This is a genomic window from Pseudomonas sp. LBUM1653, assembly GCF_059716115.1.
Genome location: NZ_CP166803.1, coordinates 6,913,015 through 6,969,998 on the forward strand (window position 1 = coordinate 6,913,015; position 56,984 = coordinate 6,969,998).

Sequence of the window (56,984 nt, forward strand, 5' to 3'; positions counted from 1 at the left end):
TGTGTATGGCGAACTGTCCTACAGCTATCCGCGTCCGCGCACGATCAAATCCTTCGACGAAGATGGCCGCGTCCTGCTGTGCAGTTCATTTTCCAAGACGCTGGCCCCCGGCCTGCGCATCGGCTGGGTCGCGCCCGGTCGCTATCTGGAACGCGTGCTGCACATGAAATACATCAGCACCGGTTCCACCGCGCCGCAACCGCAGATTGCTATCGCGGAATTCCTCAAGACTGGCCACTTCGAACCGCATTTGCGGCGAATGCGCACTCAATACCAGCGCAATCGAGACATGATGATCGACTGGGTCACCCGCTACTTTCCGCCGGGAACCCGTGCCAGCCGCCCGCAAGGCAGCTTCATGCTATGGGTTGAGCTACCGGAGAGCTTCGACACCCTGAAACTGAATCGTGCCTTGCACGACCAAGGCGTACAGATTGCCGTCGGCAGCATATTTTCCCCCTCGGGCAAATATCGCAATTGCCTGCGCATGAACTACGCTGCCAAACCAACAGCACAGATTGAAGAAGCTGTGCGCAAGGTCGGTGCCGAGGCCATCAGACTGCTGGCTGAAAACGACCAACTCACCGACTGACCTTTCTCTGGATACCAGCGTCCATATGCCATCACCTGCAGCCAATCGGAACGATCCCACATGAGAGTCAGACAGCCCCTGCTTGCTCTTGTGTTACTTGCCTCGTTCTTGAGTGGCTGCGCCAATTTCGACTTGCAGCGCGGATCGAGCCAGGCATTGCCGGCGAGTGACTCGGCGTTCGGCCGCTCGGTGCTAGCCCAGGCCGCACCGCACCAAGGGCAATCCGGTTTTCGTCTGCTTTCCGACAGCATCGAGGCCTTCACCGCCCGCGCCGAGCTGATTCGCAACGCGCAAAGCAGCCTCGACTTGCAGTACTACATCGTCCATGACGGCATCAGCACCCGGATGCTGGTGGCCGAACTGCTCAAGGCTGCGGACCGCGGCGTACGCGTACGCATTCTGCTCGATGACACCACCAGCGATGGCCTGGACAAGACCATCGCCACCCTGGCGGCGCATCCACAGATCCAGATTCGCGTGTTCAACCCCTTGCATCTGGGTCGCAGCACCGGCGTGACGCGCACCATGGGCCGGTTGCTCAATCTGTCGCTGCAACATCGGCGCATGCACAACAAGCTGTGGCTGGCCGACAACAGCATGGCCATTGTCGGTGGGCGCAATCTGGGGGACGAGTATTTCGATGCCAAGCCCAACCTTAATTTTCGCGACATCGACATGCTCGGCGTTGGCCCGGTCGCCGAGCAATTGGGGCAAAGTTTCGACCAGTACTGGAATAGCGCCCTGAGCAAGCCGATCGATGAATTTGTCTCCAGCAAACCGACTGCCGAGGATCTGCAAAACACCCGGACCCGGCTAGAAGAATCCCTGGAGGAATCGCGCAAACAGAACCACGCGCTCTATCAACAGTTGATGACTTTCAAAACGCAGCCGCGCCTGGACATCTGGCGCAAAGAGCTGATCTGGGCGTGGAGTCAGGCGCTGTGGGATGCACCGAGCAAGGTGTTGGCCGACGGCGAGCCTGACCCTCAGTTGCTGCTGACGACTCAGTTGGCGCCCGCACTCGATGGCGTCCGCAAAGAGCTGGTGATGGTCTCGGCCTATTTCATACCCGGCCCACCGGGTTTGGTATACCTCACCGGACGCGCTGACGCCGGAGTGTCAGTACGCTTGCTGACCAACTCACTGGAAGCCACGGACGTCCCGGCGGTGCATGGCGGTTATGCACCGTATCGCAAGGCGCTGCTGGAGCACGGCGTGCAGCTCTTTGAGCTGCGCCGTCAGCCCGGCGACGACAGCGGCAGCGGACCTCGCCTGTTTTCCAGCAAGTCTTATGGGGATTCCGATTCCAGCCTGCACAGCAAGGCGATCATCTTCGACCAGCAAAAGTCCTTCATCGGCTCATTCAACTTCGATCCGCGCTCGGTGCTGTGGAACACCGAAGTCGGGGTGCTGGTGGACAGCCCGGAACTTGCAGGCCACGTTCGCGATCTGGCGTTGCAGGGCATGGCACCGGCCCTGAGTTATCAGGCGCGACTGGAGAATGGCGAGGTCGTCTGGGTGACCGAAGACGACGACAAAATGCACACCCTGACCAGGGAACCGGGCAGCTGGTGGCGGCGCTTCAATGCCTGGCTCAGCGACATCGTCGGGCTGGAGCGGATGCTTTAAAGGATCCTACGCTGGCTGTACCGCGCCAAACGCGCCCTGGCGCGACAGCAGAATCACCAGGCCGAACGCACCCGCCGCCATCAGCAATGGCAACGCATGCCCACTGATCCACTGGCTGCCGGCACCGGCGATCAACGGCCCCAGCAGGCAACCGATCCCCCACAGCTGCGCGATGTGCGCATTGGCCCGAACCAGCGCATCGTCGCGATAACGCTCGCCGATCAGGATCAGCGACAAGGTAAACAGCCCACCAGCACTGGCGCCGAACAGTACCCACAGCGGCCAGATCAGCAGGGTGTCGATCAGCATCGGGATCGCCAGGCTCGACACCAGCAGGACCACCGCGCAGCCGGTAAACAACGCACGCCGCGACACCCGATCCGCCAGCGCACCAATCGGCAATTGCAGCAAGGCATCGCCGACCACCACCGTGCTGACCATCGCTAGGGCGATTTCCGTGGTGAAGCCCTGGCGCAGACAGTAAATCGGCAGCAGCGTCAGGATCATCGCTTCGAACGCGGCGAACAACGACACCGCCCAGGCAATTGCCGGCAGGCCACGGCAGAAGGTCAACAAATCACCGAACGTCACGCTGCAGGCCTCGCTGCCGGGCGCACCGTCGCGTCCCAGCAACAGGAACGGCGCCGCCACCAGCAGACCGACGCCAACCCAGAAACCGTAATCGTGCTCGGTACCCAGCACGCCCAGCAGTATCGGCCCGGCCAACTGGCTCAACGCGTAACTGCTGCCATACAGCGCCACCAGCCGTCCGCGCCACTCTTCAACCACCAGTTGGTTGATCCAGCTTTCACCGAGGATGAAAACCAGGGTCAGGATCACGCCGATCATCAAGCGCAGCACCAGCCAGATCGGATAGCTCGGTAGCAACGCCAGCAAACCGATGGACACCGCCCCGGCCCACAAGCACAGGCGCATCAGATTGGCCGTGCCCAGACGAGCCGCCAGATGACTGGAAATCTTCGCGCCCAGCAGCACACCAATGGCCGGCATTGCCGCCATCACGCCGATGGCAAACGAGCCGTAGCCCCAGCTTTCCAGGCGAAACGACACCAGCGGCATGCTGACACCCAGGGCCAGGCCGACACTCAAGACAGACGCCAACACGGCGAAATACGTCGCCCAACGCATGTTCCACGCTCCTGTGGATTGTTATTTTCTACGACACACAAAACACTGTGGGAGCGAGCCTGCTCGCGAAGACGGAGCAACATTCAACACTGATGTCGACTGTCATACCGCTTTCGCGAGCAGGCTCGCTCCCACAGGGGATTTGCTTTGAGCCCCGGCATCGCCAGGGCTCGCGTCACATTACAACTTGATCCAGGTCGCCTTCAGCTCGGTGTACTTGTCAAACGCATGCAGCGACTTGTCGCGACCGTTGCCCGACTGCTTGAAGCCACCGAACGGCGCCGTCATGTCGCCGCCATCGTACTGGTTGACCCATACGCTACCGGCACGCAGTGCGCGGGCCGTCAGGTGAGCCTTGGAGATGTCCTTGGTCCACACTGCTGCGGCGAGGCCGTACGGTGTGTCGTTGGCAATCGCGATGGCTTCTTCGGCGGTATCGAAAGCGATGACCGACAGGACCGGCCCGAAGATTTCTTCCTGGGCGATTTTCATCGCGTTGCTCACGCCATCGAAAATCGTTGGCTCAACGTAGGTGCCTCCGGTTTCCTGAAGCGTGCGCTTGCCACCCGCGACAAGTTTGGCGCCGTCGCTGTGACCGGACTCGATATACGACAGCACGGTGTTCATCTGCTGGGTATCGACCAGCGCGCCGGCGTTGGTCGCAGGGTCCAGCGGGTTGCCCGGGGCCCAGGTTTTCAGCGCTTCGATCACCAGCGGGAGGAATTGGTCCTTGATCGAACGCTCGACCAGCAGGCGCGAACCGGCGGTGCAGACTTCGCCCTGGTTGAACGCAATGGCGCCGGCCGCGGCTTCAGCGGCGGCCTGCAGGTCTGGCGCATCGGCAAACACGATGTTCGGACTCTTGCCGCCAGCTTCACACCAGACGCGCTTCATGTTCGACTCGCCGGAGTAGATCAGCAGTTGCTTGGCGATCTTGGTCGAACCGGTGAACACCAGGGTGTCGACATCGTTGTGCAGGGCCAGGGCCTTGCCGACGGTGTGACCGTAACCTGGCAGCACGTTTAGCACGCCTTTCGGAATGCCGGCTTCGACGGCCAGGGCAGCGATGCGGATGGCAGTAAGCGGCGATTTTTCGGACGGCTTGAGGATCACCGAGTTACCGGTAGACAGCGCCGGGCCGAGTTTCCAGCAGGCCATCATCAACGGGAAGTTCCAGGGCACGATGGCGCCGACAACGCCGACTGGCTCGCGAGTGACCAGACCCAGCTGATCGTGCGGAGTAGCCGCCACTTCGTCGTAAATCTTGTCGATGGCTTCGCCGCTCCAGCTAAGGGCTCGCGCCGCGCCGGGAACGTCGATGTACAGGGAGTCGCTGATCGGCTTGCCCATGTCCAGGGTTTCAAGCAGGGCCAGCTCTTCGGCGTGTTGATTGAGCAAGCCGGCGAAACGGATCATGGTGGCTTTGCGCTTGGTCGGCGCCAGGCGCGACCAGACACCGGAATTGAAGGTGGCGCGGGCGTTTTCAACAGCGCGCTGGGCATCAGCGGCGTCGCAGCTGGCGATCTTGCCCAGCAGGCGACCATCGACCGGGCTGATGCACTCGAAGGTCTCGGCGGAGACGGCATCGGTGTATTCGCCATTGATGTAGGCGCGGCCTTCGATCTTCAGATCGCGAGCGCGTTGTTCCCAGTCGGCACGAGTCAGGGTGGTCATGCGAGTGTCCTCCTCTTATTGAATACGACACCCGCGTTCTTCGCGGGCGCTGTCAGGAATTCTGCCCGGCCAGCCTGCTTACGGTCCAAGGCAACCACCACCCTAAACCAGCGGCAGGTGAAGTTTCAATATATTTGACATAACGCCGGCAAACGGCCTTGCGATGTTCATTTTAATAAACATAGACTTCGGTTCTTTCAACCACTCGCGTCGCAATCACGGGGGAATACAACAATGAGCATCCAGAACATCGTCGACTTCAGCCAGGCCACCACCGAGCCCGAGCGTTATCGCCCAGACCCGGCAAAAGTCCTGAAGGGTGATCCCGAGCAAGTGGTGTACAACCACTACAACAGCCCATGCGGCCAGTTGAATGCCGGTGTGTGGGAAGGCGCTGTCGGTCAGTGGCTGGTGAATTTCACCGAGCATGAATACTGCGAAATCGTTCAGGGCGTTTCCGTGCTGCGCGACAACGACGGCAACAGCAAAACCGTGCGCGCCGGCGATCGCTTCGTGATCCCGGCCGGGTTCCGGGGTACTTGGGAGGTGCTGGAGCCGTGCCGCAAGATCTATGTGGCGTTCGAGCAGAAAGCCTGAGGATTTGCGCTGTCCTGGCCGACCTCATCGCGAGCAAGCTCGCTCCCACAGGGGATCTGTGTCGATCACAAACTGTGGGAGCGAGCTTGCTCGCGATGGGGCCCTGACAGACACCACAAAATTCAGGCAACAAAAAAGGCCCGTATCTCACGATACGGGCCTTTTTCGTAAGTCGGGAAAAATCAATTACTTGATTTTGCCTTCCTTGTAGATCACGTGCTTGCGAACAACCGGATCAAATTTCTTGATCTCGATTTTGTCCGGGGTAGTGCGCTTGTTCTTGTCGGTAGTGTAGAAGTGACCAGTACCGGCGCTCGAAATCAAACGAATCAATTCACGCATGATTAGCTCCCTTAGATCTTGCCAGCGGCGCGGATTTCGGCCAGCACGACAGTGATGCCACGCTTGTCGATGATGCGCATGCCTTTGGCAGATACGCGCAGACGCACGAAACGTTTCTCTTCTTCAACCCAGAAGCGGTGATGCTGCAGGTTCGGCAGGAAACGACGACGGGTTTTGTTATTTGCGTGGGAAATGTTATTCCCAGTCACCGGACCCTTACCGGTAACTTGACAGACTCTCGACATGCCTCAGCCCTCTAAAACCACATGCCCAACCCGGCATGGGTTGGCCGCTTAATCTCTCAGTCATTTGGCGCCAGGCGCCGCGTTTCTTTAAGGGTCTTACCGGCTACACCTACAAACGAAGGAACCGGGCCCCTAGAAAAGAGCGCTGCTTTATACCAGAAAGACTCGAGAGCAACAACATTCGGTGTGCGTTGAGTTGATAAAAACCCCACTTTTCAGGCGCCAGGCGCCTTGGATCAAGGCTATCGTGGATTGCGACCGCTCGTCGCAGAGAATCTTCCCGACAGGCCAATCCAGCTTTTTTCCAACCAGCGCTCACCAGAATCGATTGGCTATAGTCCCCTGAAAACGAAAAAGGGGATAGTCATTTGCAATCCAGCCCACTAGGGTAAGCCTTTTCCAGACTGCACTTGCAGATGGGCCTTCGATCTGTAAAGGAACCCGACCATGCGCCTCGCTGCCCTACCGCTGTTGCTTGCCCCGCTTCTGCTGGGCCCACAGGCCTACGCCGCCGCCCTGAGCGTCTGCACCGAGGCCAGCCCCGAAGGGTTCGATGTAGTGCAATACAACTCGCTGACCACCACCAATGCCTCGGCCGACGTGCTGATGAACCGCCTGGTGGACTTCGACACCGCCAGCGGCAAAGTGGTCGCCAGCCTCGCGGACAGCTGGGAGGTCACGCCGGACGGCCTGACCTACATCTTCAAATTGCACCCGCAGGTAAAATTTCATCGCACCGACTACTTCAGCCCGACGCGTGAACTGACTGCCGAAGACGTGAAGTTCAGCTTCGACCGGATGCTCGACCCGGCCAACCCTTGGCACAAAGTCGCCCAGAGCGGCTTTCCCCATGCTCAGTCGATGCAATTGCCCGCACTGATCAAGAAGATCGACGCGCTGGACCCGCTGACCATACGCTTTACCCTTGATCACCCGGACTCCACCTTCCTCGCCACCCTGAGCATGGGCTTCGCCTCGATCTACTCGGCCGAGTACGCCGACAAGCTGATGAAAGCCGGCACGCCGGAGAAGCTCAACAGCCAGCCGATCGGCACCGGCCCGTTCGTTTTCACGCGCTTCCAGAAGGACGCCACGGTTCGCTACAAAGCTAATGCCGAGTACTTTGGCGGCAAGCCCTCGGTCGACCCGCTGATCTTTGCCATCACCCCTGACGCCAACGTGCGCTTGCAGAAATTGCGCCGCAATGAATGCCAGATCGCCCTGTCGCCCAAGCCTCTGGATGTCCAGGCCGCGCTGAAAGAGCCGACGCTGAAAGTCGAAAAGACTGACGCTTTCATGACCGCCTTCGTTGCCATCAACAGTCAGCACCCGCCCTTGGACAAACCTGAAGTGCGCCAGGCGATCAACCTCGCCTTCGACAAGGCCAACTACGTCAAGGCCGTGTTCGAAGACACCGCCGAACCTGCCAACGGCCCCTACCCGCCCAACACCTGGAGCTATGCGAAAACATTGCCGGGTTACCCGCGTGACATCGAGAAGGCCAAGGCGTTGATGGCCAAGGCCGGGCTCAAGGATGGTTTCCAGACCACGATCTGGACCCGTCCTTCTGGCAGCCTGCTGAACCCTAACCCGAGTCTCGGCGCCCAACTGCTTCAGTCCGATCTGGCAGAAATCGGCATTCAAGCCGAAATCCGCGTGATCGAATGGGGCGAGCTGATTCGCCGCGCCAAGGCCGGCGAACACGACCTGCTGTTCATGGGCTGGGCCGGTGACAACGGCGACCCGGACAACTTCCTCACGCCGCAGTTTTCCTGCGCGGCGGTCAAGTCCGGCACCAACTTTGCCCGCTATTGCAACCAGGACCTGGACAAGTTGATCAGCGCGGGCAAGACCACCGGCGAGCAAGGTGTGCGCACCAAACTCTACGAACAGGCCCAGACGCAGATCCAGCAACAGGCATTGTGGCTGCCCCTGGCGCACCCAACCGCCTTCGCCCTGACCCACAAGGATGTCGAGGGGTATGCAGTCAGCCCGTTCGGCCGTCAGGACTACTCGAAGGTCAACATCAAATAATCCAACCCGACGCAAAACCTTGTAGGAGCGAGCATGCTCGCGATAAACCCGAGAACGCCGCGGGATGTCTGGCTTCCCGCGTTATCGTTGACGACCATCGTCGGAACGCCGCCCGGAGCATGCTCGCTCCTACAGGGGTTCACATCCACCCATACTCCGCCATCGACAGCGGATCGCCGTCCCCGATGATGAAATGGTCGAGTACCCGCACATCGATCAGGTCCAGCGCCTTTTGCAGACGCTTGGTTAGCACCCGGTCGGCCTGGCTTGGGTCGGTATGACCCGACGGATGGTTGTGACAGAGGATCAACGCCGCTGCGTTGTTGGCCAGCGCGCGCTTGACCACCTCTCGCGGGTGGACACTGGTGTTGTCGATGGAACCGCGAAACAGCGTCTCATAACCCAGCACCTGATGCCTGGAGTCCAGAAACAGACAGCCGAACACCTCGTGCTGCTCGTGGCGCAGCATCGACTTCAAGTACTCACGAACCGCCTGTGGATTCTCAAGTGCCGATTTTTGGCGCGCACGCTCGGCCAAATGGCGCCTGCTCATTTCTTGAGCAGCCTGCAATTGCGCGAATTTCGCCGGCCCGAGCCCCAATTGCTTACTGAACGTTTCCTGATCTGCCTCCAGCAGCAAACGCAGGCTGCCAAACTGATGCAACAGGTGTCGTGCCAGATCTACGGCGCTTTTACCCACCACGCCCGTGCGTAAAAATATCGCCAGCAACTCGGCGTCCGAAAGACTTCCCGGGCCCTGTCCAAGCAACCTCTCCCGCGGCCGTTCCGCCGCCGGCCAATCGCGAATACTCATAGCACCTCCCTGTCTGTGGGCGCCGCTGTTCCGTAGCGGTCGCTGTGATATCGTAGCCCATCTTTTTTGCGGGCGATTTCACTCCTGGGGAGGGGGTATCGCAACGCAGTCATCAACGAAATGAAAGGCAGGCCTATGCAGCGGCTGTATCGGAAACGCATTGTTCTGGGCGTCGGCGGCGGTATCGCTGCCTACAAGAGCGCCGACCTGGTTCGCCGCCTGATCGATCAGGGCGCCGAAGTGCGCGTGGTCATGACCCGTGGCGGCGCTGAGTTCATCACTCCGCTGACCATGCAGGCCCTGTCCGGGCATCCGGTCCACCTGGACCTGCTGGACCCGGCGGCCGAAGCGGCGATGGGCCACATCGAACTGGCCAAATGGGCCGATCTGGTGCTGATCGCCCCCGCCACCGCCGATTTGATCGCGCGCCTGGCACAGGGCATTGCCGATGACCTGCTGACCACGTTGGTGTTGGCCACCGACGCAGTGGTTGCCGTCGCTCCTGCGATGAACCAGGCCATGTGGCGCGACCCGGCCACCCAGGCCAACCTGCAAACCCTCGAAAGCCGTGACATCAAGGCCTTCGGTCCGGCCTCGGGCAGCCAGGCCTGCGGCGACGTCGGCCTGGGGCGCATGCTCGAAGCCACGGAGCTGGCTCAATGCGCGGCAGACTGCTTCCAGCGTCAGGCACTGACCGGCAAGCACGTTCTGATCACCGCCGGCCCGACCCAGGAAAACATCGACCCGGTGCGCTACATCACCAACCACAGCTCCGGGAAAATGGGCTTTGCCCTGGCCGAAGCGGCGGTTGAAGCCGGTGCCCGCGTAACCTTGATCACGGGCCCTGTGCATCTGCCGACCCCGGACCGCGTTACACGCATTGACGTCGTCAGCGCCCGCGACATGCTCGCCGCGTGTGAAGCCGCGATTCCTTGCGACCTGTTTATCGCCTCGGCAGCGGTCGCGGATTACCGCCCGGAAGTCGTCGCACCACAGAAACTCAAGAAAGATCCTACGAACGGCGACGGCTTGTTGCTACAAATGGTGCGCAACCCGGACATCCTGGCCAGCATCGCCACACGCCCCGACCGTCCGTTCAGTGTCGGTTTCGCCGCCGAAACCGAACACCTGCTCGACTACGCTGCCCGCAAGTTGAAAGACAAAAACCTCGATTTGATCGTCGCCAACGACGTCGCCAACCCGAGCATTGGCTTCAACAGCGAAGAAAACGCCTGCAGCGTGATCGACCGTGAACTTCACGCCACACTCTTCGCCCAGACCAGCAAGAGCAAGATTGCTCGCCAGCTGATCACTTTTATCGCCGAACGTCTGAACCAGGTTTAATTTACATGCACGCTTTGCAAGCCAAGATCCTCGACCCCCGCATCGGTACCGAATTCCCGCTGCCGCAGTACGCCACGCCAGGCTCCGCCGGCCTCGACCTGCGCGCCATGCTGGAGCAGGACATCGTGATCAAGCCGGGTGAAACCGTCCTGATCCCCACTGGCCTGTCGATCTACATCGGCGACCCGAACCTGGCGGCGCTGATCCTGCCGCGCTCCGGCCTGGGCCATAAGCACGGCATCGTCCTGGGTAACCTGGTCGGACTGATTGACTCCGACTACCAGGGACCGCTGATGGTCTCGTGCTGGAACCGCGGCCAGACCGATTTCACCATGGCCGTCGGCGAACGCCTGGCGCAACTGGTGCTGGTACCGGTGGTGCAGGCGCATTTCGAGATGGTTGAAGAGTTCGTCGAAACCCAGCGCGGCACGGGCGGCTTCGGTCATTCCGGCAGCCACTGATACATGATCTACATCCAGGTAGGAGCTGCCGCATACTGCGGCAACACCTACCGGAACACGCTTGAAATCAAGGGATTGACCGGCCCAAAAGCCGCTCGCGTTGCTGGCATGGCCTTTTCGCACCACGAACTCTGCGCGAAAAACGCCGTCATACCTTTCAGTTTGAACCTGCCGACGAGTCATTCGCCGGCAGGTCCAGCCACTTTCAAGATGGAGCATTTCCCCAGATGAGCACCCCAGTTCGCGTTGCCCCCAAGTTCCCTGACAGTATTTTCCGCGCCTATGACATACGCGGCACCGTCCCGGAATTTCTCAACGCCGAAACGGCTTACTGGCTCGGTCGCGCCATCGGTGCCCAGAGTCTGGCCCAGGATGAACCTAACGTTTCCGTTGGTCGTGACGGTCGCCTGTCCGGTCCGGAGCTGGTTGAACAGCTGATTCAAGGCCTGGCCGACAGCGGCTGCCACGTCAGCGACGTTGGCCTGGTGCCAACCCCGGCGCTGTACTACGCCGCCAACATCCTGGCCGGCAAGTCCGGCGTGATGCTCACCGGCAGCCACAACCCCTCGAATTACAACGGTTTCAAGATCGTCATTGCCGGCGACACCCTGGCCAATGAACAGATTCAGGCCCTCCACGACCGCCTCAAGACCAACGACCTGAGCAGCGGCAAGGGCAGCATCACCCGGGTCGAGATCCTCGACCGCTACACCACCGAAATCGTCCAGGACATCAAACTGGCCCGTCGCCTGAAAGTCGTGGTGGACTGCGGCAACGGCGCGGCTGGCGTGATCGCCCCGCAATTGATCGAAGCGTTGAACTGTGAAGTCATCCCGCTGTTCTGTGAAGTCGATGGCAACTTCCCCAACCATCACCCGGACCCGGGCAAGCCTGAAAACCTCGTCGACCTGATCGCCAAGGTCAAGGAAACCAACGCCGATATCGGCCTGGCTTTCGATGGCGACGGCGACCGCGTCGGTGTGGTGACCAACACCGGTAGCATCGTCTTCCCGGACCGCCTGCTGATGTTGTTCGCCCGCGACGTGGTGGCGCGCAACCCGAACGCGGAAATCATCTTCGACGTCAAATGCACCCGACGCTTGATCCCGCTGATCAAGGAATACGGTGGTCGTCCGCTCATGTGGAAAACCGGTCATTCGTTGATCAAGAAGAAAATGAAACAATCCGGCGCCCTGTTGGCCGGCGAAATGAGCGGGCACATCTTCTTCAAGGAGCGCTGGTTCGGTTTCGACGACGGCATTTACAGCGCCGCGCGGTTGTTGGAAATCCTCAGCAAGGAAAAATCCACCGCCGAAGAGTTGTTCGCGACCTTCCCGAACGATATTTCTACGCCGGAAATCAATATCCATGTGACCGAAGAGAGCAAATTCAGCATCATTGATGCATTGCACGACGCGAAGTGGGGCGAAGGCGCCGACCTGACCACCATTGACGGCGTGCGAGTCGACTATGCCAAAGGCTGGGGCCTGGTTCGCGCTTCCAACACCACACCGGTGCTGGTCCTGCGTTTCGAGGCCGATGACGAGGCTGAATTGCAGCGCATCAAGGACGTTTTCCACGTCCAGTTGAAGCGTGTTGCACCTGATCTCCAACTACCGTTCTGATTCACCCGGAGCCCTGAATGACCCTCGAACGCGAAGCCGCCGCCAACACCGCCAAGGTCCTGTCCGAAGCGCTGCCTTACATTCGCCGCTATGTCGGCAAGACGCTGGTGATCAAATACGGCGGCAACGCGATGGAAAGCGAGGAGCTGAAAACCGGCTTCGCCCGCGACATCGTGCTGATGAAGGCCGTGGGTATCAACCCGGTCGTGGTTCACGGTGGCGGCCCGCAAATCGGTGATCTGCTCAAGCGCCTGTCGATCGAGAGCCACTTCGTCGACGGCATGCGCGTTACCGATGCCGCGACCATGGACGTGGTGGAGATGGTCCTCGGTGGCCAGGTCAACAAGGACATCGTCAACCTGATCAACCGTCACGGCGGCAGCGCCATCGGCCTGACCGGCAAAGACGCCGAGCTGATTCGTGCAAAGAAACTCACCGTCACCCGCCAGACGCCGGAGATGACCACCCCGGAAATCATTGATATCGGCCATGTCGGCGAAGTCGTCGGCATCAACACCGATCTGCTGAACCTGCTGGTCAAAGGTGATTTTATCCCGGTGATCGCGCCAATCGGCGTTGGCGCCAATGGCGAGTCGTACAACATCAACGCCGACCTGGTGGCCGGCAAGGTGGCCGAGGCGTTGAAAGCCGAGAAGCTGATGTTGCTGACCAACATCGCGGGCCTGATGGACAAGTCGGGCACGGTCCTGACCGGCCTGACCACCCAGCAGGTCGATGACCTGATCGCCGACGGCACCATCTATGGCGGCATGCTGCCAAAGATTCGTTGTGCACTGGAAGCAGTCCAGGGCGGTGTGGGCAGTTCGCTGATCATTGATGGCCGTGTGCCTAACGCGATTCTGCTGGAGATATTCACCGATACCGGTGTGGGCACCTTGATCAGCAATCGCAAGCGCCCTTAAGCGACAGCGCAAACCAAAAGACCCCGCTCAGCCTGGCTGAGCGGGGTCTTTTTTTGCCCACGATCCCTATGAAACTTGAATATCCCTGTAGGAGCTGCCGCAGGCTGCGATCTTTTGACCTTGGCTTGTAAAAAACAAGATCAAAAGATCGCAGCCTGCGGCAGCTCCTACAGGGGGATCGCGTTATACGCCGAATTGGGCGCGGTAGGCTTCCACAGCTGGCAAATGCTGCTTGAGCTGCGGATCGTCAGCCAGGAATTCCAGTACCTGGTTCAGCGAAACGATGCTGATCACCGGAATCCCGAAATCACGCTCCACTTCCTGGATCGCTGACAACTCACCGTTGCCACGCTCCTGACGGTTCAGGGCGATCAGCACGCCGGCCGCCTTGGCGCCGTCCTGGGAGGCGATGATCTGCATCACTTCACGGATCGCGGTGCCAGCGGTGATCACGTCGTCGATGATCAGCACATTGCCGGTCAGCGGTGCGCCGACCAGGCTACCGCCTTCACCGTGAGCCTTGGCTTCCTTGCGATTGAAGCACCATGGCAGGTCACGACCGTGATGTTCGGCCAATGCCACTGCCGTGGTCGCAGCCAAAGGGATGCCCTTGTAGGCCGGACCGAACAGGACATCGAAGGCAATGCCGCTTTCGGCAATGGCTGCGGCGTAGAAACGACCCAGCTGCGCCAGGGCCGAACCCGAATTGAACAGGCCCGCATTGAAGAAGTAAGGACTGGTGCGCCCGGACTTCAGGGTGAACTCACCGAAGCGCAAAACGCCGCGATCGATGGCAAAACGAATGAAATCGCGCTGATACGCTTGCATGAAAAAAACCCCAAATACCACGGATTTAGCTAATTAGGTTGTCGCCGTGTATCATACACGCACGCGATTTTTGGGGCCATTTATGCGGATCATCAGTGTGAACGTCAATGGTATTCAGGCTGCAGTCGAGCGAGGTTTGCTCAGTTGGCTGCAGGCACAGAATGCCGACGTCATCTGCCTGCAGGACACCCGTGCCTCCGCCTTTGAACTGGACGATCCAGCCTTCCAACTGGATGGATACTTCCTTTATGCCTGCGACGCCGAAGTTCCCGCCCAAGGCGGCGTGGCTTTGTACTCGCGGTTGCAACCGAAGGCTGTCATCAGCGGTCTCGGTTTCGAGACGGCCGACCGCTACGGGCGCTACCTGCAAGCAGATTTCGACAAAGTCAGTATTGCAACCTTGCTGCTTCCTTCCGGAATGAACGGCGATGAAGACTTGAACCAGAAGTTCAAACTCATGGACGACTTCGCCAAGTACCTGGACAAGCAGCGGCGCAAACGCCGCGAGTACATTTATTGTGGCTCGCTGTATGTGGCGCAACAGAAGCTGGACATCAAGAACTGGCGTGACAGCCAGCAATCCCCGGGCTTCCTGGCGCCTGAACGCGCCTGGATGGACGAGATTGTCGGCAACATGGGCTATGTCGATGCCCTGCGCGAAGTCAGCCGTGAAGGCGACCAGTACAGCTGGTGGCCGGATAACGAACAGGCCGAAATGCTCAACCTCGGCTGGCGTTTCGATTACCAGATCCTGACCCCGGGCCTGCGCCGCTTCGTACGCAGTGCGCGCCTGCCACGTCAGCCACGGTTCTCGCAACACGCACCGCTGATCGTGGACTACGACTGGACGCTGACGATCTAAGCCTGACCGTTAAAAAAAATGCCCATATCGCAAGATACGGGCATTTTTTTATGGCCGAACGAAGCCTGAACTTCAGGCAACGGCGAAAAACGGCAGCGCAAGGTACATCTTAATTACAATCACATTAATGATGTCGATAAAGAACGCCCCCACCATTGGCACCACCAGGAACGCTATCTGAGACGGTCCGTAGCGCTGTGTCACCGCTTGCATGTTAGCGATGGCCGTTGGCGTGGCACCAAGTCCAAAACCGCAGTGCCCTGCCGCCAGTACTGCCGCATCGTAGTTACTGCCCATGACCCTGAACGTCACGAATATCGCAAACAGTGCCATCACCAACGTTTGCATAGCCAGGATAATGAAGAACGGCAAAGCCAGTGCAGCCAGATCCCACAGTTTGAGCGACATCAGTGCAATCGCCAGAAACAGCGACAAGCTGACATTCCCCAGCACCGAGACTTCACGCTCAAACACTTGATACAAGCCAAGCGCTGAAAGCCCGTTGCGTAAAAACACGCCCACGAACAAGACGCAAACGAATGTCGGCAACTCAAATGCGGTTTCGTGAAGCAGGCCATTGAGGAGGGAACCTGCCAGCAAGCTGACCGAGATCAGGGCGAGTGTCTCGATAAACGAAAATGGCGTGATCGAGCGCTCTTTGTTCGGCTGTTCGAAGCCCTTTGGCAGCCGTGGTTGTTCTTGCTCAAGACCGGGTGTCTGAACGCGGTTGATGAGCAGGCGAGCGACAGGACCACCAATCAACCCTCCCAGTACCAAGCCAAACGTCGCTGAGGCCATCGCCAGTTCAGAGGCGGACGCCAGACCGAACTTCTCACTGAACGTCGCTCCCCACGCAGCACCTGTACCGTGGCCGCCCGCCAGGGTAATCGAGCCTGTCAGCAAGCCCATCAAAGGATCGAGCCCCAACGTCGTTGCGAGTCCGATGCCCATGGCATTCTGGACCACCAGGAGTCCGGTGACCGCCAGCAGGAAAATCCCCACTACCCGCCCGCCTTTCTTCAGACTGGCAAAGTCTGCGCTTAAACCAATGGTGGCAAAAAACGCCAACATCAACGGAGTTTGCAGTGAGGTATCAAATCGAACTTGAATATCAAGGCTTCGCAAGGCCAAGAGAACCAAGGCAACCACCAGGCCGCCCGCTACAGGTTCCGGGATATTATAAGTGCGTAAAAAACCGACACGTGCAACAAGACCGCGCCCTAGTAACAGCACTAAAGAGGCGGCGACAAGTGTTCCATAAAAATCGAGCTCAATCATTCAGGGTTTTCTTGGGTATACATTCAGGGGCGAACTTTTTACCTGGACACGCCTCAAGAACAGGTTGAATTGCTCAACACTGATTGATTATAGATTCAGGGACCTTCAATGGGCTGAATGTATCGAAATATTTCTTAGTAAATATTACGTGGCGCAACTTTATCAATCGCCAAGTCTTATTGCCAAGCATATAACCCAAACTGAACCATTGCAGTTTGTGACTAAAGTAAGTTAAAAAAATGCCCCGACATGTCGGGGCTTTTACTTTGATTCGAGGCTTCTTTGCCTGGCTTACTTGATCAACCGCCACGTGAACGGATACCGATAAGGCACCCCTTCATTGGCTTTCACGCCGCCAATGATCGTCAACACCAGCGCCCCGATCGCCACCAGGCCAAACAGGAAAAACCCGATAATCACCAGCATCAGCAGCAAGCAGATGGCAGAAGCAATGGCGACGGTGATCTGAAAGTTCAGCGCCTCCTTGCCCTGCGCATCGATGAACGGGTCCATCTCACGCTTCATCTGCCACAGAACCAGCGGGCCGATCAGCGTGCCGAATGGAATCCAGATCCCCAGCAAGGCGGACAAGTGACAAAACATTGCCCATTGCCGAACCTCTTTGCTCGGTACGGGAAGCAACTGCTGCTCGTCACTCATGGCGTCCTCCTTGTCTGTGGCAGTCCGATCAGTCAGCCAGTGCGGCCTTCTGCAGATCGAAAATTTCGTTCATGCCTTTTTTCGCCAGTTCCAGCATGGCGTTCAGCTCTTCAGGCTGGAACGGCGCGCCTTCGGCAGTGCCCTGGACTTCGATGAAGCCGCCAGTGCTGGTCATCACCACGTTCAGGTCGGTCTCGGCAGCCGAGTCTTCCAGGTAGTCGAGGTCGAGCACAGGCTCGCCTTGATACATGCCCACCGACACAGCACCAATCATTTGCTTGAGCGGGTCCCCGCCTTTCAGGCCGCCGCGCTTCTTGATCACTTTCAAGGCATCGACCAGGGCAACCATGGCGCCGGTGATGGATGCGGTACGCGTGCCGCCGTCAGCCTGGATCACGTCGCAGTCAACATACAGGGTGACGTCGCCCAGCTTGGTCATGTCCAGCGCAGCACGCAGGGAACGGCCGATCAGGCGCTGGATTTCCAGGGTACGGCCGCCTTGCTTGCCGCGGCTGGCTTCACGCTGGTTACGCTCGCCGGTGGCGCGCGGCAGCATGCCGTACTCGGCCGTCAACCAGCCCTGGCCCTGGCCCTTGAGGAACCGCGGCACGCCGTTTTCGACGCTGACGGTGCATATGACCTTGGTGTCACCAAACTCGACCAGTACGGATCCCTCGGCGTGTTTGGTGTAGTTGCGGGTAATGCGGATCGAGCGGAGCTGATCGGCAGCGCGACCACTTGGACGTTTCATAAGGGATACCTGTACGGGGACGGAAAACTGCGGAGCATTATAGAGCCGCCAGCCACGACTGGGCACTTCTAAAAAAATCCTCGGACGAGCGAAGGCTCTGCACAGCCCGCCGCCGACGACCTGCAGGCCTTTGTCACACCGTGTGTTTGGGCGCATCCACGCCACTGCGCTACAATCCTGCGCCTTTGTTGCCAGTCGGCTTAAATTCATTGATATCGGATGGCCGGAACGTCAGTTGCGCGCCGATCTGCATTGCGAGGTACCTCCATGGTGCACAGCATGACCGCCTTCGCCCGCGTCGAGAAAGCCGGGGTCCAGGGCACCCTGAGCTGGGAACTGCGCTCGGTCAACAGCCGTTACCTCGAGCCACACCTGCGCCTGCCGGAGTCTTTTCGCGACCTTGAAGGCGCTGTCCGTGAAGCCCTGCGCCAGGGCGTATCGCGGGGCAAGCTCGAATGCACCCTGCGCTTCACCGAAGAAAACACCGGCAAACCGCTGCAAGTGGACCAGGATCGCGCAGCGCAACTGGTCGCAGCCGCCGAGACGATCGCCAGCCTGATCAAGAATCCGGCGGCACTGAACCCGCTCGAAGTCCTGGCGTGGCCCGGCGTACTGGTGGGTGATGCGACTGACCCGCAAGCGCTGAACGCCGAGGCGCTGGCGCTGTTCAACCAGGGCCTCAAAGAACTCAAGGCCGGCCGCGAGCGCGAAGGCGCGGAGCTGGCGCGGCTGATCAACGATCGCCTGACGTCCATCGAAGAAGACGTGGTGACCCTGCGCGAGCTCGTTCCACAAATGCTCGCCACCCAGCGCCAGAAAGTGCTCGACCGCTTCGCCGACATGAAGGCCGAGATGGACCCGCAGCGCCTGGAGCAGGAAATGGTCATGCTCGCGCAAAAAAGCGACGTCGCTGAAGAACTGGATCGCCTGAGCACTCACATCATCGAAGTTCGCCGGGTGCTCAAGTCCGGCGGTGCCGCCGGGCGGCGCCTGGACTTCCTGATGCAGGAGCTCAACCGCGAAGCCAACACACTGGGCTCCAAAGCCTTCGACCCGCGCAGCACCCAGGCTGCGGTCAACCTCAAGGTGTTGATCGAGCAGATGCGCGAACAAGTGCAGAATATTGAGTAAGGCAAACCCCACATGACCCACAGCACCGGCACTCTCTACATCATTTCCGCGCCTTCGGGCGCTGGCAAGACCAGCCTGGTCAAGGCCTTGATCGACGCCCAGCCGCAGATCCAGGTTTCCGTTTCCCACACCACCCGCGCCATGCGTCCGGGCGAAGTGGACGGCGTGAACTACAACTTCGTCTCGCGCGAAGAGTTCGTGAAGATGATCGAGCACGGCGATTTCCTCGAGCGCGCCGAGGTGTTCGGCAATCTCTACGGCACCTCGCAGAGCCACTTGCAGCAGACGCTGGACGAAGGCCACGACCTGATCCTGGAAATCGACTGGCAAGGCGCCGAGCAGGTGCGCAAGCTGATGCCCCAGGCACGCTCGATCTTCATCCTGCCGCCGAGCCAGGAGGCCCTGCGCCAGCGCCTGGACAACCGCGGCCAAGACAGCCACGAGATCATCGAAGGCCGCATGCGTGAAGCCGTCAGCGAAATGAGCCACTACGTCGACTACGACTACCTGATCATCAACGACGATTTCGCCCACGCGCTGGACGACTTGAAGGCGATTTTCCGCGCCAATCAGCTGCAACAGAAACGCCAGCAGCAACGTTTTGGCAAATTACTGGCTGAATTACTCGGCTAAAGAGCGCTTCCCAAAACAGCTGCAAGGGCTTTACATTGGCACTTGTAGCGCGCTGGAGGGCTTGATCAAAAAATCAGCGCTTCCCTAATCGCTGGTGATTTTTTAAACTGTTGAGTCCGCTCGCCCATCCGGGCAGCGCGCATATTGCATTTGCTACGAGGAAGACCATGGCCCGCGTAACCGTTGAAGACTGCCTAGAACACGTGGATAACCGCTTTGAGCTGGTCATGCTCTCTACCAAGCGTGCCCGTCAACTGGCCACTGGCGGCAAAGAGCCGAAAGTAGCATGGGAAAACGACAAACCTACCGTCGTCGCCCTGCGTGAAATCGCTGAAGGCCTGATGAGCTACGAAGTAATCGCCGAAGCCGAAATCGTTGAAGACGAACCGCTTTTCGCTGCATTTGAGGACGAGTCCAACGAGGCCGTCTAAGCCTATGCCTGGTCGACGTAGCACGGCGCGGGAACAAAGCTTACGGCAGGAGACATCATGCCGAGCATAGACGCCCTCGCCGATCGCTTATCGACCTACCTCGGCAAAGACCAGGTCAACCTGGTCCGCCGAGCGTATTTCTACGCCGAACAAGCCCACGACGGCCAACGCCGCCGTAGCGGCGAGGCGTACGTCACGCACCCACTCGCGGTGGCGAATATTCTTGCCGACATGCACATGGACCATCAGAGCCTGATGGCGGCCATGCTGCATGACGTGATCGAAGACACCGGCATTGCCAAGGAAGCGCTGCAAGCGCAATTTGGCGAAACCGTGGCCGAACTGGTCGACGGGGTCAGCAAACTGACCCAGATGAACTTCGAGACCAAGGCCGAAGCCCAGGCTGAAAACTTCCAGAAAATGGCCATGGCCATGGCCCGCGACATTCGCGTGATCCTGGTCAAGCTGGCCGACCGCCTGCACAACATGCGCACCCTGGAAGTGCTGTCCGGCGAAAAACGCCGGCGCATCGCCAAGGAAACCCTGGAAATCTATGCACCCATCGCCAACCGGCTGGGCATGCACGCTATCCGCATAGAATTCGAAGACCTCGGCTTCAAGGCCATGCACCCGATGCGTTCCGCGCGGATCTACCAGGCGGTCAAGCGCGCCCGGGGCAACCGCAAGGAAATCGTCAACAAGATCGAAGAATCCCTCAGCCATTGCCTGGCGATTGATGAAATCCAGGGCGAGGTCAGCGGGCGCCAGAAACACCTCTACGGCATCTACAAGAAAATGCGCGGCAAGCGTCGGGCCTTCAATGAGATCATGGACGTCTACGCGTTCCGGATCATCGTCGACAAGGTCGATACCTGCTACCGCGTGCTGGGCGCCGTGCATAATTTGTACAAACCGTTGCCGGGGCGCTTCAAGGATTACATCGCGATTCCCAAGGCCAACGGCTATCAGTCGCTGCACACCACGCTGTTTGGCATGCACGGTGTTCCGATCGAGATCCAGATCCGTACCCGTGAAATGGAAGAGATGGCCAACAACGGCATCGCCGCCCATTGGCTGTACAAGTCCAGCGGCGACGAGCAGCCAAAAGGCACGCACGCACGCGCCCGCCAGTGGGTCAAAGGCGTGCTGGAAATGCAGCAACGGGCCGGCAACTCGCTGGAGTTCATCGAAAGCGTGAAGATCGACCTGTTCCCGGACGAGGTCTACGTGTTCACGCCCAAAGGCCGGATCATGGAGCTGCCCAAGGGCTCCACGGCGGTCGACTTCGCCTACGCAGTGCACACCGACGTCGGCAACAGCTGCATTGCCTGCCGGATCAACCGTCGCCTCGCGCCGCTGTCCGAACCGCTGCAAAGCGGCTCCACGGTCGAGATCGTCAGCGCTCCGGGCGCACGGCCGAACCCGGCGTGGCTCAACTTCGTGGTCACCGGCAAGGCGCGCACCCACATTCGCCATGCACTGAAACTGCAGCGCCGCTCCGAGTCCATCAACCTGGGCGAACGCCTGCTGAACAAGGTGCTCAACGGTTTCGACAGTTCGCTGGAAAAAATCCCGGCAGAGCGCGTGAAGGCGATGCTCGCCGAGTACCGCCTCGAACTGATCGAAGACTTGCTTGAGGACATCGGCCTGGGCAATCGCATGGCCTATGTGGTGGCTCGCCGCCTGCTGGGCGAAGGTGAGCAGTTGCCAAGTCCGGAAGGCCCGCTGGCAATTCGCGGCACCGAAGGCCTGGTGCTCAGCTATGCCAAGTGCTGCACGCCGATCCCGGGCGACCCGATTGTCGGTCACCTGTCCGCGGGCAAAGGCATGGTCGTGCACTTGGACAACTGCCGCAACATCAGCGAAATCCGTCACAACCCGGAAAAGTGCATCCAGCTCTCGTGGGCCAAGGATGTCACCGGCGAATTCAACGTCGAACTGCGCGTCGAGCTGGAACACCAGCGCGGCCTGATCGCCCTGCTGGCCAGCAGCGTCAACGCCGCCGACGGCAACATAGAGAAAATCAGCATGGATGAACGCGATGGTCGCATCAGCGTGGTCCAACTGGTGGTCAGCGTACACGACCGTGTGCACCTGGCCCGCGTGATCAAGAAACTGCGCGCCCTCACCGGGGTGATTCGCATTACCCGCATGCGCGCGTAGCCATCCAATCAATTACAAGGAGTCATTCATGACCAAGACTGTTATCACCAGCGACAAGGCCCCGGCCGCCATCGGTACTTACTCCCAGGCGATCAAGGCTGGCAACACCGTCTACATGTCCGGCCAGATTCCCCTGGACCCAAAAACCATGGAACTGGTCGAAGGCTTCGAAGCCCAGACCGTCCAGGTGTTCGAGAACCTCAAGGCCGTGGCTGAAGCCGCCGGCGGTTCGTTCAAGGACATCGTCAAGCTGAACATCTTCCTCACCGACCTGAGCCATTTCGCCAAGGTCAACGAGATCATGGGCAAGTACTTCGACCAGCCTTACCCAGCCCGCGCCGCCATCGGCGTAGCGGCCCTGCCAAAGGGTTCGCAGGTTGAAATGGATGCCATCCTGGTCATCGAGTAACGCGTCTGGCGCAGCCCATGGCTGCGCCGACCGCTCTGCAGTAAAGAAAGTCTGAAAGGATTCCACCATGCGCAAAGCGCTTGCTCTCTCGCTGCTCGCCCTGCTTTTGGGCGGATGTGCCAGCGACCCTGCCGACCGTGACATCAGCGGCACCTGGATCAACCAGGCGGCGATCGATGCTGCAGCCAAAGGCAGCCCCCTGCGTGAAGCCCTCCAGGCCTACGGCCCGAACCTGGAGTGGGACGTCAACACCAAGGCCAGTCAGGCCCGCTACACCAATGGTTTTGAAAATGTCGAAGGCAAGTTGCTGGGCGAACAGTCCGGCGCCTGGAAAGTCGACTTTTATGGCAGCTCTGCCAGCGAGCTCAAGCGTGACGGCAAGCAACTGAGCCAGGCCGCCAGCGACAACGAACCTGAGCAGGTCTTCGACCGGGCGCTGATTCAGGTTCCGGATGGCGCACCGATGGGTGCCAGTTTCGAACGCGCGCTGTACTCGGCGTATATGGGCGGAAGCTGGAAGGTAGTCAGCGGCCCCGGCGAAGGCAATAGCGTGCAGTTCCAGGCCGACGGCCAGGTCATCGGACTACCGGAAGCCGATCGTTATGCCCTGTGCCTGGCAGGTGACTGTGCGTCGATGAGCGGTGGCAACGACAACATGTGGTTGCAACTCAACGGACAAGGAAACCCCTGGATTTTTGCGCGCAAAGGCAAGGAACTGGAAATTTTCCAGGCTGTGAATGCGGCCCAGGCAGACGAAATGCCCCAGTACACACCGGGCAATCGCAAGTGGTTGCTGGAAAAGCAGTGACCCGCCCCCGAGGCTGACACAAAACACTGTGGGAGCGAGCTTGCTCGCGATGAGGCCATAACATTCAACATTTATGCTGACTGTCATGCCATCAATCGCGAGCAAGCTCGCTCCCACAGGTATTTAGGCGTCAGCTATTCCCTTCAATGATCGCGGCATAACCCTCGCGAAAACTCGGATACTTCGGCGCCCAGCCCAACGCCTTCGCCCGCGCATTGCTGCAACGCTTGCTCCCGGTGCGGCGCACAGTGGCGTTCTCCGCCCACTCGGTCACACCCAGATACTCGCGCAACCAACCCACCACATCCGCCAGCGCTGCGGGCGCGTCGTCAACGCCTATATAGACGTCATCCAGTGCTACGCCACGCCGATCCGCCTCTAACAGACAGGCCATCAACCCGGCGGCGTCATCGGCATGAATTCGATTGGCGTACAACGGCGGATCGACCGCCACGCGATACCCCTGGCGAACCTGGGTCAGCAACCACTCACGACCCGGACCGTAGATACCGGTCAGGCGCACGATACTGGCCGGGATGCCGCTATTGAGGGCAATCTGCTCCGCTTCGAGCATCACACGCCCTGAATAACCCGCCGCCACGGCTGGCGAAGCCTCGTCAATCCACTCGCCCTGCTGCTGGCCGTAGACACTGCTGCTGGAAACGAACAGCAAGCGATTGGGCACCTGCCCATAGTCGTCCAGCCACTCCAGCACATGCTGCAAGCCCTGAACATAAGCGGCGCGGTAACCGGCTTCATCGTGATCGGTGGCGGCCGCACAGTACACCAGGTAATCCACCGCACCGACCGGCCAGGTCGCTGGGCAGTCTTTGTTGAACAAGTCGCCGGCCACCCCGACAACCCCGTCGGGCAGGCGTGAAACGTCACGGCGCAGGCCATGGACTTCCCACCCGCCAGCCAGTAATTGCGTGGCCAGACGACTGCCGACATCACCGCAACCGGCGATCAAAACAGAGGGTGCGGACATCAGAAAACTCTCCTCGAAAATGGACAAACCAGCGCTGGCAATGGACGAGCGGCTAGCAATGCAGGAAAAAAAGAGACTCTATTACTTTTGTTAACAAGAATTACTTGCAATAATGCGGACCACTTTTGTTCTCGGCCTTACGAGGCCTGGAAGAACATTAACCGTCTTTTTCCCTCAGGTCCGGCCCAGCATGACACGTAATCAACTCTCCGCTTCGCCAACCAAACGACCTCGCGCCTGGAGCGCGGTGGCCGCCCTGCTACTCAGCCTGATGCTGGCGCCAACCGCCGCCCTTGCTGACGCACCAGCTGCCGCCGCCGCACCTGCCCCAACCGACCACGCCGCCCCGGCAGTGCCGCCGGTCGCGACCGATCCTGCCCAGGCAGTACCGGCAGACACTATCGGTGAAGACGCTCCCGAAGTCCTCGAAGCCGACAACACCCTGGGCATGGCCCATGACCTGTCGCCGTGGGGCATGTACCAGAACGCCGACATCATCGTGAAAATCGTGATGATCGGCCTGGCCATCGCCTCGATCATCACCTGGACCATCTGGATCGCCAAAGGCTTCGAGCTGATGGGTGCCAAGCGTCGTCTGCGCAGTGAAATCGTGCACCTGAAAAAAGCCACCACGCTCAAGGAAGCCAGCGCATCGGCGACCAAACCAGGCACCCTGGCCAACCTGCTGGTCCATGACGCCCTGGAAGAAATGCGTTTGTCGGCCAGCAGCCGCGAGATAGAAGGCATCAAGGAACGCGTCAGCTTCCGCCTTGAGCGCCTGGTAGCGGCTTGCGGTCGCAACATGAGCAGCGGCACCGGCGTCCTCGCCACCATCGGTTCCACCGCGCCGTTCGTCGGCCTGTTCGGTACCGTATGGGGCATCATGAACAGCTTCATCGGCATCGCCAAGACCCAGACCACCAACCTCGCCGTCGTCGCCCCGGGCATCGCCGAAGCCTTGCTGGCGACCGCTCTGGGCCTGGTGGCAGCGATCCCTGCGGTGGTGATCTACAACGTGTTCGCCCGCTCCATCGCCGGTTACAAAGCGCAGGTCTCCGATGCGTCGGCAGAAGTCCTGCTGCTGGTCAGCCGCGACCTCGACCACCAGCCTGAGCGCAGCTCGAAACCGCACATGGTGAAAGTGGGGTAATCGGCCATGGGCCTGCATTTGAAAGAAGGGGCAGACGACGATCTGTCCGAAAACCACGAAATCAACGTCACGCCGTTCATTGACGTGATGCTGGTGCTGCTGATCATCTTCATGGTGGCGGCGCCATTGGCCACTGTGGACATCAAGGTCGACCTGCCAGCGTCCACCGCCAAACCGGCGCCACGGCCGGAGAAACCGGTGTTCCTCAGCGTCAAGGCTGACCAGCGCCTGTTCCTCGGCGAAGACGAAGTGAAGGCCGAAGCACTCGGCGCCACGCTCGACGCCAGGACCCAGGGCAAGAAAGACACGACGATCTTCTTCCAAGCCGATAAAGGTGTGGATTACGGCGACTTGATGAGCGTGATGGACAACCTGCGTGCCGCCGGTTACCTGAAGGTCGGTCTGGTCGGACTCGAGACGGCAGCCAAAAAATGATCACTACGCGCCATAAGCTGACGCGTTACAGCGGTAGCCTGGCCATCGTGCTGGGCGTTCACGCGCTGGCCATCGCGCTGGCCGTGAACTGGACTGCCCACCCGCCCATCGAATTGCCGCCCCAGGCAATGATGGTCGAACTGGCACCGGTTCCCGCCCCGCCACCGCCTGCACCGCCGAAGGTCGTCACGCCACCGCAGCCGCCAGCTCCGGTCGAAGAACTGCCGATACCCAAGCTTGCGGAAGCGCCAAAGGCCGAGATTGCCGTGCCCAAGCCGGTAAAACCCAAGCCAAAGCCGCAACCGCCCAAACCGGTAGAGAAAAAGCCCGAGCCGCCGAAGGAAAAACCCTCGGAAGCCAAACCGAGCGAGGCCCAACCGACTCAGGCCCCAACGGAGAAATCCGCCCAGCCTGCGCCAGGTCCGTCCCCTGCTCAATTGGCCGCCAAAGCCAGCTGGCAAGGCACCCTGCTCGCCCACCTGGCCAAGTACAAAAAGTACCCGGCCAGCGCACAGGCACGGGGCAAGGAAGGCATGAACCGGCTGCGCTTCGTGGTGGACGCCGAAGGCAACGTGCTGTCGTTTGAACTGGTAGGTGCCTCCGGCACTGCGGACCTGGACCGGGCGACCCTGGAAATGATCCGCCGGGCCCAACCACTGCCCAAGCCACCGGCAGACATGCTGACCAATGGCTCCATCGAAATTGTTGCACCCTTTGTTTATTCGCTGGAAAAACGCCGGCGCTAAGCAGAACACAACCCCTGTAGGAGCAAGCTTGCTCGCGATGGTCGTCAACGATAATGCGCAGAGCCTGACACCACGCGGCGGTCTCAGGTTTTTCGCGAGCAGGCTCGCTCCCACACACACACAGTCTGATAACGTGCGTCTATCGATTGCAGCCGGTATGCTTGGCCCGCAACTTCATGGACGCTTGCTATGACCCTCACAGAATTACGCTACATCGTTACCCTCGCCCAAGAACAACACTTCGGCCATGCCGCCGAGCGTTGTCACGTCAGCCAGCCGACCCTGTCGGTGGGCGTGAAAAAGCTTGAAGACGAACTCGGTGTGCTGATTTTCGAGCGCAGCAAAAGCGCCGTGCGCTTGACTCCGGTCGGCGAAGGCATCGTCGCCCAGGCGCAAAAAGTGCTCGAACAAGCCCAAGGCATCCGCGAACTGGCCCAGGCTGGCAAGAACCAGCTGACCGCGCCACTCAAGGTCGGCGCGATCTATACCGTCGGGCCATACCTGTTCCCGCACCTGATTCCGCAACTGCACCGGGTTGCCCCGCAGATGCCGTTGTACATCGAGGAAAACTTTACCCACGTGCTGCGCGACAAACTGCGTAACGGCGAACTCGACGCGATCATCATCGCCCTGCCGTTCAACGAAGCTGACGTGCTGACCTTGCAACTCTATGACGAGCCGTTCTATGTCCTGATGCCGGCTCAGCACCCATGGACGCAGAAAGAATCCATCGACGCCAGCCTGCTCAACGACAAGAGCCTGTTGCTGCTCGGCGAAGGCCACTGCTTCCGCGATCAAGTGCTGGAAGCCTGCCCGACCCTGGCCAAGGGCAACGACGGCGCCAAGCACACCACGGTGGAGTCCAGTTCGCTGGAAACCATCCGACACATGGTGGCTTCCGGCCTCGGCATTTCGATCCTGCCGCTTTCGGCGGTTGACAGCCATCACTACGCCCCCGGCGTGATCGAGGTTCGACCGCTGTCGGCGCCGGTGCCATTCCGCACCGTAGCCATTGCCTGGCGTGCGAGCTTCCCGCGTCCGAAGGCCATTGAAATCCTCGCTGACTCCATTCGCCTGTGCTCGGTTGCCAAACCCGCGGCACCGGTAACGGCCGGTTAAGCCACGCCATGACCGAGTTGTCGCAAGTGTCGGTGACAGCACTGAAGGGTGTCGGCGAAGCCATGGCCGAAAAACTGGCCAAGGTCGGCCTGGAAAATCTCCAGGACGTTCTGTTTCATCTGCCGCTGCGTTACCAGGATCGCACTCGCGTAGTGCCGATCGGCGCGCTGCGCCCAGGGCAAGATGCCGTGATCGAAGGCACCGTCAGCGGTGCCGATGTGGTCATGGGCCGACGCCGCAGCCTGGTGGTGCGCCTGCAGGACGGTACCGGCGGGCTCAGCCTGCGCTTCTATCACTTCAGCAATGCACAGAAAGAAGGCCTCAAGCGCGGCACGCGGATTCGCTGCTACGGCGAAGCGCGGCCCGGTGCATCGGGACTGGAAATCTACCACCCGGAATACCGCGCCATCACCGGCGACGAACCGCCGCCCGTGGATGAAACCCTGACCCCGGTGTACCCGCTCACCGAAGGCCTGACCCAACAGCGCCTGCGCCAGCTGTGCATGCAAACCCTGACCCTCCTCGGTCCCAGCAGCCTGCCCGACTGGCTGCCAAAGGAACTGGCCCGGGATTACCAACTGGCGCCGCTGGCCGATGCGATCCGCTACCTGCATAACCCGCCTGCCGATGCCGACGTCGACGAACTCGCCCTGGGTCATCACTGGGCCCAGCACCGCCTGGCCTTCGAAGAACTGCTGACCCATCAACTGTCCCAGCAGCGCCTGCGCGAGAGCATGCGTTCGTTGCGCGCACCGGCGATGCCCAAGGCCACCCGGCTGCCCGCCAGGTACCTGGCCAATCTCGGCTTCAACCCTACGGGCGCACAGCAGCGAGTCGGTAACGAAATCGCCTACGACCTCAGTCAGCACGAGCCTATGCTGCGGCTGATTCAAGGTGACGTCGGCGCCGGCAAGACAGTGGTCGCCGCCCTTGCCGCACTGCAGGCCCTGGAAGCGGGTTATCAGGTCGCGCTGATGGCTCCGACCGAGATTCTCGCGGAACAGCACTACATCACTTTCAAGCGCTGGCTCGAACCGCTGGGTATCGAAGTCGCCTGGCTGGCCGGCAAGCTCAAGGGCAAGAACCGCGTGGCCGCACTGGAGCAGATCGCCAGCGGTACACTCATGGTGGTCGGCACCCACGCGCTGTTCCAGGATGAAGTGCAGTTCCAGAACCTGGCGCTGGTGATCATCGATGAGCAGCACCGTTTCGGCGTGCAACAACGCCTGGCGTTGCGGCAGAAAGGTGTCGGCGGGCGCATGTGCCCGCATCAGCTGATCATGACCGCCACGCCGATCCCTCGTACCCTGGCCATGAGCGCCTACGCCGATCTCGACACCTCGATCCTCGATGAATTGCCGCCTGGCCGAACCCCGGTGAATACCGTACTGATCACCGACACCCGGCGCGTCGAAGTCATCGAGCGGGTGCGAGGCGCCTGCGCCGAAGGACGTCAGGCCTACTGGGTATGCACACTGATCGAAGAGTCGGAAGAGTTGACCTGCCAGGCCGCGCAAACCACTTACGAAGACCTCACCGCGGCCCTCGGCGAGCTGAAAGTGGGCCTGATTCACGGCCGCATGAAACCTGTCGAAAAAGCCGAAGTGATGGCTCAATTCAAGGCTGGCAACCTACAGCTGCTGGTCGCCACCACCGTGATCGAAGTCGGCGTGGACGTGCCCAACGCCAGCCTGATGATCATCGAAAACCCCGAGCGCCTGGGCCTGGCGCAACTGCACCAGTTGCGCGGCCGCGTCGGACGGGGCAGCGCGGCCAGCCATTGCGTGCTGCTTTATCATCCGCCGTTGTCACAGATCGGCCGTCAGCGGCTGGGTATCATGCGCGAAACCAACGACGGCTTCGTGATCGCCGAAAAAGACCTCGAACTGCGCGGGCCCGGCGAAATGCTCGGCACACGGCAAACCGGCCTGCTTCAATTCAAGGTCGCCGACCTGATGCGCGATGCCGACCTGCTGCCTGCCGTACGCGACGCCGCCCAAGCCTTGCTGGAACGCTGGCCTGACCATGTCAGCCCGTTACTCGACCGCTGGTTGCGCCATGGGCAGCAATACGGCCAAGTGTGAGCACCGTCTCAGTTTCCCGGCCATGGCCTTGGGCAAGCTGGTTATACTCCTGAAATTGTTTTAGAACGGATACAGACCATGACCGAAGTTGCCCTCGCACCCGCTACTCCGCATGCTCCGTCGGTCATTCGGCTACTGCTGGGCAAAATGGGCATTGCCTACGAAGAAGTGCTCGACCATCACGGCCTGAATGCCGCGCGCAAAGTCCAGGCCGTGCTGCTCGATGACAGTGTCGGTGCGTTGATGGTGCTGTATCCGCAGAGTCAATTGCTGGACCTCAATCGCCTGACCGAACTCACAGGCCGCCGCCTCACGGCCGTGTCGACCGAGCGCCTGGAGAAAATGCTCGGCAAACACAACCTGAGCCTGCTGCCGGGCCTGCCCTCGCTGACCAGCTCGCCCTGCCTGTATGAAGAAAGCCTGTTGCACGAGCCCATGGTGCTGGTCAATTCGGGTGAGCCGGGCGTGCTGCTGGAGATTACAACTGAAGCCTTCAGGTCCATGCTGACCAAGGCCAGCGCCGCCAACTTCGGCGAGAACCTGAGCAGCATCCGCCCCAACCTCGATCGCCCTGACGATGACCGCGAGGAAATCTCCCAAGCCGTCCAGGCGTTCACCGCGCGACGTATCCAGCAACGACTGGAAGCGACCATCGAGATTCCACCGCTGGCCGAAACGGCACAGAAGATCATCAAACTGCGCGTCGACCCCAACGCCACCATCGACGACATTACTGGCGTAGTCGAAACCGACCCGGCGCTGGCCGCACAGGTGGTGAGTTGGGCTGCATCGCCCTACTACGCTTCACCGGGCAAGATTCGTTCGGTAGAAGACGCGATCGTCCGGGTACTGGGCTTCGATCTGGTGATCAACCTGGCGCTGGGCCTGGCCCTGGGCAAAACCTTGAGCCTGCCCAAGGACCGCCCGCAACACAGCACCCCGTACTGGCAGCAATCGATCTACACGGCCGCGGTCATCGAAGGCCTGACTCGCGCCATGCCCCGCGCCCAGCGCCCGGAAGCGGGCCTGACCTACCTGGCGGGCCTGCTGCACAACTTCGGCTACCTGTTGCTGGCCCACGTGTTCCCGCCGCACTTCTCGCTGATCTGCCGTCACATGGAGGTCAACCCGCACCTGTGCCACAGCTTTGTGGAGCAACACCTGCTCGGCATCAGCCGTGAACAGATCGGCTCATGGCTGATGCGCTACTGGGACATGCCGGAAGAACTCACCACCGCGCTGCGCTTCCAGCACGACCCAGCCTACGACGGCACCTACGCCGAGTACCCAAACCTGGTTTGCCTGGCCGTACGCCTGCTGCGCAGCCGTGGCATTGGCTCCGGGCCGGACGAAGACATCCCGGACGCCCTGCTGGAGCGTCTCGGCCTGAGCCGTGCCAAGGCCGAAGACGTCGTCAGCAAAGTGCTTGAGGCTGAAGTGTTGCTGCGTGAACTCGCCTCCCAATTCAGCCAACCCTGAAAGCATCGCGAGCAGGCTCGCACACAGGAATCACCTCCGCCCTGTAGGAGCAAGGCTTGCCCGCGATGAGTTCACCGCAATCTAACCAATACACCCCACACTTGCCCTCCGCTGAACCCTCACCAAAAACGCCTTGATCGTTATCGCCCGTATCGCGACAAAGCCCCAGCGGGACATAACAATGACTGCACCTATCAGAACTGCTAGTACCAACCAGGCCGCATACAGTCTAGAGTGAACCCAAGTTAATTCGCAGCAATGGACAGGCTTATAAAATGGCGCTTTTAATTAACAAGATGCTCTGCCATTATCGCTATGATGCTACTGACAGATTGGTGGGGCACTTGGAGTCAGAAGCTCTTGAACGAAGGCTGTTTTATTGCGGATCCCGCCAAGTTACTGAAATGCAAGGCCTATCAAATCGAACTACCATCTTGCACGGAAAATTGCTGCTGGCGCAGCATTCAAACGAGAATATAAAACGTAATACTGCACTGCTTACTACCGATCAACAGTGTTCAGTAATAAACGCGCTTCAGTCGCAGAAACCACCATCCCCCTCTGTCTATACACCTTATGGTCACCGAACCATTGGAACCGACGTTGCGTCACTGCCAAGCTTCACTGGCGAACGGGCAGATCCGGTGACACAACATTACCCATTAGGCCAGGGGCATCGATGGTTTAATCCCGTGTTGATGCGATTCAACAGCCCCGACAGCCTGAGCCCATTTGGTAGAGGGGGGTTAAATTCATATGTGTATTGTATGGGTGACCCCGTGAACCAAACGGATCCGAGTGGAAAATTCTCGGTCCGGAGTATTTGGGCCGCAGCAAGGGGAAAATACATAAAAGAAGGCGTGACTTTCGACCTGCAACAAGTAAAAAATGTTAAACAAATAGCACCCACAATTTTGATATATGATGACACTTACAAAAACGGAACTCGATTAAATATTTCCGCACACGGGCAAGCGCCCGACCCGACAAATGGTACTTCTTCAGGAATGCAATACAGCAAAGAAAGCGCTATTAATCCAATGCAGCTTTATCAAATATTGAAGAAAAACAACGTTGAGATAAAAAAATACGACAGTATACGGTTAATATCTTGCAATCTAGCTGATGGAAATATCTCATTCGCTGGTGAGTTCGCGATACTAACAGGAAAACAGGTTAAAGCATATTCGGGCAAGCTTATGGCACTCCATTTTAATGACTCTACTTGGGGTGCTCTCAGTCCCTCAGAGACCATATTAGGAATCGCCAAACGAAATCACTATGAACCGAGATACTTTTATCCATGGAACATCTCACAAAAAATCCGGCAGCCTGAGAGATAAAAAAACCAGACGGCTATTTAAGCAGGAATGCCCGTCTGTTCGAGGTCTCAGATGACCAAAAAACGCTGCTCTTTTTGTCCATTGATGACTTCACCAGCTTCGTCGAGACCACACCGAGGGCAGCCTATTTGCTGCTGGCGCACGTATTCCCGCCGCACTTCTCGCTGATTAGCCGTCATATGGAGGTCAATGCACACCTGTGCCACAGCTTTGTGAAGCAACACCTGCTCGGCATCAGCCGTGAACAGATCGGCTCATGGCTCATGGCTAATGCGCTACTGAGACATGCCGGAAGAACTCACCACCGCACTGCGCTTCCAGCACGACCCAGGCTACGACGGCACCTACGCCGAGTACCCGAACCTGGTTTGCCTGTCCGTACGTCTACTGTGCAGCCGTGGCATTGGCTCCGGACCGGACGAAGACATTCCGGACGCCCTGTTGGATCGTCTCGGCCTGAGCCGTGCCAAAGCTGAAGACGTCGTCAGCAAAGTGCTGGAAGCTGAAGTGCTGCTGCGCGAACTGGCATCGCAATTCGGCCAGCCCTGAAAGTAATCCCGAGCAAGCTTTGCTCCCACAGGAATCAAATAATCCCTGTAGGAGTGAGCTTGCTCGCGATTAATCCACTGATTTCTATCCGACAGACCATCACGTTACGTTTCACAATCCTCCTCACCATTAGCTCGCTGACTGCGCTTGCTTGTGTAATGACGAATCCACAAGCGGCACATATGACTGTACCTATCAGAACTGCTAGTACCAACCAGACCGCTAACGGTATAGGCTAAACTCAATTCTATTCTAGCAATAGGTCGGGTCATGTAATGGCTACATTCAACAACATGCTACTCTGCCTTTATCACTACGATGCTATTGATAGATTGGTGGGTCGCTCAGAGCCGAAATCGCACGGAAGAAAGTTTTTCTACTGCAGAGCCCGTCAAGCTACTGAAATGCAAGGTCTATCACACCTAACTACTTTCATGCATGATGAGTTCCTACTGGCGCAGCATTCAGACGAGAATAGAAAGCGCAACACTTCACTGCTTGCTACCGACCAGCAAAATTCAGTAATCAACGCTCAACAGTTGCAGAAACCTCCCTCCTCCGCTGCCTATACGCCATATGGCCACCGAACCAGTGGAAACGATGTTACGTCATTGCCAGGCTTTACTGGCGAAAGGGCAGATTCGCTAACAGGACATTTCCCTTTAGGCCAAGGGCATAGATGGTTTAATCCCGTGCTGATGCGATTCAACAGCCCTGACCGCCTAAGCCCATTTGGTAAGGGTGGCTTAAATTCATATGCGTACTGCATGGGTGACCCAGTGAACCGGACGGATCCTAGTGGGCAAAAATCGATCTTACATCGCTTGTTTTTTGCACCGAAAAAACGAGACCTATACCTGTTTAAAGACGTATTGTTCGACATGCAACCAGTAACTAATGCTAAACAAATTTCACCTAACATCACAATTTTCGAAAGCATTCACAAAAATAAACTTCGATTAACGATCAATGGACATGGAAGCGAGCCGAGGCCAGATTATGGCATCGCTTCAGAGATGCAGCGTGAGGGGAAAAATGGTTTCGGCCCGAGAGGACTACTTCGACTGCTAAAGAAAAATAACGTTGACATTGAAAAATACACTTATATACGTTTGAGAGCGTGCAATCTCGCTGACGGGCATAATTCATTTGCAGGTAGACTCGCGAGGCTAACTGGAAAAGAAGTTAAGGCATATTCGGGAATAACTGCATCGTTATTTTTTGGTGATCTTCCGGGAGTTCTCTTACCCACGGCGACCGAGATGGGAATTGCTAAACAGATAAATTATGAACCTCGATACTTCATCCCATGGGACACCTCCAGAAAAATCCGACAGCCTAAAGCCTAAGAGATAGGCCAAACGGCTATTCAAACGGGATGGTCGTCTTTTCGATGTTTGAGAAGAAAAAATGCCGCTCGCCTCATCCATTTATGGCTTCACCTGCAGCGTTGAAACTACGACGGCCTTGGCCGCGCAGATTGTCAGATGGCCGCCTCTGTCGGCGCACGTACTACCGTCGCACTTCTCGCTGATCTGCCGGCACAAGGAGGTCAACCCACACCTGTGCCACAGCTACATCGAGCAACACCTGCAGGGCAGCAGCCGTGAACAGATCGGCTCATGGCTGATGCGCTACTGGGACATGCCGGAAGAACTCACCACCGCGCTGCGCTTCCAGCACGACCCAGCCTACGACGGCACCTACGCCGAGTACCCGAACCTGGTTTGCCTGGCCGTACGCCTGCTGCGCAGCCGAGGCATTGGCTCCGGACCGGATGAAGACATTCCGGACGCCCTGCTGGAGCGTCTCGGCCTGAGCCGCGCCAAAGCCGAAGACGTCGTTAGCAAAGTCCTCGAGGCTGAAGTGTTGCTGCGCGAACTGGCTTCGCAATTCGGGCAACCCTGAAACCAATCGCGAGCAAGCTCGCTCCCACAGGGATCACCTCCACCCTGGTAGGAGCAAGGCTTGCCCGCGATGAATTCAACCCGGTCTATCTCTTCGTCTGAGGGAGATAGCGCAGTACCCAGCCGCCGGTAAGATCAGGCCATGGCCCGACAATGTTGTACAACGCACCGCAAACTACGATCCTGCCGTCCTTCATCACCGCCATGTCCTGAATCGACTCATAGCCTTCGTCATCATTGAAAATGGCGAAGCCTTTTCCCTCATTGAACGTCTGGTCCAGAGAACCATCAGCAACAAGTCGCGCTGTTATTGCTGTGAGAATTTCTGTCGGGTAGCCATTGCCAGTGCTTCCGGCAACCACGATTGATCCGCTTGCCGCCCATGCACAGCGATACCACGCCGATCCATCAGGCGTCAGCGCGCTGTACAACGGCTTCCCGCTGTTGAACACAAGATTGTAAGAGCCACTGGTATTCAGAACCACAATCAAACCCTGGTGCGACTCTCCAGTCCCGGGTTGCGCAAAACCGGCCGCCAGAACGGCGCCATCACTTTTTCGTAGCGTGATGGCGTTAAATCCAATCTGGCGAGTATTAGAAATGGTAACGGTGCGACCTGAGTTAAACCCAAGATCCAACTTACCTTGAGCGTCCAAGCGCGTTACAAAGGCTCCGCGATCATCTCGGCCGTTATAAAATTGCCCGCAGATCAACAAATGTCCATCCGCCTGCACCGCGATGGCTGCGGCGGTATTCGATTCATATGCAACATCTGCAAGCTCGACCATTGCAAACCCGGTACCGTTGAAAGTCAGGTCCCGTGAACCATCTGAGTTACGGCGCAACACAATGCCTTTTCGTTTGCCAGTACTGTCCGAGCCAGTAGTGAGCAGAACAAACTTGCCATCTGCCTGCTCAACCAAAGACGGTACGGCGGCGTGAGAAGCCTGATTGGCAGAATATGACTTTTTTTCGATAACTTGGTGCATTGGGTTGTGCTTGGAATTACCAAACTCATCGTCGGGGATATGGAGAATTCCCGTACCGTTTAATGAGTTATCCAGCTGACCATTCGGGAGCTGACGAACAATTAGCATGCCCGGGACAGTTGCCAAACTGCTCTTGCCGAAGATCAACCATCCACCATTCGTGGATGCACTGATCCCGAATATCTTGAGCTCTTCATATTGGTCAAGATCGACATGAACAAACCCTTGTTTCTTATCGTCGAAGTCCTTGTCGAGTGAAGCGTCCTCATTCAACCGAGCCACCGCAAACCCGGCTCCCTGCCCCAATAACGGGATAACAACGATTAGCTTACCTGCATCCAAGGTAAGTAAGGCAGACGCTTGAAACCCGGATATCGCGGGGAGCGGCAATTTCAGGATGCCATTTCCATTAAAATTCGGATCGAATGGACCCGAAGTAGATTCTACTTTCGCTTGATTCATGATCTTGTTCCTTCAAAGGCTGTTGAGGTCCGCCATGGACCCCTGCACCAATGAAGCGCCAATCAATATTTTTCAGATACTGTCAACAATGACAGTTCATGTTTCCTTTTGAGACATTTCAATGTGCTCGTAATGAATCCCTGCAGGCGGCCTGAAAGACCTTAAGCCTTAGGCTTCGCCTTCCTCGGCTTCAAGTACTTGGTGAGTCCCTGGAACCAGATCACCAGCGCCGGGTTGCCCTTGATCTGAATCGACTTGTCCTGAATCCCCGTCATGAACGCCAACTGCTTGTTCTTGGCCTGCATCGTGGCAAAGCCGTAGGCGGCGTCCTTGAAGGCAATCGCAAACGCCGGCTCGGCGTATACACCCGCCTTGCTAGTAATGCGCTGATCCTTCACCCGGAAGTGCCGCGCTACTTTCCCGTCCAGGGTCTGCAGCTGAAACACCAATTCCTTGTCACCCAGCTGCTGCTGGAACGCCGGATTGGCCCGACTGGCCTTACCCATCAACAAACCCAGCATCCACAGCAGAAAACGAAATTTCATGCGCACAGCCTCAAAAGAAAAAATGAACGGCCGGCGCAGTGTAGCGATTAAAATCCCGAACGCCACCTTCGAGTTACGTTAGGAGGAGATGCCAGGTTTTTTGACACCGATGACTACCAAGTCACTGACGAAAGCTCTCCTCTTCCGGACTCAGGCAGGGTGTGACGGGGCGACGTTGTCCAACACCCGATTCACCGCCAGCTCACCGAGCATGATCACCTGCTGAAGCGCCAGCAAAGTGCTTCGGTGCGCCCCTTCCAGCATCGCGGCGATTTCACTCGCCATTACACTCGCCGACGCCAACGACTCACAGGCGTGGGCCAATAGCGTTTCGTTGTCGATGTCAGGCGCTACGACAAAGATCGTGCTTGGCGTATGGGCTCCGGTCATGACCAGGGCATTGGGTTTCAGGTAATGGTCCAGGGCCCGATTGGCAGCATGGTGCAACCTTCTTGAAGTCGCGCAGATGTACGGAGTAGTGCTTTCGGCTGTTGATCCGGCGGGCAATTCGTTGACCTTGGGCATGGTGCATCTCCGAGGAATATTGGGAGTGACCACGCTAACCGTCGCGCTTCCGACGGCCAACCTTAAAAAAGCGTCGGATGCTTCCTCGATTTTGTAAGGGATTTCATCATTTTCGAGATTCGTTTATCGATTCCAAACTTGCCGTTGGGAGGCATTGGAACTTTGGAAGGTTCGGACCGCATTCGGACAATCTTTCACTCCTCCATCCCACAAAACTTTCGGACATTTCCCTCATGACGCCGGGTTATGGATGAACTCCTTGGCGTTAAAGTCAACGCAAAAAAAATGGGCACCCAACCCGGTTGGCGTGCCCATTTTTTCGCGACCCCGCCTAGGGGATGCGGATTACGGATTAACACTGTCCTTCAACGACTTACCCGGCTTGAACGCAACAGTGTTGCTGGCCTTGATTTTAACCGGCTCACCGGTTTGCGGGTTTTTGCCGGTGCGGGCACCGCGGTGGCGTTGCAGGAAGGTGCCGAAACCTACCAGCGTCACGCTGTCTTTGCGGTGCAGGGCGCCGGTGATTTCTTCGAGAACGGCGTTGAGGACGCGGTTGGCTTGCTCTTTGGTGAGATCTGCTTTTTCAGCAATGGCTGCGGCGAGTTCTGGTTTACGCATATTAGTGAAGCCCCTTTGACGGTTTTTTGTTGTTATGTCCGTGCCGCTCTCTGTGGAGCAGCGCCCAAAGCGCCGCAGGTGCTCTACTCTGCGGCAGACGGGAGTGAGAATGGCACGCAGCGCGGAGCCGCGCCAGTGTCGGCGCGGCCAATGTATGGGCAAAAGGGGGGTGATTCCGACAGAACGACCGGTATTTACGCCAGCAGTGCCGGAAGCTCTTTGTTGAGGGCCAGTTTCTCCATCACGGCCGCGCCTGTCAGGGCATAACCGAGCAGTTTGCCGTGGGTATCGCGGCATAAAACCTTGATGTCGGCGCCCTGCCCTTCGACGGTCCAGACGCCCTCTGTACCCCGTGGCGGCGGGGATACCACCAATGGACACACCGGGGTTTTGACGGTGATCGGCATCGGGCCATAGTTGACCACCGCGGGGTTGCCGGCGAGGGTCTGAGCCAGCGCTCTCGCACAACTCATCAGGGGCATCACGTACAACAGATTCAGCCCATCGACCTCGGCACAGTCGCCCAGGGCGTAGATGTTGGCGTGGGAAGTTTGCAGGTGACGGTCGACCACTACGCCGCGATTGACTTGCAGGCCGGCAGCGGCGGCCAAGTCGATGCGTGGACGCAGGCCAATGGCCGACACCACCACGTCGCACGGGATGACCTGGCCATCGGAAAGATGGGCTTCCAGACCGTCAGCAACCCGCTGCAGGCGATTGAGTACCGGCCCGAGGTGGAAGCGTGCACCCAGGCTTTCCAGCCCGGCCTGGACCGCTGCGGCGGCCGCCGGGTGCAACAGGGTCGGCATGACCTGCTCGCACGGCGCAACCAATTGCACCTCGTAGCCGCCCAGGGTCAGGTCGTTGGCGAATTCGCAGCCGATCAGGCCAGCGCCCAGCAGCAATACCCGACGCTTGCCGGCCGCTGCCGCGCGAAAGCGCGCGTAGTCTTCCAGGTCGTTGATCGGGAACACGCAATCCGCCGCGTCGCCTTCGATGGGCACACGTACGGTTTCGGCGCCCCAGGCCAGGACCAGGTCGCGGTAGATCACCGCTTCCTCGCCGATCCACAGGCGCTTGTGGCCCGGGTCTATGCCGCTGATGCGGGTATGGGTACGCACTTCGGCCTTCAACTGCTCGGCCATGACGCCCGGTTCGGCCATGCTCAGGCCATCCGCATCCTTGTTTTTACCGAAGCCGGTGGAAAGCATCGGTTTGGAGTAGGAACGCCCGTCATCGGCGGTAATCAGCAGGAGCGGGGTCTCGCTGTCGAGTTTGCGAAACTCGCGAGCGACGTTGTAACCAGCCAGCCCGGTACCAACGATTACGACAGGTGCGTTCATGCATGACTCCTCAGTTATTCAGGCGGCGATTTCGATCATTTCGAAATCCATTTTGCCCACACCGCAGTCCGGGCACAGCCAGTCTGCCGGGACGTCTTCCCAACGGGTGCCCGGCGCAATGCCGTCATCGGGCCAACCGTCGGCTTCGTTATAGATCAGGCCGCAGACGATACATTGCCACTTTTTCATTCAGGTATTTCCTCGGGATTCAGGCTATTGCCGGCGCGGACGGTCGATGGTTACTGCGCTGCCATCCAGCTCAAAGCGCTTTTTACTGATGGGGCCCGACAGATGCAAGCCTGTTCGGCGCAATGGGTGGCCGGATCAATCAAAATCCGTGGCTGACATGGTAAGCTCGCGGCCTCCTTTGCTGCCAATAATGACTCATTGTGCAACACTCAGAATCCCCCGGCTTGCCCCCAACCTGGCTCCTTCAATGCCAACTGACGCCTCTCCCAGATACTTCTATCCTCGACTGGTTGTTCGATAATGGCTCACTGACCAGGCGTCTCATTCATCTGACGAATGATGCGTTTAGCGTCACGCCGTTGTTCGAAGGCTGGCAGACCTTACGCCCGGATGAGTGCGCCGCGCTCGACCTGGCCGAAGGCAGTGAAGGCTGGGTGCGCGAGGTGTATTTGCGTGGTCACGGTCAAGCCCTGGTGTTTGCCCGCAGCGTCGCGGCACGCAGTGCGCTGCAGGGTGACGGCTTGCACATGGACGAGTTGGGCAGCCGCTCCCTGGGCGAGTTGCTGTTTTGCGATCACGCCTTCCAGCGCCGGGCCATCGAGGTTTGTCACTATCCCCAAGCGTGGCTGCCGGCGGAAGTGCGAGCGCCTGAGCTGTGGGGCCGTCGCTCGCGCTTCGACCGTGGCGCCTTGAGTGTACTGGTGGCCGAGATTTTCCTGCCGACCCTGTGGAGCGCCGCCCGCGCCCATCCGGAGAAATGCTGATGTACCAGAGTCTGCTCAAGTCCTTGAACCGCTTGAATCCTCGGGCATGGGACTTCATTCAATTGACGCGCATGGACAAGCCGATCGGCATTTACCTGCTGCTGTGGCCGACGCTGTGGGCGCTGTGGATTGCCGGCAAGGGCTCGCCATCGCTGGCCAACATCGTGATTTTCGTGCTTGGCGTGGTGCTGACCCGCGCGGGCGGCTGCGTGATCAATGACTGGGCGGACCGCAAGGTCGACGGCCACGTGAAACGCACCGAACAGCGACCGCTGGTGAGCGGCAAGATCAGTTCCAGGGAAGCCCTGGTGTTCTTTGCCCTGCTGATGGGCGTGAGTTTCCTGTTGGTGCTGTGCACCAATGCCACCACCATCTGGTTGTCCCTCGGCGGCCTGGCGTTGGCCTTCAGCTACCCCTTCATGAAGCGCTACACCTATTACCCACAGGTGGTGCTGGGTGCGGCGTTTTCCTGGGGGATGCCGATGGCATTCACCGCCGAAACCGGTGAACTGCCAGCAGCGGCGTGGCTGCTGTATATCGCCAACCTGATGTGGACGGTGGCCTACGACACCTATTACGCGATGACTGACCGCGACGATGACTTGAAGATCGGCGTGAAATCCACGGCGATCCTGTTTGGCGAGGCCGACCGGGTGATCATCCTGACCCTGCAAGGGTTGGCGCTGGGCTGCCTGCTGCTTGCCGGGTCGAAATTCGAGCTCGGCGGCTGGTTCCATCTCGGTCTGGCGGTGGCGGCGGGTTGTTTTGCCTGGGAGTTCTGGTACACCCGTGGCAAGGACCGTATGCGCTGTTTCAAGGCGTTTTTGCACAATCACTGGGCCGGGTTGGCGATTTTTGTCGGGATTGTGCTGGATTACGGGTTGCGTTGATCGAAATCTGCCCCGGTATCCGGGGCAGATTTGCGGTTACGTAAACCGTTACTTCTGCGACTCGTGCATGACGTGCCAGACGTCCTTCATTTTGTCGCCCTTCATGTCTCCGGGCTTTTCATCCTTCACAAACGTATACAGCGGCTTGCCATCGTAGGCGTATTGACTCGTGCCGTCATCGCGCTTGATGACGCTCCACTTGCCCGTAGCCGCGGCACCCGCCGGCGCCATCATCGGTGGCCAGTTTTTCGCGCACTCGTCATTACACACCGACTTGCCGCCAGAGTCCTTGTCGAACGTGTACAGGGTCATGCCCTTATGGTCGACCATCATGCCGTCTTTCATCATCGCCGGGTCGGCGGCGAAGGCCATGGTCGGCAGCGTTAGCGCAGCAGTTACCAGCAAAGCCTTCCAGGATTGAGCAATGTGTTTCATGGAAACCTTCCGTTTGTGGTTGTCAGGATTCGGACTTAGAGCTTAGTCCAGGTTCATGACAATCGCCGGGCGACTAAAATACTGTCACACGACTGCAATAATTCCGTTATCTAATGCGGCGCAAGACAGTTAAATGACAAGAGGATTAAGGCATGGTTGGCAGGAGCATTCTGATCGTCGACGACGAAGCGCCCATTCGCGAAATGATCGCCGTTGCGTTGGAAATGGCCGGCTATGACTGCCTGGAGGCGGAGAACTCCCAGCAGGCCCACGCCATTATCGTCGACCGCAAACCGGACCTGATCCTGCTCGACTGGATGCTGCCCGGCACGTCCGGCATCGAGCTGGCCCGCCGCCTCAAGCGCGACGAGCTGACCGGGGATATCCCGATCATCATGCTCACCGCCAAGGGCGAAGAGGACAACAAGATCCAGGGCCTGGAAGTTGGCGCCGATGACTACATCACCAAGCCCTTTTCCCCGCGTGAGCTGGTCGCACGCCTCAAAGCCGTACTTCGCCGTGCCGGCCCTTCCGATGGCGAAGCGCCGATCGAAGTCGGCGGTCTGCTGCTGGACCCGATTGGCCACCGCGTGACCATCGACGGCAAACCGGCGGAAATGGGGCCGACCGAATACCGTCTGCTGCAGTTCTTCATGACCCACCAGGAACGTGCCTACACCCGTGGCCAGTTGCTGGATCAGGTCTGGGGCGGCAATGTGTATGTCGAGGAGCGTACCGTGGATGTGCACATCCGCCGCCTGCGCAAAGCCCTCGGCGATGCCTACGAAAACCTGGTACAAACCGTGCGCGGCACCGGTTACCGCTTTTCCACAAAAGCCTGACCCGGATTTCCCCCGTTTTAGAAGTAGACAAGGACGCGCTTTCAAGTGAACCAAAACTGGCATGGCACCCTGATTCGCCACATGCTGCTGCTGGTCACCGCCTGCCTGGTGATCGGCCTGATCACCGGCTACTACGGCTGGAGCCTCGCCGTGGGACTTGGCGTTTACCTGGCATGGACCCTCAAGCAACTGCTGCGCCTGCACGAATGGCTGCGCCTGCACAAACCCGATGAGGCGCCACCCGATGGCTACGGCCTGTGGGGCGAAGTGTTCGATAACATCTATCATCTGCAACGTCGCGACCAACGCGTTCGCGGGCGCCTGCAAGCCGTCATCGACCGGGTCCAGGAGTCCACCGCCGCATTGAAAGACGCGGTGGTCATGCTCGACAGCGACGGCAACCTGGAATGGTGGAACCGCGCCGCCGAAACCCTGCTGGGCCTCAAGACGCCGCAGGACAGCGGCCAGCCGGTGACCAACCTGGTACGCCATCCGCGCTTCAAGGAATACTTCGAGCAGGACAGCTACGCCGAACCGCTGGAAATCCCTTCGCCGACCAACGATCGGATGCGCATCCAGCTGTACATCACCCGATACGGCAACAATGAGCACCTGATGCTGGTACGCGACGTGACGCGAATCCATCAGCTGGAGCAGATGCGCAAAGACTTCATCGCCAACGTCTCCCACGAGCTGCGCACGCCGCTGACGGTGATCTGTGGCTATCTGGAAACCCTGCTCGACAACGTCGAGGAAGTGAACCCGCGCTGGACCCGCGCCCTGCAGCAAATGCAGCAGCAGGGCGGGCGCATGCAAACCTTGCTCAACGACCTGCTGTTGCTGGCCAAACTGGAAGCCACCGATTACCCGTCGGACAACCAACCGGTGGCCATCGACGGCTTGCTGCAATCGATCAAGGGTGACGCCCAGCAGCTGTCGGGCCAGAAGAATCAGAGCATCACCCTGGAAGCCGATCCGACGATCCTGCTCAAGGGCAGTGAAGCGGAATTGCGCAGCGCGTTTTCCAACCTGGTGTTCAACGCGGTGAAATACACCCAGGCCGAAGGCAACATCCGCATTCGCTGGTGGGGTGATGAGCAAGGCGCGCACCTGAGCGTGCAGGACTCCGGGATCGGCATCGACAGCAAACACCTGCCGCGCCTGACCGAACGCTTCTACCGCGTCGACTCCAGCCGCAATTCCAACACCGGCGGCACCGGGCTGGGCCTGGCGATCGTCAAACACGTGCTGTTGCGCCACCGCGCGCGGATGGAAATCAGCAGCGTGCCGGGTCACGGCAGCACCTTCACCTGCCATTTCGCCCCCGCCCAGGTCAGCAAATCCCGGGTCATCAGCACCGCCGACTGATACCGGCCAGCACGCGCCACTAGGCAATTGCCCAGTCAGCCGCTACATTGGCTGACTTGTGCCTGCACTTCAGGCGCACATTTTTCCTTTCCATTCGAATACACGGAACCCGCAAAACTCCATCATGGACCCTTCCCCTGGCTTGACCCTCGCAACAATATTCGCCGACTTCGGCATGATTCTTTTCGCTCTGATCCTGGTTTTGCTCAACGGCTTTTTCGTTGCGGCGGAATTTGCCATGGTCAAATTGCGCTCGACCCGGGTCGAAGCCATCGCTGAACAACACGGCTGGCGCGGGCACATCCTGCGCACTGTGCACAGTCAGCTCGATGCCTACCTGTCGGCGTGCCAATTGGGTATCACCCTCGCCTCCCTCGGCCTGGGCTGGGTCGGTGAGCCGGCATTCGCGCATATTCTCGAGCCGGTGCTGGAAACGGTCGGCGTACAGTCGGCGGAAGTGGTCAAGGGCGTGTCGTTCTTCACCGCGTTTTTCATCATTTCGTACCTGCACATCGTGGTCGGCGAGCTCGCCCCGAAATCCTGGGCCATCCGCAAACCCGAACTGCTGTCGCTGTGGACCGCCGTGCCGCTGTACCTGTTCTACTGGGCCATGTACCCGGCCATTTACCTGCTCAACGCCAGCGCCAACCAAATCCTGCGCATCGCCGGTCAAGGCGAACCCGGCCCGCATCACGAGCACCATTACAGCCGCGAAGAACTGAAACTGATCCTGCACTCAAGCCGTGGCCAGGACCCGAGCGACCAGGGCATGCGCGTACTGGCCTCGGCCGTGGAAATGGGCGAACTGGAAGTGGTCGACTGGGCCAACTCCCGCGAAGACCTGGTGACCCTGGAATTCAATGCACCGCTCAAGGAAATCCTGGCGATGTTCCGTCGCCACAAGTTCAGCCGCTATCCGGTGTACGACAGCGAGCGCCAGGAGTTCGTCGGCCTGCTGCACATCAAGGACCTGTTGCTTGAGCTGGCGGCCCTGGACCACATTCCCGAGTCGTTCAACCTGGCCGAGCTGACCCGCCCGCTGGAGCGCGTGTCGCGGCACATGCCGTTGTCGCAGTTGCTGGAGCAGTTCCGCAAGGGCGGCTCGCACTTCGCCGTGGTCGAAGAGGCCGACGGCAACATCATCGGCTACCTGACCATGGAAGACGTGCTGGAAGTGCTGGTGGGCGATATCCAGGACGAACACCGCAAGGCCGAGCGCGGCATCCTCGCCTATCAGCCAGGCAAGCTGCTGGTACGGGGCGATACGCCTCTGTTCAAGGTCGAGCGGCTGCTGGGCATCGACCTGGACCACGTTGAAGCCGAAACCCTCGCAGGTTTGGTCTACGAAAGCCTCAAGCGCGTTCCTGAAGAGGAAGAAGTGCTGGAAGTGGAAGGCCTGCGCATCATCATCAAGAAGATGAAAGGGCCGAAGATTGTGCTGGCCAAGGTGTTGATGCTCGATTGATGCGCTGATCCAGACCCGAGTCGATCCCTTCGCGAGCAGGCTCGCTCCCACATTGGAATGCACTCTACATGTGGGAGCGAGCCTGCTCGCGAAAGCGTCAGATCAGGCAACACCTCACTGTTTGCCCAACGCAAAGTTAGGCAACGCATTCACCGGCTGATTGAACTGGTACGGAATCGACACCAGCCCCATCCCGGTATTGCGCTGCACCACGAAGTGCAGGTGTGGCCCGCTGCTGTTGCCGGTATTGCCCGATAGCGCCAGGGCACTGCCTACCGCCACCCTTTGCCCTTCGCGAACGCTGACCGAGCCCTGTTTCAGGTGCAGGTACACGCCCATGGTCCCATCATCGTGCAGCACCCGCACAAAATTACCCGACGCGTCGGTGCCACGCCCGCTCTGACTGTTTTCAGTTTTAATCACAACCCCGCCTCGCGCGGCAATGATCGGTGTTCCTTCGGGCATGGCGATGTCTATCGCGTAACGGTTCTTCGGTCCGAAATGGCTATATTGGCCATCGGCGCCCTGACTGACCCGAAACGGCCCGCCACGCCAGGGCAACGGGTAGCGATAGGCCATGGAGGCGCCTGCGGGGTCGCCCAGGGAATATTCGAATTTGGGGATGTAGGCAATCGGACTCCCGGCCCGGATCGCCGTGAGCTGCGCCAGACGAATGCTGCTGCGCAATGGCATCACCCGGCGAATCGGTCGACTCGGCGCGCCGCTGACGTTCTTCAACCCGGCGAAACTCAACTCGATCTCTACCGGCGCATACAGGTCATTGCGCACGTACACGCTGTCCACGCCGTCCTTCTTCGTGATGACGAGGTACACCTGCCGCTCAAGACGCTCGTCCATGCGATCCTGGAAAGTGAACACCTTGGAGCCTGTCGTGGGGCGGTCACTGTAGGAGACCACGCCATTGGCGTCGGTGGACTTGTAGATGGTCATGGCCATGGCCGAAGTAGTGGCTATGAACAGACCACAGAAAAACAGCAGGCGCGCGAGCATGGGCGGAGTTCTGTCGAGTCAGGCTTGGGATTGAGCCTAGCAGTCGCTATGGACCTGTGTAGTCGGCAGATGTTCAGACAGATGTGCGGTGATTTCGAAGGCCCCATCGCGAGCAAGCTCGCTCCCACAGGGTCAGTGCAAATCCTGTGGGAGCGAGCTTGCTCGCGATGGCGGCCTGGCAGGCAAACCTGTAATTACGCGCCAGGAATGAAATGCTTCTGCGCGGTACCACGGGCAATCAGGCGGGAGATGTAGTCCAGTTTTTGCGCGTCCTGATCGACGAAGCGGAAGGTCAGCTGCAGCCAGTCGCTGTCGGGCTTTGGCTCGTGGGCCACCACGGCGTGCAGGTAGCCATTGAGGCGGGCCACTTCGGCACTGTCGCCCTGCTCCAGGTCCAGTACGGCGCTGTCGAGAACCTGCGGCAGGCTGTCGGTACGCTTGACCACCAGCAGGGCTTCCTTGAGGCTCAGCGCCTTGATCACGCACTGCTGGATGCCATTGGGCAGCCGCAGTTGACCCTGACCCCGCCCGCCGCCGGCAGCAGTCACCGGAGCCTTGACCGGCGGGTTGTTGAGCAAGCCTGGGGTCGGTGCAGCGGCCGCTGGAGCGCTCACGGCAGGCTTGGCGCCGGTCAACGCGTTCAGGGTGTCATTACCGAATGCCGAGATCGTTTTGGTCGCGGCTACGCTCATCAAGCTGTCGAGTTTGCCGACCTTGTGCAGCGCCTGCTTGACCTTGGTGATCAGTTGCTCATTGGTGAACGGTTTGCTGACGTAGCCGGAAACCCCGGCCTGGATCGCCTGGACCACGTTCTCCTTGTCGCCGCGGCTGGTCACCATCACGAATGGCATGCCTTTGAGGCTGTCTTGTTCGCGGCACCAGGTCAGCAGTTCCAGGCCGGACATTTCCGGCATTTCCCAGTCGCACAGCACTAGGTCGAATGCCTCCCTTGCCAGCAACGACTGGGCCTTGCGGCCATTGACCGCGTCTTCGATGCGCATGCCCGGGAAATAGTTGCGCAGGCATTTCTTCACCAGGTCACGAATGAACGAGGCATCGTCCACGACCAACACACTGACCTTACTCATCCATAACCCCTTTAAAAAATCCCGGCAAGCATACCGTCTTGATGATGGCACATTGCCAAAAACCTTCAGTCACGCCGGGACTTTTCGTTCGCGGGGTGCTGCTTTTCGAATTCGTGAACCACAAACGAAAACGCCCGGCCAATAGGCCGGGCGCTTTACTTGGGCAATCTTACTTATCGTCAGATTTGCCCGGAACATTAGCGGTTTCGCCGCTGGTTCCTTCAACTTCTTCCTTCATGCGCTTGAGACCCAAGTGACGTACGTCAGTGCCGCGCACCAGGTAAATCACCAGCTCCGAGATATTGCGCGCGTGGTCGCCGATTCGCTCCAGCGAACGCAGCACCCAGATGATGCTCAAGACCCGCGAGATAGAGCGCGGGTCTTCCATCATGTAGGTCGCCAGCTCGCGCAAGGCGGTCTTGTACTCGCGGTCGATGATCTTGTCGTACTGAGCCACCGACAACGCCAGGTCGGCGTCGAAACGGGCGAAGGCATCCAGTGCATCACGGACCATGTTGCGCACCTGGTCGCCGATGTGGCGCACCTCGACGTAACCGCGCGGCGCTTCACCTTCTTCGCACAACTGGATGGCGCGACGGGCAATCTTGGTCGCTTCGTCACCGATGCGCTCCAGGTCGATCACCGATTTGGAAATGCTGATGATCAGGCGCAAATCGGACGCCGCCGGCTGACGACGGGCCAGAATGCGCAGGCATTCTTCGTCGATGTTGCGTTCCATCTGATTGATCTGGTCGTCGATCTCACGAACCTGCTGGGCCAGGCCGGAATCGGCCTCGATCAGCGCGGTGACCGCGTCGTTGACCTGCTTTTCCACCAGCCCGCCCATGGCCAGGAGGTGGCTGCGCACTTCCTCGAGCTCAGCGTTGAATTGCGCGGAAATGTGGTGGGTAAGGCCTTCTTTACTAATCATCTGTTTCGCTCCGCGAAAGTTGCAAGCTTCAAGCTGCAAGCTTCAAGCAGTTATGTATAAGTCCTGAAATCGCACCGCTTCTATCTTGCCGCTTGCAGCTTGTAGCTTGCGGCTGCCTCAACTAGCCATAACGACCGGTGATGTAGTCTTCGGTCTGCTTCTTCGCCGGATTAGTGAACAGGGTATCGGTGTCGCCGAACTCCACCAGTTTGCCCATGTACATAAACGCCGTGTAGTCGGAAACCCGCGCGGCCTGTTGCATGTTGTGGGTCACGATGACGATGGTGAACTTCGATTTCAATTCGTAGATCAACTCTTCGACTTTCAGCGTCGAGATCGGGTCGAGTGCCGAGCACGGTTCGTCGAGCAGCAGTACTTCCGGTTCCACGGCGATGGTGCGGGCGATGACCAGTCGTTGTTGCTGACCACCGGACAGGCCCAGTGCCGACTCGTGCAGACGGTCCTTGACTTCATCCCACAGTGCCGCGCCTTTCAATGCCCACTCAACGGCTTCGTCCAGTACACGCTTCTTGTTGATGCCCTGGATGCGCAGGCCGTAAACCACATTTTCGTAGATGGTTTTCGGGAACGGGTTCGGCTTCTGGAACACCATGCCGACGCGACGACGCAGCTCGGCCACGTCTTCGCCCTTACGGTAGATGTTGTTGCCGTACAGGTTGATCTCGCCTTCGACGCGGCAACCGTCCACCAGATCGTTCATGCGGTTGAAGGTACGCAGCAGCGTGGACTTGCCGCAGCCGGACGGGCCGATGAAGGCCGTCACGCGCTGTTTCGGGATGTTCATGCTGACGTCGTACAGCGCTTGTTTGTCGCCGTAGAACAGGCTCAGGCCTGGCACTTCGATGGCCACGGTTTCCTGCTCGAGGCTCAGGCTCTGTTTGTCGCGACCCAAGGCCGACATGTTGATGCCGTGGGTATGTGCTTCGTGCTGCATGGGAGGCTCCCTGTGCTAACAAATTCGGTTCGGTTGCCGCTGGCCTCACAAAATGGGCCAGTGGTGTTGCCGTTTTCCCGTAGGAGCCAGGCTTGCCGGCGAAGGCGATCTCAAGGACGCCTTCGCCGGCAAGCCTGGCTCCTACAGGGAGCGGCGTGATTAGCTATCCAGCGCCTTGTATTTCTCGCGCAGGTGGTTACGGATATAAACGGCCGACAGGTTCAACGTGGCGATCACCAGCACCAGCAGCAGCGCCGTGGCGTACACCAGCGGCCGCGCGGCTTCGACGTTCGGGCTCTGGAAGCCGACGTCATAAATGTGGAAGCCCAGGTGCATGATCTTCTGGTCCAGGTGCAGGTACGGGTAGTTACCATCCACCGGCAGCGACGGCGCCAGCTTCACCACACCCACCAGCATCAGCGGCGCCACTTCACCGGCGGCGCGGGCCACGGCGAGGATCATGCCGGTCATCATGGCCGGGCTGGCCATTGGAATAACGATCTTCCAGAGAGTCTCGGCCTTTGTTGCACCAAGGGCCAGCGAGCCTTCACGCACGGTGCGCGGGATACGCGCCAGACCTTCCTCGGTCGCCACGATCACCACCGGCACCGCGAGCAGCGCCAGCGTCAGCGAAGCCCAAAGCAGACCCGGTGTACCGAAGGTCGGGGCCGGCAGCGCTTCCGGGAAGAACAAGCGGTCGACCGAACCGCCCAGTACGTAGACAAAGAAGCCCAGACCGAACACGCCGTAGACGATCGCCGGAACGCCCGCCAGGTTGTTCACCGCGATCCGGATGATCCGGGTCAGGGTGTTCTGCTTGGCATATTCACGCAGGTATACCGCCGCGAGCACGCCGAACGGGGTGACGATCATCGCCATGATCAGGGTCATCATCACGGTGCCGAAGATCGCCGGGAAGATCCCGCCTTCGGTGTTCGCTTCACGCGGGTCGTCGGACAGGAATTCCCAGATCTTGCTGAAATAGAAACCGATCTTGGTGAAGGTGCCCATGGCGTTCGGCTGGTAGGCGTGAACCACTTTACCGAGACCAATTTCGATTTCTTTGCCGTTGGCATCGCGGGCAGTGAGGCTATCGCGGTTGAACTGCGCGTGCAGATCACCCAGGCGTGCTTCAACGTCCTGATAACGGGCATTGAGTTCGGCGCGCTCGGATTCCATGTCCGCTTGCGCGGCCGGGTCGAGCTTGCCTTCCAGTTCCAGTTTGCGGCCATGCAGACGGATGCGTTCGAGACCGGCGTTGATTGCGCCAATGTCGGACTTTTCCAGGGACTTGAGCTGAGCAGCGAGCTGATTCACACGGTTGATCCGCGCTTGCAGCTCGGGCCATGCAGCCTCGCCTTCGGCGATGACCTTGCCGTCCTGTTTGACGTTGACCAGGTAGCCGTAGAAATTGCCCCACTCGCGACGCTCGATCGCCATCAGCTCCGGCGGCGTCTTCTGGTTAGTCAGCCACTCGCCGACGATCCAGGTGAAGTCGTTGCCGTTCAAGTCACGGTTGCCGACCTTGATCAGCTCGCGGGTCATGAATTCCGGACCTTCATCAGGCACCGGCAGGCCAGCGCTCTTCAAACGCGCACGCGGCACTTCTTCCTTCTGCACCACTTCGCCGATGACCAGGTGATTGGCCTGGCCCGGCACGTCGTAGCTGGCGTGCACCAGGTCCGCCGGCCAGAAGTGACCCAGACCGCGCACGGCAATCACTGCCAGCAGGCCAATGGTCATGATGACCGCGATGGACACCGCGCCACCGCTGATCCAGACGCCGGGGGCGCCGCTCTTGAACCATCCTTTCAGGGAGTTCTGTTTCACAGACTTCTACCTTTCTTAAAGCGACGAGTATTTCTTGCGCAGACGCTGACGAATCAGTTCCGCGAGGGTGTTCATGACAAAGGTGAACAACAGCAACACCAGCGCCGAGAGGAACAGCACGCGGTAGTGGCTGCCGCCGACTTCCGACTCCGGCATTTCCACCGCGACGTTGGCAGCCAGGGTGCGCAGGCCTTCGAACAGGTTCATTTCCATGACCGGGGTGTTACCGGTGGCCATCAACACGATCATGGTTTCGCCGACCGCTCGGCCCATGCCGATCATCAGCGCCGAGAAGATGCCCGGGCTGGCGGTGAGGATCACCACGCGGGTCATGGTCTGCCACGGCGTGGCTCCGAGGGCCAGGGAACCCAGGGTCAGGCCCCGCGGTACGCTGAACACGGCGTCTTCGGCAATGGAGTAGATGTTCGGGATTACCGCGAAGCCCATGGCCAGGCCGACCACCAGTGCGTTGCGCTGGTCGTAGGTGATGCCCAGGTCGTGGGAGATCCACATGCGCATGTCACCGCCGAAGAACCAGTTCTCCATGAACGGGCTCATGTACAGCGACAGCCAGCCAATGAACAGGATCACTGGAATCAGCAGGGCACTTTCCCAGCCGTCAGGGACTTTCAGGCGGATCGATTCCGGCAGGCGGCTGAAGGTAAAACCGGCGACCAGGATGCCGATCGGCAGCAGCATCAGCAGGCTGAAGATGCCCGGCAAATGCCCTTCGACATAAGGTGCGAGGAACAGGCCGGCGAAGAAACCGAGGATCACCGTCGGCATCGCTTCCATCAACTCGATCACCGGCTTGACCTTGCGGCGCATGCCCGGGGCCATGAAGTACGCGGTGTAGATCGCCGCGGCGACGGCCAGGGGAGCGGCCAGCAGCATGGCGTAGAACGCGGCTTTCAGGGTACCGAAGGTCAGCGGCGACAGGCTCAGTTTCGGTTCGAAGTCGGTGTTGGCCGCGGTCGATTGCCAGACGTATTTAGGCTCGTCGTAGTTTTCGTACCAGACCTTGCTCCACAACGCGCTCCACGACACTTCCGGGTGCGGGTTGTCCAGCAGCAACGGTTGCAGCTTGCCGCCGGCTTCGACGATCACGCGGTTGGCCCGAGGCGACAGACCGAACAGGCCCTGGCCTTCGACCACCTGATCGACCAGCAAGGTGCGGTGCGCGGTGCTGTGGAATACGCCGAGCTTGCCGGACGCATCCAGCGCGAGGAAGCCCTTGCGCCGCTCTTCGGCAGTGATTTCAACGATAGGCGTGGTGCCCATCTGGAAGGTGCGGATCTGCTTCAGGCGCTGCTCGCCATCCGGGTCGCGGGCCATGAACCACTGGGCCAGGCCACCTTTTGAGTCACCGAGGATCAGCGAGATGCCACCCACCAGTTGCGTACTGGCAGTGATTTGCGCTTCGCCATCTTCCAGTAGTTTGTAGCGACCGTTGAGGCTCTTGTCGCGCAGGCTGAACACGTCGGCCTGGGCACGACCGTTAATCACGTACAACCACTGCTGGCGCGGATCGACGAAGATGTTCTTCACCGGCTCGTTCATTTGCGGCAGGTCGATGCGCTTCTGCTCGTTGGTGATTTCGCCGGTCATCATGTTTTCTTCGCTGGTCAGCGACAAAACATTGAGTTGCGATCCGGTGGCACCCACCAGCATCAGGGTCGAATCGTTGGCGTTGAGGCTGACGTGTTCCAGGACACCGCCGGCTTCATTCAACGCGATTGGCGTTTCGCCGTACGGATACTCGATGGCCGGCGTAATGGATTTCTTGCCATCCGGGTAGCTGACTTTGTAGGTGTGACGGAACACCAGTGCCTGACCATTGGACAAGCCCACCGCCACCAGCGGTTGACCTGGCTGGTCTTCACCGATGGAAGTCACGGTGGTACCGGCCGGGACCGGCAGATCGACGCGCTTGAGTTCGGCGCCACTGTCGATATCGAAAAACAGCGCCTGGCCCTTGTCGGAAACCCGCATGGCGACCTGGTTCTGCTCTTCCAGGGAAATCATCAACGGCTTGCCGGCGTCTTGCATCCAGGCCGGCGTGATGGCGTCCTGGGACGTCAGGCTGGCACCCTGGAACAGGGGTGCTACGACGTAGGCGAGGAAGAAAAAGATCAGCGTGATCGCACCGAGAACGGCGAGGCCGCCCACGAGGACGTACCAGCGGGTCAGGCGATCCTTGAGCGCGCGGATGCGGCGCTTGCGTTGTAGCTCAGGCGTATTGAAATCAATTCGCTTGGGGGGATTTGTAGTCATTGTGGAATTGGCCAGATCATTCATTCGCACACCCTAGCGATCCTGTATGACAGAAAGATGACAGTGCAGTGACGCAACAAATCCGCCGCCAGCGGGAACTGGCAGTGGATCGAGAATTTGGGGGGTGTGGGAACGCGATTCTGTGGCGAGGGGATTTATCCCCGTTGGGCTGCGAAGCAGCCCTAAAACCTGTGATCACGACTTCTCAGATACATCGCATTCACCGGCTTTGCGACTGCTTCGCAGCCGAACGGGGATAAATCCCCTCACCACACAAGCCACGCTCCCACAAAGGTCCGGGGCGTGCCCCGGACCTAGGGTTTTACTTTTTTACGACTTCGGTACCGCCTTCTTGCAGACCCAGGTCAGCCAGTGCTTTTGCAGCAACCTTGGCTGGCAACGGGATGTAGCCGTCTTTCACCACGACTTCCTGACCCTGTTTGGACAGAATCAGCTTCACGAACTCGGCTTCCAGCGGGGCCAGAGGCTTGTTCGGGGCTTTGTTGACGTATACGTACAGGAAGCGCGACAGCGGGTACTTGCCGTTCAGGGCGTTTTCTTCGGTGTCTTCGATGAATTCACTGCTGCCTTTCTTGGCCAGTGCCACAGTCTTCACGCTAGCGGTCTTGTAGCCGATGCCCGAATAACCGACGCCGTTCAGCGAGGAGCTGATCGACTGCACGACCGAAGCCGAACCTGGTTGTTCGTTGACGTTTGGCTTGTAGTCGCCTTTGCACAGGGCTTCTTCCTTGAAGTAGCCGTAGGTGCCGGATACCGAGTTACGACCGAACAGTTGTACCGGCTTGTTGGCCAGGTCGCCGGTCACACCCAGGTCGCCCCAGGTTTTCACGTCGGTTTTAGCGCCGCACAGACGAGTGGACGAGAAGATCGCGTCGACTTGTTCCATGGTCAGGTGCTGAATCGGGTTGTCTTTGTGTACGAAGACAGCCAGGGCGTCCACGGCAACCGGGATAGCGGTTGGCTTGTAGCCATATTTGGTTTCGAAGGCTTGCAGCTCGGTGTCCTTCATCTTGCGGCTCATCGGGCCCAGGTTAGCGGTGCCTTCAGTGAGCGCAGGTGGCGCGGTAGAAGAACCGGCAGCCTGAATCTGGATGTTGACGTTCGGGTATTCTTTTTTGTAGTTCTCAGCCCACAGGGTCATGAGGTTGGCCAGGGTATCGGAGCCGACGCTGGACAGGTTGCCCGACACACCAGTGATCTTGGTGTAGCTCGGGATAGCAGGGTCAACAGCGGCAACCGCGTTGGCAGTCGCAACGCCAGCAGCGACAAAAGTCATTGCCGCCATCAAACGCTTCAGTTTCATGCCTTACTCCTAGCAGATAGGTGTGTTATTCGGGGCCAAGTATCAGCAGGCCGTGTGAACACTCTATGGCTGAAATATGACAATTAGATGAAAGGCCAGTATTTGGCGACAGATCGTTCCCACGCTCTGCGTGGGAGCGATCGGCGGTGACTTAGCGACCCTTCTTCCAGAGATACGCCCCCACCAGAATGCCCACCACACACAGCACCGCCACATAATAGGCCGGCCCCAGCGGACTTTCCTTGAGCAGCAGGCTGACAATCATCGGCGTCAGGCCACCGAAAATCGCGTAGGCCACGTTGTACGAGAACGACAGGCCGCTGAAACGCACCACCGGCGGGAACGCCTTGACCATCACGTACGGTACCGCACCGATGGTGCCCACCAGCAGACCGGTCAGGGCGTACAGCGGGAACAACCAGTCGGGATGGTCGGCCAGGCTGTGATAGAAGGTCCAGGAGCTGGCCAGCAACGCCGTGCAACCGACAACGAACACGCGCCCCGCGCCAAAGCGATCCGCCAAGGCACCGGCAATGATGCAGCCAATGCTCAGGAACACGATTGCCACACTGTTGGACTGCAGCGCGGTGGTTGGCGCGAAGTGGTAGACCGTCTGCAGCACGGTCGGGGTCATCAGGATCAACACCACGATGGCGGCGGACAACAGCCAGGTCAGCAGCATCGAAATGGCAATCGCGCCACGATGGTCACGCAGCACCGCACGCAACGGCACTTCTTCGGCCAGGGCCTTGCGCTGTTGCAGTTCGGCGAACACCGGGGTTTCGTGCAGCCAGCGACGCAGGTACACCGAGAACAGACCAAACACGCCGCCCAACAGGAACGGGATCCGCCAAGCGTAATCCGCCACTTCCACCGGCGTGTAAAGGCTGTTGATCGCCGTGGCGACCAGAGAACCCAGCAAGATCCCCGCCGTCAGACCGCTGGTCAGGGTGCCGCAGGCATAGCCGACATACCGCTGCGGTACGTGTTCAGAAACGAAGACCCAGGCACCCGGCACCTCACCACCAATCGCCGCGCCCTGGATCACCCGCATCAGCAGCAACAGGATCGGCGCCCACATGCCGATCTGCGCATAGGTCGGCAACAGGCCCATGATCAGGGTCGGCACCGCCATCATGAAGATGCTCAGGGTGAACATTTTCTTGCGCCCCAGCAGGTCGCCGAAGTGCGCCATCACGATGCCGCCCAGTGGCCGCGCCAGGTAGCCGGCGGCGAAAATGCCAAAGGTCTGCATCAGGCGCAGCCACTCGGGCATGTCCGCCGGGAAGAACAGCTTGCCCACCACGGTCGCGAAGAACACGAAGATGATGAAATCGTAGAACTCCAGCGCGCCGCCCAGGGCCGACAGCGATAGCGTCTTGTAATCGTTGCGGGTCAACGGACGTGCGGATTGGGAAGGCTGCGCGATACTCGAGGGCGCTGTGGTCATGGCAAGGGCTTCTCTTATAGTCAGGTCTGCCGCCCCAACAACGCTGGCAAGGGCTCGGGCAGGACCGGCACGATAGCAAATTGTTCGAAAAAGCACATAGAGGCGCGTATTTGATGGTCAAAATGAGAACCGGACGGTCGTATCGGAGTCTACCGACCGATATACTCGCAACTGTGCGATAGCTTGCAAGGGTTGCTGTGCGAAAACGCCTCAGGTCCACAGGCGATTTCGCAGAGTTTCCCTTTAGGCGCCTGACGAAAAACGTGACGAACGCAGTATGTTCGGGGATGGATCGTTTTTCCAAGACGGCTATTTACCCGCTACACAAACGAAGAGTCACGGGTCAGAGGCACCCCCGGCATGATAGAGCTCGAACAAGAAGATCCGATCCCACAAGGCGACCTGGCCCTGCAAATCACTGCGCTTCCTCGCGAAACCAACGGCTTTGGCGATATTTTCGGCGGCTGGCTGGTGGCGCAGATGGACTTGGCCGGTACTGC

At 59.2% G+C, this 56,984-nt stretch carries 53 protein-coding genes and 3 pseudogenes (2 of these 56 only partly in view); 31 read left to right on the forward strand and 25 right to left on the reverse strand.

The window, feature by feature from the left end; genetic code table 11:
• Together ACA054_RS31355 and ACA054_RS31360 are read left to right on the forward strand one after the other, a co-directional pair.
• Positions 1 to 592: the end of an aminotransferase-like domain-containing protein gene (locus tag ACA054_RS31355; RefSeq protein WP_497687569.1), read on the forward strand. Its footprint begins 842 nt before the window's first position; the window shows 592 of its 1,434 coding nt (coding positions 843-1,434); its start codon lies off the left edge, out of view; it ends in the stop codon at positions 590 to 592.
• 60 nt (positions 593 to 652) lie between these two features.
• On the forward strand, positions 653 to 2,221 hold the full coding sequence (locus ACA054_RS31360; protein ID WP_497687570.1) for a phospholipase D family protein: 1,569 nt from the start codon (positions 653 to 655) through the stop codon (positions 2,219 to 2,221).
• 6 nt (positions 2,222 to 2,227) lie between these two features.
• On the opposite strand, the gene ACA054_RS31365 is transcribed toward ACA054_RS31360, so the two are convergent.
• Positions 2,228 to 3,370, reverse strand: coding sequence for an MFS transporter (locus tag ACA054_RS31365; RefSeq protein ID WP_497687571.1), 1,143 nt, complete (start codon positions 3,368 to 3,370; stop codon positions 2,228 to 2,230).
• A gap of 180 nt (positions 3,371 to 3,550) precedes the next feature.
• Positions 3,551 to 5,044, reverse strand: coding sequence for an aldehyde dehydrogenase (locus ACA054_RS31370; protein ID WP_497637174.1), 1,494 nt, complete (start codon positions 5,042 to 5,044; stop codon positions 3,551 to 3,553).
• Between the two features lie 234 nt (positions 5,045 to 5,278).
• On the opposite strand from ACA054_RS31370, the gene ACA054_RS31375 reads away from it, so the two are divergent.
• Complete coding sequence (locus ACA054_RS31375) at positions 5,279 to 5,641, forward strand: cupin domain-containing protein (protein ID WP_046818525.1); 363 nt, start codon at positions 5,279 to 5,281, stop codon at positions 5,639 to 5,641.
• Positions 5,642 to 5,827: 186 nt separating this feature from the next.
• Here the strand turns inward: ACA054_RS31375 and rpmG are convergent, their stop codons facing one another.
• Together rpmG and rpmB are read right to left on the reverse strand one after the other, a co-directional pair.
• Positions 5,828 to 5,983, reverse strand: coding sequence for a 50S ribosomal protein L33 (gene rpmG, locus ACA054_RS31380; protein ID WP_007894709.1), 156 nt, complete (start codon positions 5,981 to 5,983; stop codon positions 5,828 to 5,830).
• Positions 5,984 to 5,994: 11 nt separating this feature from the next.
• Positions 5,995 to 6,228, reverse strand: coding sequence for a 50S ribosomal protein L28 (gene rpmB / locus ACA054_RS31385; protein WP_003176907.1), 234 nt, complete (start codon positions 6,226 to 6,228; stop codon positions 5,995 to 5,997).
• 447 nt (positions 6,229 to 6,675) lie between these two features.
• Between rpmB and ACA054_RS31390 the strand changes: the two genes are divergently transcribed.
• Positions 6,676 to 8,262 carry an ABC transporter substrate-binding protein gene (locus tag ACA054_RS31390; protein ID WP_497687572.1) on the forward strand — a complete coding sequence of 529 codons (1,587 nt, stop codon included), beginning with the start codon at positions 6,676 to 6,678 and terminating at the stop codon, positions 8,260 to 8,262.
• A gap of 139 nt (positions 8,263 to 8,401) precedes the next feature.
• On the opposite strand, the gene radC is transcribed toward ACA054_RS31390, so the two are convergent.
• A complete protein-coding gene (radC, locus tag ACA054_RS31395; RefSeq protein ID WP_497687573.1) occupies positions 8,402 to 9,076 on the reverse strand; it encodes a RadC family protein in 675 nt (224 codons plus the stop codon).
• Between the two features lie 135 nt (positions 9,077 to 9,211).
• Between radC and coaBC the strand changes: the two genes are divergently transcribed.
• The 4 genes and pseudogenes from coaBC to argB all read left to right on the forward strand — a co-directional run bounded on the left by coaBC (position 9,212) and on the right by argB (position 13,429).
• Positions 9,212 to 10,420 (forward strand): bifunctional phosphopantothenoylcysteine decarboxylase/phosphopantothenate--cysteine ligase CoaBC, encoded by a 1,209-nt coding sequence (coaBC, locus tag ACA054_RS31400; RefSeq protein ID WP_008054605.1) that lies wholly within the window; start codon positions 9,212 to 9,214, stop codon positions 10,418 to 10,420.
• Between the two features lie 5 nt (positions 10,421 to 10,425).
• Positions 10,426 to 10,881 (forward strand): dUTP diphosphatase, encoded by a 456-nt coding sequence (gene dut / locus ACA054_RS31405; protein WP_008054604.1) that lies wholly within the window; start codon positions 10,426 to 10,428, stop codon positions 10,879 to 10,881.
• Between the two features lie 221 nt (positions 10,882 to 11,102).
• A pseudogene (locus tag ACA054_RS31410) lies at positions 11,103 to 12,506 on the forward strand (phosphomannomutase/phosphoglucomutase); the annotation flags it as partial.
• A 17-nt stretch (positions 12,507 to 12,523) separates the two neighbouring features.
• A complete protein-coding gene (argB, locus tag ACA054_RS31415; protein ID WP_008047078.1) occupies positions 12,524 to 13,429 on the forward strand; it encodes an acetylglutamate kinase in 906 nt (301 codons plus the stop codon).
• A gap of 183 nt (positions 13,430 to 13,612) precedes the next feature.
• Here argB and pyrE read toward each other — a convergent pair whose 3' ends face one another.
• Entirely contained in the window at positions 13,613 to 14,257 is a 645-nt protein-coding gene (gene pyrE / locus ACA054_RS31420; RefSeq protein WP_497637208.1) for an orotate phosphoribosyltransferase, read from the reverse strand.
• 82 nt (positions 14,258 to 14,339) lie between these two features.
• Between pyrE and crc the strand changes: the two genes are divergently transcribed.
• Positions 14,340 to 15,119: a catabolite repression control protein Crc gene (gene crc, locus ACA054_RS31425; RefSeq protein ID WP_008062840.1), complete on the forward strand. Its 780-nt coding sequence runs from the start codon at positions 14,340 to 14,342 to the stop codon at positions 15,117 to 15,119.
• A 72-nt stretch (positions 15,120 to 15,191) separates the two neighbouring features.
• On the opposite strand, the gene gltS is transcribed toward crc, so the two are convergent.
• The 3 genes from gltS to rph form a co-directional block, all read right to left on the reverse strand.
• Positions 15,192 to 16,397, reverse strand: a complete 1,206-nt coding sequence (gene gltS, locus ACA054_RS31430; protein ID WP_497687574.1) for a sodium/glutamate symporter — start codon at positions 16,395 to 16,397, stop codon at positions 15,192 to 15,194.
• A 291-nt stretch (positions 16,398 to 16,688) separates the two neighbouring features.
• Positions 16,689 to 17,057, reverse strand: coding sequence for a DUF4870 domain-containing protein (locus ACA054_RS31435; protein WP_497687575.1), 369 nt, complete (start codon positions 17,055 to 17,057; stop codon positions 16,689 to 16,691).
• 28 nt (positions 17,058 to 17,085) lie between these two features.
• Entirely contained in the window at positions 17,086 to 17,808 is a 723-nt protein-coding gene (gene rph / locus ACA054_RS31440) for a ribonuclease PH (protein WP_459730265.1), read from the reverse strand.
• A gap of 267 nt (positions 17,809 to 18,075) precedes the next feature.
• Between rph and ACA054_RS31445 the strand changes: the two genes are divergently transcribed.
• The 6 genes from ACA054_RS31445 to ACA054_RS31470 all read left to right on the forward strand — a co-directional run bounded on the left by ACA054_RS31445 (position 18,076) and on the right by ACA054_RS31470 (position 23,383).
• Positions 18,076 to 18,939, forward strand: a complete 864-nt coding sequence (locus tag ACA054_RS31445) for a YicC/YloC family endoribonuclease (protein WP_497687576.1) — start codon at positions 18,076 to 18,078, stop codon at positions 18,937 to 18,939.
• A gap of 12 nt (positions 18,940 to 18,951) precedes the next feature.
• The gene (gmk, locus tag ACA054_RS31450; RefSeq protein ID WP_497687577.1) at positions 18,952 to 19,572 is read left to right on the forward strand and encodes a guanylate kinase; all 621 of its coding nucleotides are present in this window, start codon (positions 18,952 to 18,954) and stop codon (positions 19,570 to 19,572) included.
• Between the two features lie 167 nt (positions 19,573 to 19,739).
• Positions 19,740 to 20,003: a DNA-directed RNA polymerase subunit omega gene (rpoZ, locus tag ACA054_RS31455; RefSeq protein ID WP_497687578.1), complete on the forward strand. Its 264-nt coding sequence runs from the start codon at positions 19,740 to 19,742 to the stop codon at positions 20,001 to 20,003.
• Between the two features lie 57 nt (positions 20,004 to 20,060).
• Positions 20,061 to 22,166, forward strand: coding sequence for a bifunctional GTP diphosphokinase/guanosine-3',5'-bis pyrophosphate 3'-pyrophosphohydrolase (spoT, locus tag ACA054_RS31460; protein WP_497687579.1), 2,106 nt, complete (start codon positions 20,061 to 20,063; stop codon positions 22,164 to 22,166).
• Positions 22,167 to 22,194: 28 nt separating this feature from the next.
• Entirely contained in the window at positions 22,195 to 22,575 is a 381-nt protein-coding gene (locus ACA054_RS31465) for a RidA family protein (protein WP_003229509.1), read from the forward strand.
• 67 nt (positions 22,576 to 22,642) lie between these two features.
• Positions 22,643 to 23,383: a hypothetical protein gene (locus ACA054_RS31470; RefSeq protein ID WP_497687580.1), complete on the forward strand. Its 741-nt coding sequence runs from the start codon at positions 22,643 to 22,645 to the stop codon at positions 23,381 to 23,383.
• 130 nt (positions 23,384 to 23,513) lie between these two features.
• Here ACA054_RS31470 and ACA054_RS31475 read toward each other — a convergent pair whose 3' ends face one another.
• The gene (locus tag ACA054_RS31475) at positions 23,514 to 24,371 is read right to left on the reverse strand and encodes an SDR family oxidoreductase (RefSeq protein WP_497687581.1); all 858 of its coding nucleotides are present in this window, start codon (positions 24,369 to 24,371) and stop codon (positions 23,514 to 23,516) included.
• Between the two features lie 190 nt (positions 24,372 to 24,561).
• Between ACA054_RS31475 and exbB the strand changes: the two genes are divergently transcribed.
• The 10 genes and pseudogenes from exbB to ACA054_RS31525 form a co-directional block, all read left to right on the forward strand.
• The gene (exbB, locus tag ACA054_RS31480) at positions 24,562 to 25,521 is read left to right on the forward strand and encodes a tonB-system energizer ExbB (RefSeq protein ID WP_497687582.1); all 960 of its coding nucleotides are present in this window, start codon (positions 24,562 to 24,564) and stop codon (positions 25,519 to 25,521) included.
• 6 nt (positions 25,522 to 25,527) lie between these two features.
• Entirely contained in the window at positions 25,528 to 25,956 is a 429-nt protein-coding gene (gene exbD / locus ACA054_RS31485; RefSeq protein WP_008064483.1) for a TonB system transport protein ExbD, read from the forward strand.
• Complete coding sequence (locus ACA054_RS31490; protein ID WP_497687583.1) at positions 25,953 to 26,702, forward strand: TonB family protein; 750 nt, start codon at positions 25,953 to 25,955, stop codon at positions 26,700 to 26,702. The genes exbD and ACA054_RS31490 overlap by 4 nt, the downstream gene beginning before the upstream one ends.
• A 189-nt stretch (positions 26,703 to 26,891) precedes the next feature.
• The gene (locus ACA054_RS31495; protein WP_497687584.1) at positions 26,892 to 27,821 is read left to right on the forward strand and encodes a hydrogen peroxide-inducible genes activator; all 930 of its coding nucleotides are present in this window, start codon (positions 26,892 to 26,894) and stop codon (positions 27,819 to 27,821) included.
• A gap of 8 nt (positions 27,822 to 27,829) precedes the next feature.
• On the forward strand, positions 27,830 to 29,905 hold the full coding sequence (gene recG / locus ACA054_RS31500) for an ATP-dependent DNA helicase RecG (RefSeq protein ID WP_497687585.1): 2,076 nt from the start codon (positions 27,830 to 27,832) through the stop codon (positions 29,903 to 29,905).
• A gap of 78 nt (positions 29,906 to 29,983) precedes the next feature.
• Positions 29,984 to 31,384 carry an aminoacyl-tRNA deacylase and HDOD domain-containing protein gene (locus ACA054_RS31505; protein ID WP_497687586.1) on the forward strand — a complete coding sequence of 467 codons (1,401 nt, stop codon included), beginning with the start codon at positions 29,984 to 29,986 and terminating at the stop codon, positions 31,382 to 31,384.
• 275 nt (positions 31,385 to 31,659) lie between these two features.
• Positions 31,660 to 32,727, forward strand: coding sequence for an RHS repeat-associated core domain-containing protein (locus ACA054_RS31510; protein WP_497687587.1), 1,068 nt, complete (start codon positions 31,660 to 31,662; stop codon positions 32,725 to 32,727).
• Between the two features lie 125 nt (positions 32,728 to 32,852).
• Positions 32,853 to 33,276, forward strand: a pseudogene (locus tag ACA054_RS31515) (HDOD domain-containing protein); the annotation flags it as partial.
• Positions 33,277 to 33,551: 275 nt separating this feature from the next.
• Positions 33,552 to 34,625: an RHS repeat-associated core domain-containing protein gene (locus ACA054_RS31520; RefSeq protein ID WP_497687588.1), complete on the forward strand. Its 1,074-nt coding sequence runs from the start codon at positions 33,552 to 33,554 to the stop codon at positions 34,623 to 34,625.
• 148 nt (positions 34,626 to 34,773) lie between these two features.
• Positions 34,774 to 35,184 (forward strand): annotated as a pseudogene (locus tag ACA054_RS31525) (HDOD domain-containing protein); the annotation flags it as partial.
• 85 nt (positions 35,185 to 35,269) lie between these two features.
• On the opposite strand, the gene ACA054_RS31530 reads toward ACA054_RS31525, so the two are convergent.
• The 6 genes from ACA054_RS31530 to ACA054_RS31555 all read right to left on the reverse strand — a co-directional run bounded on the left by ACA054_RS31530 (position 35,270) and on the right by ACA054_RS31555 (position 39,857).
• Positions 35,270 to 36,634 (reverse strand): NHL repeat-containing protein, encoded by a 1,365-nt coding sequence (locus tag ACA054_RS31530; protein WP_497687589.1) that lies wholly within the window; start codon positions 36,632 to 36,634, stop codon positions 35,270 to 35,272.
• Between the two features lie 161 nt (positions 36,635 to 36,795).
• A complete protein-coding gene (locus ACA054_RS31535) occupies positions 36,796 to 37,179 on the reverse strand; it encodes a helicase (RefSeq protein WP_497687590.1) in 384 nt (127 codons plus the stop codon).
• Between the two features lie 150 nt (positions 37,180 to 37,329).
• On the reverse strand, positions 37,330 to 37,704 hold the full coding sequence (locus ACA054_RS31540; protein ID WP_497687591.1) for a DUF6124 family protein: 375 nt from the start codon (positions 37,702 to 37,704) through the stop codon (positions 37,330 to 37,332).
• A 345-nt stretch (positions 37,705 to 38,049) separates the two neighbouring features.
• The gene (locus ACA054_RS31545) at positions 38,050 to 38,325 is read right to left on the reverse strand and encodes an HU family DNA-binding protein (protein WP_003213368.1); all 276 of its coding nucleotides are present in this window, start codon (positions 38,323 to 38,325) and stop codon (positions 38,050 to 38,052) included.
• Positions 38,326 to 38,519: 194 nt separating this feature from the next.
• Positions 38,520 to 39,668, reverse strand: coding sequence for an NAD(P)/FAD-dependent oxidoreductase (locus ACA054_RS31550; protein WP_497687592.1), 1,149 nt, complete (start codon positions 39,666 to 39,668; stop codon positions 38,520 to 38,522).
• 18 nt (positions 39,669 to 39,686) lie between these two features.
• The gene (locus ACA054_RS31555; protein ID WP_007995385.1) at positions 39,687 to 39,857 is read right to left on the reverse strand and encodes a rubredoxin; all 171 of its coding nucleotides are present in this window, start codon (positions 39,855 to 39,857) and stop codon (positions 39,687 to 39,689) included.
• 200 nt (positions 39,858 to 40,057) lie between these two features.
• Between ACA054_RS31555 and ACA054_RS31560 the strand changes: the two genes are divergently transcribed.
• Together ACA054_RS31560 and ubiA are read left to right on the forward strand one after the other, a co-directional pair.
• Positions 40,058 to 40,621, forward strand: a complete 564-nt coding sequence (locus ACA054_RS31560) for a chorismate--pyruvate lyase family protein (RefSeq protein ID WP_497687593.1) — start codon at positions 40,058 to 40,060, stop codon at positions 40,619 to 40,621.
• Complete coding sequence (gene ubiA, locus ACA054_RS31565; RefSeq protein WP_497687594.1) at positions 40,621 to 41,511, forward strand: 4-hydroxybenzoate octaprenyltransferase; 891 nt, start codon at positions 40,621 to 40,623, stop codon at positions 41,509 to 41,511. The genes ACA054_RS31560 and ubiA overlap by 1 nt, the downstream gene beginning before the upstream one ends.
• 48 nt (positions 41,512 to 41,559) lie before the next feature.
• On the opposite strand, the gene ACA054_RS31570 is transcribed toward ubiA, so the two are convergent.
• Positions 41,560 to 41,946: a COG4315 family predicted lipoprotein gene (locus tag ACA054_RS31570; RefSeq protein ID WP_497687595.1), complete on the reverse strand. Its 387-nt coding sequence runs from the start codon at positions 41,944 to 41,946 to the stop codon at positions 41,560 to 41,562.
• A gap of 152 nt (positions 41,947 to 42,098) precedes the next feature.
• Between ACA054_RS31570 and phoB the strand changes: the two genes are divergently transcribed.
• The 3 genes from phoB (at position 42,099) to ACA054_RS31585 (ending at position 45,621) form a co-directional block, all read left to right on the forward strand.
• Complete coding sequence (gene phoB, locus ACA054_RS31575) at positions 42,099 to 42,788, forward strand: phosphate regulon transcriptional regulator PhoB (RefSeq protein ID WP_008064504.1); 690 nt, start codon at positions 42,099 to 42,101, stop codon at positions 42,786 to 42,788.
• A gap of 81 nt (positions 42,789 to 42,869) precedes the next feature.
• Entirely contained in the window at positions 42,870 to 44,156 is a 1,287-nt protein-coding gene (gene phoR, locus ACA054_RS31580) for a phosphate regulon sensor histidine kinase PhoR (RefSeq protein ID WP_497690400.1), read from the forward strand.
• 124 nt (positions 44,157 to 44,280) lie between these two features.
• The gene (locus ACA054_RS31585; protein WP_497687596.1) at positions 44,281 to 45,621 is read left to right on the forward strand and encodes a hemolysin family protein; all 1,341 of its coding nucleotides are present in this window, start codon (positions 44,281 to 44,283) and stop codon (positions 45,619 to 45,621) included.
• Between the two features lie 114 nt (positions 45,622 to 45,735).
• Here the strand turns inward: ACA054_RS31585 and ACA054_RS31590 are convergent, their stop codons facing one another.
• From ACA054_RS31590 to ACA054_RS31625, 8 genes are all read right to left on the reverse strand, one after another.
• Positions 45,736 to 46,632 carry a peptidoglycan DD-metalloendopeptidase family protein gene (locus ACA054_RS31590; RefSeq protein ID WP_497687597.1) on the reverse strand — a complete coding sequence of 299 codons (897 nt, stop codon included), beginning with the start codon at positions 46,630 to 46,632 and terminating at the stop codon, positions 45,736 to 45,738.
• 194 nt (positions 46,633 to 46,826) lie between these two features.
• Positions 46,827 to 47,720, reverse strand: a complete 894-nt coding sequence (locus tag ACA054_RS31595; protein WP_497687598.1) for a response regulator — start codon at positions 47,718 to 47,720, stop codon at positions 46,827 to 46,829.
• Positions 47,721 to 47,889: 169 nt separating this feature from the next.
• A complete protein-coding gene (phoU, locus tag ACA054_RS31600) occupies positions 47,890 to 48,651 on the reverse strand; it encodes a phosphate signaling complex protein PhoU (protein ID WP_008064514.1) in 762 nt (253 codons plus the stop codon).
• A gap of 121 nt (positions 48,652 to 48,772) precedes the next feature.
• Positions 48,773 to 49,606, reverse strand: a complete 834-nt coding sequence (gene pstB, locus ACA054_RS31605; RefSeq protein WP_046044998.1) for a phosphate ABC transporter ATP-binding protein PstB — start codon at positions 49,604 to 49,606, stop codon at positions 48,773 to 48,775.
• 159 nt (positions 49,607 to 49,765) lie between these two features.
• Positions 49,766 to 51,436, reverse strand: coding sequence for a phosphate ABC transporter permease PstA (pstA, locus tag ACA054_RS31610; RefSeq protein WP_497687599.1), 1,671 nt, complete (start codon positions 51,434 to 51,436; stop codon positions 49,766 to 49,768).
• Between the two features lie 15 nt (positions 51,437 to 51,451).
• Positions 51,452 to 53,734, reverse strand: coding sequence for an ABC transporter permease subunit (locus tag ACA054_RS31615; protein ID WP_497687600.1), 2,283 nt, complete (start codon positions 53,732 to 53,734; stop codon positions 51,452 to 51,454).
• A 298-nt stretch (positions 53,735 to 54,032) separates the two neighbouring features.
• The gene (locus ACA054_RS31620; RefSeq protein ID WP_497637233.1) at positions 54,033 to 55,034 is read right to left on the reverse strand and encodes a phosphate ABC transporter substrate-binding protein PstS family protein; all 1,002 of its coding nucleotides are present in this window, start codon (positions 55,032 to 55,034) and stop codon (positions 54,033 to 54,035) included.
• A gap of 151 nt (positions 55,035 to 55,185) precedes the next feature.
• Entirely contained in the window at positions 55,186 to 56,484 is a 1,299-nt protein-coding gene (locus ACA054_RS31625) for an MFS transporter (protein WP_497687601.1), read from the reverse strand.
• A gap of 360 nt (positions 56,485 to 56,844) precedes the next feature.
• Between ACA054_RS31625 and ACA054_RS31630 the strand changes: the two genes are divergently transcribed.
• Positions 56,845 to 56,984 carry the start of an acyl-CoA thioesterase gene (locus ACA054_RS31630; protein ID WP_497687602.1) on the forward strand. It continues 265 nt past the right edge of the window, so only the first 140 of its 405 coding nucleotides appear in the window; the start codon lies at positions 56,845 to 56,847; the stop codon falls past the right edge of the window.

Bases quoted from the DNA above. Each gene is read 5' to 3' on its own strand.
- ACA054_RS31535 (WP_497687590.1), bottom strand. From the start codon at position 37,179: ATGAAATTTCGTTTTCTGCTGTGGATGCTGGGTTTGTTGATGGGTAAG.
- argB (WP_008047078.1), top strand. From the start codon at position 12,524: ATGACCCTCGAACGCGAAGCCGCCGCCAACACCGCCAAGGTCCTGTCC.
- radC (WP_497687573.1), bottom strand. From the start codon at position 9,076: ATGAGTATTCGCGATTGGCCGGCGGCGGAACGGCCGCGGGAGAGGTTG.
- ACA054_RS31495 (WP_497687584.1), top strand. From the start codon at position 26,892: ATGACCCTCACAGAATTACGCTACATCGTTACCCTCGCCCAAGAACAA.
- ACA054_RS31570 (WP_497687595.1), bottom strand. From the start codon at position 41,946: ATGAAACACATTGCTCAATCCTGGAAGGCTTTGCTGGTAACTGCTGCG.
- ACA054_RS31490 (WP_497687583.1), top strand. From the start codon at position 25,953: ATGATCACTACGCGCCATAAGCTGACGCGTTACAGCGGTAGCCTGGCC.
- rpmB (WP_003176907.1), bottom strand. From the start codon at position 6,228: ATGTCGAGAGTCTGTCAAGTTACCGGTAAGGGTCCGGTGACTGGGAAT.
- crc (WP_008062840.1), top strand. From the start codon at position 14,340: ATGCGGATCATCAGTGTGAACGTCAATGGTATTCAGGCTGCAGTCGAG.
- phoR (WP_497690400.1), top strand. From the start codon at position 42,870: ATGCTGCTGCTGGTCACCGCCTGCCTGGTGATCGGCCTGATCACCGGC.
- ACA054_RS31620 (WP_497637233.1), bottom strand. From the start codon at position 55,034: ATGAAACTGAAGCGTTTGATGGCGGCAATGACTTTTGTCGCTGCTGGC.
- rpmG (WP_007894709.1), bottom strand. From the start codon at position 5,983: ATGCGTGAATTGATTCGTTTGATTTCGAGCGCCGGTACTGGTCACTTC.
- ACA054_RS31365 (WP_497687571.1), bottom strand. From the start codon at position 3,370: ATGCGTTGGGCGACGTATTTCGCCGTGTTGGCGTCTGTCTTGAGTGTC.
- ACA054_RS31550 (WP_497687592.1), bottom strand. From the start codon at position 39,668: ATGAACGCACCTGTCGTAATCGTTGGTACCGGGCTGGCTGGTTACAAC.
- ACA054_RS31555 (WP_007995385.1), bottom strand. From the start codon at position 39,857: ATGAAAAAGTGGCAATGTATCGTCTGCGGCCTGATCTATAACGAAGCC.
- ACA054_RS31545 (WP_003213368.1), bottom strand. From the start codon at position 38,325: ATGCGTAAACCAGAACTCGCCGCAGCCATTGCTGAAAAAGCAGATCTC.
- ACA054_RS31590 (WP_497687597.1), bottom strand. From the start codon at position 46,632: ATGCTCGCGCGCCTGCTGTTTTTCTGTGGTCTGTTCATAGCCACTACT.
- ACA054_RS31470 (WP_497687580.1), top strand. From the start codon at position 22,643: ATGCGCAAAGCGCTTGCTCTCTCGCTGCTCGCCCTGCTTTTGGGCGGA.
- ACA054_RS31390 (WP_497687572.1), top strand. From the start codon at position 6,676: ATGCGCCTCGCTGCCCTACCGCTGTTGCTTGCCCCGCTTCTGCTGGGC.
- ACA054_RS31370 (WP_497637174.1), bottom strand. From the start codon at position 5,044: ATGACCACCCTGACTCGTGCCGACTGGGAACAACGCGCTCGCGATCTG.
- gltS (WP_497687574.1), bottom strand. From the start codon at position 16,397: ATGATTGAGCTCGATTTTTATGGAACACTTGTCGCCGCCTCTTTAGTG.
- ACA054_RS31510 (WP_497687587.1), top strand. From the start codon at position 31,660: ATGGCGCTTTTAATTAACAAGATGCTCTGCCATTATCGCTATGATGCT.
- ACA054_RS31445 (WP_497687576.1), top strand. From the start codon at position 18,076: ATGGTGCACAGCATGACCGCCTTCGCCCGCGTCGAGAAAGCCGGGGTC.
- ACA054_RS31625 (WP_497687601.1), bottom strand. From the start codon at position 56,484: ATGACCACAGCGCCCTCGAGTATCGCGCAGCCTTCCCAATCCGCACGT.
- spoT (WP_497687579.1), top strand. From the start codon at position 20,061: ATGCCGAGCATAGACGCCCTCGCCGATCGCTTATCGACCTACCTCGGC.
- phoU (WP_008064514.1), bottom strand. From the start codon at position 48,651: ATGATTAGTAAAGAAGGCCTTACCCACCACATTTCCGCGCAATTCAAC.
- ubiA (WP_497687594.1), top strand. From the start codon at position 40,621: ATGTACCAGAGTCTGCTCAAGTCCTTGAACCGCTTGAATCCTCGGGCA.
- ACA054_RS31530 (WP_497687589.1), bottom strand. From the start codon at position 36,634: ATGAATCAAGCGAAAGTAGAATCTACTTCGGGTCCATTCGATCCGAAT.
- ACA054_RS31435 (WP_497687575.1), bottom strand. From the start codon at position 17,057: ATGAGTGACGAGCAGCAGTTGCTTCCCGTACCGAGCAAAGAGGTTCGG.
- coaBC (WP_008054605.1), top strand. From the start codon at position 9,212: ATGCAGCGGCTGTATCGGAAACGCATTGTTCTGGGCGTCGGCGGCGGT.
- ACA054_RS31475 (WP_497687581.1), bottom strand. From the start codon at position 24,371: ATGTCCGCACCCTCTGTTTTGATCGCCGGTTGCGGTGATGTCGGCAGT.
- phoB (WP_008064504.1), top strand. From the start codon at position 42,099: ATGGTTGGCAGGAGCATTCTGATCGTCGACGACGAAGCGCCCATTCGC.
- ACA054_RS31360 (WP_497687570.1), top strand. From the start codon at position 653: ATGAGAGTCAGACAGCCCCTGCTTGCTCTTGTGTTACTTGCCTCGTTC.
- ACA054_RS31375 (WP_046818525.1), top strand. From the start codon at position 5,279: ATGAGCATCCAGAACATCGTCGACTTCAGCCAGGCCACCACCGAGCCC.
- exbB (WP_497687582.1), top strand. From the start codon at position 24,562: ATGACACGTAATCAACTCTCCGCTTCGCCAACCAAACGACCTCGCGCC.
- ACA054_RS31595 (WP_497687598.1), bottom strand. From the start codon at position 47,720: ATGAGTAAGGTCAGTGTGTTGGTCGTGGACGATGCCTCGTTCATTCGT.
- gmk (WP_497687577.1), top strand. From the start codon at position 18,952: ATGACCCACAGCACCGGCACTCTCTACATCATTTCCGCGCCTTCGGGC.
- dut (WP_008054604.1), top strand. From the start codon at position 10,426: ATGCACGCTTTGCAAGCCAAGATCCTCGACCCCCGCATCGGTACCGAA.
- pstB (WP_046044998.1), bottom strand. From the start codon at position 49,606: ATGCAGCACGAAGCACATACCCACGGCATCAACATGTCGGCCTTGGGT.
- ACA054_RS31585 (WP_497687596.1), top strand. From the start codon at position 44,281: ATGGACCCTTCCCCTGGCTTGACCCTCGCAACAATATTCGCCGACTTC.
- ACA054_RS31540 (WP_497687591.1), bottom strand. From the start codon at position 37,704: ATGCCCAAGGTCAACGAATTGCCCGCCGGATCAACAGCCGAAAGCACT.
- rph (WP_459730265.1), bottom strand. From the start codon at position 17,808: ATGAAACGTCCAAGTGGTCGCGCTGCCGATCAGCTCCGCTCGATCCGC.
- ACA054_RS31615 (WP_497687600.1), bottom strand. From the start codon at position 53,734: ATGAATGATCTGGCCAATTCCACAATGACTACAAATCCCCCCAAGCGA.
- pyrE (WP_497637208.1), bottom strand. From the start codon at position 14,257: ATGCAAGCGTATCAGCGCGATTTCATTCGTTTTGCCATCGATCGCGGC.
- ACA054_RS31505 (WP_497687586.1), top strand. From the start codon at position 29,984: ATGACCGAAGTTGCCCTCGCACCCGCTACTCCGCATGCTCCGTCGGTC.
- rpoZ (WP_497687578.1), top strand. From the start codon at position 19,740: ATGGCCCGCGTAACCGTTGAAGACTGCCTAGAACACGTGGATAACCGC.
- exbD (WP_008064483.1), top strand. From the start codon at position 25,528: ATGGGCCTGCATTTGAAAGAAGGGGCAGACGACGATCTGTCCGAAAAC.
- recG (WP_497687585.1), top strand. From the start codon at position 27,830: ATGACCGAGTTGTCGCAAGTGTCGGTGACAGCACTGAAGGGTGTCGGC.
- ACA054_RS31520 (WP_497687588.1), top strand. From the start codon at position 33,552: ATGGCTACATTCAACAACATGCTACTCTGCCTTTATCACTACGATGCT.
- ACA054_RS31465 (WP_003229509.1), top strand. From the start codon at position 22,195: ATGACCAAGACTGTTATCACCAGCGACAAGGCCCCGGCCGCCATCGGT.